The sequence below is a fragment of the Marinospirillum sp. genome, from assembly GCF_035271045.1.
In the GTDB taxonomy this organism is placed as follows: domain Bacteria; phylum Pseudomonadota; class Gammaproteobacteria; order Pseudomonadales; family Halomonadaceae; genus Marinospirillum.
Window position 1 is genome coordinate 1 of record NZ_DATESC010000021.1, and the last position, 57,671, is coordinate 57,671.

The 57,671-nt window shown below is 41.8% G+C and carries 49 protein-coding genes and 1 pseudogene (1 of these 50 running past the window's edge); 8 read left to right on the plus strand and 42 right to left on the minus strand.

Annotated features, from left to right (window positions below; all coding sequences use genetic code 11):
* The 11 genes and pseudogenes from VJY63_RS08185 to VJY63_RS08235 form a co-directional block, all read right to left on the minus strand.
* A pseudogene (locus VJY63_RS08185) lies at positions 1 to 141 on the minus strand (acetaldehyde dehydrogenase (acetylating)); the annotation flags it as partial.
* Between the two features lie 13 nt (positions 142 to 154).
* Complete coding sequence (locus VJY63_RS08190; RefSeq protein ID WP_324049808.1) at positions 155 to 1,990, minus strand: feruloyl-CoA synthase; 1,836 nt, start codon at positions 1,988 to 1,990, stop codon at positions 155 to 157.
* Positions 1,991 to 2,055: 65 nt separating this feature from the next.
* Positions 2,056 to 2,850: a 2-keto-4-pentenoate hydratase gene (locus VJY63_RS08195; RefSeq protein WP_324049810.1), complete on the minus strand. Its 795-nt coding sequence runs from the start codon at positions 2,848 to 2,850 to the stop codon at positions 2,056 to 2,058.
* Positions 2,847 to 3,812, minus strand: coding sequence for a nitronate monooxygenase (locus tag VJY63_RS08200; RefSeq protein WP_324049812.1), 966 nt, complete (start codon positions 3,810 to 3,812; stop codon positions 2,847 to 2,849). The genes VJY63_RS08195 and VJY63_RS08200 overlap by 4 nt, the downstream gene beginning before the upstream one ends.
* A gap of 10 nt (positions 3,813 to 3,822) precedes the next feature.
* Positions 3,823 to 4,602, minus strand: coding sequence for an SDR family NAD(P)-dependent oxidoreductase (locus VJY63_RS08205; protein ID WP_324049814.1), 780 nt, complete (start codon positions 4,600 to 4,602; stop codon positions 3,823 to 3,825).
* Positions 4,603 to 4,611: 9 nt separating this feature from the next.
* A complete protein-coding gene (locus tag VJY63_RS08210) occupies positions 4,612 to 5,169 on the minus strand; it encodes a 3-phenylpropionate/cinnamic acid dioxygenase subunit beta (RefSeq protein WP_324049816.1) in 558 nt (185 codons plus the stop codon).
* Positions 5,166 to 6,512 (minus strand): aromatic ring-hydroxylating oxygenase subunit alpha, encoded by a 1,347-nt coding sequence (locus tag VJY63_RS08215; RefSeq protein ID WP_324049818.1) that lies wholly within the window; start codon positions 6,510 to 6,512, stop codon positions 5,166 to 5,168. Before VJY63_RS08215 ends, VJY63_RS08210 begins: the two co-directional genes overlap by 4 nt.
* 5 nt (positions 6,513 to 6,517) lie before the next feature.
* Positions 6,518 to 6,856, minus strand: coding sequence for a non-heme iron oxygenase ferredoxin subunit (locus VJY63_RS08220; protein WP_324049820.1), 339 nt, complete (start codon positions 6,854 to 6,856; stop codon positions 6,518 to 6,520).
* A 7-nt stretch (positions 6,857 to 6,863) separates the two neighbouring features.
* Entirely contained in the window at positions 6,864 to 7,706 is an 843-nt protein-coding gene (locus tag VJY63_RS08225; protein ID WP_324049822.1) for a hypothetical protein, read from the minus strand.
* A 6-nt stretch (positions 7,707 to 7,712) separates the two neighbouring features.
* Positions 7,713 to 7,997 carry a hypothetical protein gene (locus VJY63_RS08230; RefSeq protein WP_324049824.1) on the minus strand — a complete coding sequence of 95 codons (285 nt, stop codon included), beginning with the start codon at positions 7,995 to 7,997 and terminating at the stop codon, positions 7,713 to 7,715.
* A complete protein-coding gene (locus VJY63_RS08235; protein WP_324049826.1) occupies positions 7,994 to 8,824 on the minus strand; it encodes an alpha/beta hydrolase in 831 nt (276 codons plus the stop codon). The genes VJY63_RS08230 and VJY63_RS08235 overlap by 4 nt, the downstream gene beginning before the upstream one ends.
* A gap of 212 nt (positions 8,825 to 9,036) precedes the next feature.
* Here VJY63_RS08235 and VJY63_RS08240 point away from each other — a divergent pair, with 212 nt between their 5' ends.
* The 3 genes from VJY63_RS08240 to VJY63_RS08250 all read left to right on the plus strand — a co-directional run bounded on the left by VJY63_RS08240 (position 9,037) and on the right by VJY63_RS08250 (position 10,934).
* Positions 9,037 to 9,741, plus strand: coding sequence for a dienelactone hydrolase family protein (locus VJY63_RS08240; protein WP_324049828.1), 705 nt, complete (start codon positions 9,037 to 9,039; stop codon positions 9,739 to 9,741).
* 96 nt (positions 9,742 to 9,837) lie between these two features.
* Positions 9,838 to 10,095 (plus strand): transposase, encoded by a 258-nt coding sequence (locus VJY63_RS08245; RefSeq protein WP_324049830.1) that lies wholly within the window; start codon positions 9,838 to 9,840, stop codon positions 10,093 to 10,095.
* Between the two features lie 251 nt (positions 10,096 to 10,346).
* Positions 10,347 to 10,934: a DDE-type integrase/transposase/recombinase gene (locus tag VJY63_RS08250; protein ID WP_324049832.1), complete on the plus strand. Its 588-nt coding sequence runs from the start codon at positions 10,347 to 10,349 to the stop codon at positions 10,932 to 10,934.
* Between the two features lie 185 nt (positions 10,935 to 11,119).
* Here the strand turns inward: VJY63_RS08250 and hpaA are convergent, their stop codons facing one another.
* Complete coding sequence (gene hpaA, locus VJY63_RS08255; protein WP_324049834.1) at positions 11,120 to 12,025, minus strand: 4-hydroxyphenylacetate catabolism regulatory protein HpaA; 906 nt, start codon at positions 12,023 to 12,025, stop codon at positions 11,120 to 11,122.
* 136 nt (positions 12,026 to 12,161) lie between these two features.
* Between hpaA and VJY63_RS08260 the strand changes: the two genes are divergently transcribed.
* Positions 12,162 to 12,503, plus strand: coding sequence for a cell division protein ZapB (locus VJY63_RS08260; protein WP_324049836.1), 342 nt, complete (start codon positions 12,162 to 12,164; stop codon positions 12,501 to 12,503).
* Here VJY63_RS08260 and VJY63_RS08265 read toward each other — a convergent pair.
* The 13 genes from VJY63_RS08265 to VJY63_RS08325 form a co-directional block, all read right to left on the minus strand.
* A complete protein-coding gene (locus VJY63_RS08265) occupies positions 12,500 to 12,961 on the minus strand; it encodes a GNAT family N-acetyltransferase (RefSeq protein ID WP_324049838.1) in 462 nt (153 codons plus the stop codon). The two genes, VJY63_RS08260 and VJY63_RS08265, sit on opposite strands and share 4 nt — an antisense overlap.
* A 30-nt stretch (positions 12,962 to 12,991) precedes the next feature.
* Positions 12,992 to 13,711, minus strand: coding sequence for a hypothetical protein (locus tag VJY63_RS08270; RefSeq protein ID WP_324049840.1), 720 nt, complete (start codon positions 13,709 to 13,711; stop codon positions 12,992 to 12,994).
* Positions 13,711 to 15,258: a 2-isopropylmalate synthase gene (locus VJY63_RS08275; protein WP_324049842.1), complete on the minus strand. Its 1,548-nt coding sequence runs from the start codon at positions 15,256 to 15,258 to the stop codon at positions 13,711 to 13,713. Before VJY63_RS08275 ends, VJY63_RS08270 begins: the two co-directional genes overlap by 1 nt.
* A gap of 19 nt (positions 15,259 to 15,277) precedes the next feature.
* Positions 15,278 to 17,311, minus strand: a complete 2,034-nt coding sequence (locus VJY63_RS08280) for a methyl-accepting chemotaxis protein (RefSeq protein WP_324049844.1) — start codon at positions 17,309 to 17,311, stop codon at positions 15,278 to 15,280.
* A gap of 93 nt (positions 17,312 to 17,404) precedes the next feature.
* A complete protein-coding gene (locus tag VJY63_RS08285; RefSeq protein WP_324049846.1) occupies positions 17,405 to 19,300 on the minus strand; it encodes a TIGR00341 family protein in 1,896 nt (631 codons plus the stop codon).
* A 15-nt stretch (positions 19,301 to 19,315) separates the two neighbouring features.
* Positions 19,316 to 21,787 carry a bifunctional diguanylate cyclase/phosphodiesterase gene (locus VJY63_RS08290; protein WP_324049847.1) on the minus strand — a complete coding sequence of 824 codons (2,472 nt, stop codon included), beginning with the start codon at positions 21,785 to 21,787 and terminating at the stop codon, positions 19,316 to 19,318.
* 24 nt (positions 21,788 to 21,811) lie between these two features.
* Positions 21,812 to 23,206 (minus strand): HDOD domain-containing protein, encoded by a 1,395-nt coding sequence (locus tag VJY63_RS08295; RefSeq protein WP_324049849.1) that lies wholly within the window; start codon positions 23,204 to 23,206, stop codon positions 21,812 to 21,814.
* Positions 23,207 to 23,371: 165 nt separating this feature from the next.
* A complete protein-coding gene (gene recG, locus VJY63_RS08300; protein WP_324049851.1) occupies positions 23,372 to 25,483 on the minus strand; it encodes an ATP-dependent DNA helicase RecG in 2,112 nt (703 codons plus the stop codon).
* A 6-nt stretch (positions 25,484 to 25,489) separates the two neighbouring features.
* Positions 25,490 to 26,395 carry a hydrogen peroxide-inducible genes activator gene (locus tag VJY63_RS08305; RefSeq protein ID WP_324049853.1) on the minus strand — a complete coding sequence of 302 codons (906 nt, stop codon included), beginning with the start codon at positions 26,393 to 26,395 and terminating at the stop codon, positions 25,490 to 25,492.
* Between the two features lie 83 nt (positions 26,396 to 26,478).
* Positions 26,479 to 28,410, minus strand: coding sequence for a 1-deoxy-D-xylulose-5-phosphate synthase (dxs, locus tag VJY63_RS08310; protein WP_324049855.1), 1,932 nt, complete (start codon positions 28,408 to 28,410; stop codon positions 26,479 to 26,481).
* Between the two features lie 15 nt (positions 28,411 to 28,425).
* Positions 28,426 to 29,298: a (2E,6E)-farnesyl diphosphate synthase gene (gene ispA, locus VJY63_RS08315; protein WP_324049857.1), complete on the minus strand. Its 873-nt coding sequence runs from the start codon at positions 29,296 to 29,298 to the stop codon at positions 28,426 to 28,428.
* Positions 29,298 to 29,558 carry an exodeoxyribonuclease VII small subunit gene (locus VJY63_RS08320; protein ID WP_414674838.1) on the minus strand — a complete coding sequence of 87 codons (261 nt, stop codon included), beginning with the start codon at positions 29,556 to 29,558 and terminating at the stop codon, positions 29,298 to 29,300. The genes ispA and VJY63_RS08320 overlap by 1 nt, the downstream gene beginning before the upstream one ends.
* 12 nt (positions 29,559 to 29,570) lie before the next feature.
* Positions 29,571 to 30,965: an FAD-binding oxidoreductase gene (locus VJY63_RS08325; RefSeq protein WP_324049859.1), complete on the minus strand. Its 1,395-nt coding sequence runs from the start codon at positions 30,963 to 30,965 to the stop codon at positions 29,571 to 29,573.
* Positions 30,966 to 31,181: 216 nt separating this feature from the next.
* Here VJY63_RS08325 and serA point away from each other — a divergent pair, with 216 nt between their 5' ends.
* Complete coding sequence (gene serA, locus VJY63_RS08330) at positions 31,182 to 32,411, plus strand: phosphoglycerate dehydrogenase (RefSeq protein ID WP_324049861.1); 1,230 nt, start codon at positions 31,182 to 31,184, stop codon at positions 32,409 to 32,411.
* 82 nt (positions 32,412 to 32,493) lie between these two features.
* Here the strand turns inward: serA and VJY63_RS08335 are convergent, their stop codons facing one another.
* From VJY63_RS08335 to VJY63_RS08365, 7 genes are all read right to left on the minus strand, one after another.
* On the minus strand, positions 32,494 to 33,690 hold the full coding sequence (locus VJY63_RS08335) for a murein transglycosylase domain-containing protein (protein ID WP_324049863.1): 1,197 nt from the start codon (positions 33,688 to 33,690) through the stop codon (positions 32,494 to 32,496).
* Between the two features lie 101 nt (positions 33,691 to 33,791).
* Positions 33,792 to 34,376, minus strand: a complete 585-nt coding sequence (locus VJY63_RS08340) for an LPP20 family lipoprotein (RefSeq protein ID WP_324049864.1) — start codon at positions 34,374 to 34,376, stop codon at positions 33,792 to 33,794.
* Positions 34,377 to 34,420: 44 nt separating this feature from the next.
* On the minus strand, positions 34,421 to 35,482 hold the full coding sequence (locus VJY63_RS08345) for an LPP20 family lipoprotein (RefSeq protein ID WP_324049866.1): 1,062 nt from the start codon (positions 35,480 to 35,482) through the stop codon (positions 34,421 to 34,423).
* 3 nt (positions 35,483 to 35,485) lie between these two features.
* Complete coding sequence (locus VJY63_RS08350) at positions 35,486 to 36,112, minus strand: penicillin-binding protein activator LpoB (RefSeq protein ID WP_324049868.1); 627 nt, start codon at positions 36,110 to 36,112, stop codon at positions 35,486 to 35,488.
* The gene (locus tag VJY63_RS08355; protein ID WP_324049870.1) at positions 36,105 to 37,862 is read right to left on the minus strand and encodes a hypothetical protein; all 1,758 of its coding nucleotides are present in this window, start codon (positions 37,860 to 37,862) and stop codon (positions 36,105 to 36,107) included. The genes VJY63_RS08350 and VJY63_RS08355 overlap by 8 nt, the downstream gene beginning before the upstream one ends.
* Positions 37,863 to 37,897: 35 nt before the next feature.
* Positions 37,898 to 38,089, minus strand: a complete 192-nt coding sequence (locus tag VJY63_RS08360; protein WP_324049872.1) for a hypothetical protein — start codon at positions 38,087 to 38,089, stop codon at positions 37,898 to 37,900.
* Positions 38,082 to 39,071: an alpha/beta hydrolase gene (locus VJY63_RS08365; RefSeq protein ID WP_324049874.1), complete on the minus strand. Its 990-nt coding sequence runs from the start codon at positions 39,069 to 39,071 to the stop codon at positions 38,082 to 38,084. The genes VJY63_RS08360 and VJY63_RS08365 overlap by 8 nt, the downstream gene beginning before the upstream one ends.
* A gap of 222 nt (positions 39,072 to 39,293) precedes the next feature.
* Between VJY63_RS08365 and VJY63_RS08370 the strand changes: the two genes are divergently transcribed.
* Entirely contained in the window at positions 39,294 to 41,477 is a 2,184-nt protein-coding gene (locus VJY63_RS08370; protein WP_324049876.1) for a malate synthase G, read from the plus strand.
* Between the two features lie 99 nt (positions 41,478 to 41,576).
* Here the strand turns inward: VJY63_RS08370 and VJY63_RS08375 are convergent, their stop codons facing one another.
* Positions 41,577 to 42,902: a sensor histidine kinase gene (locus VJY63_RS08375; protein ID WP_324049878.1), complete on the minus strand. Its 1,326-nt coding sequence runs from the start codon at positions 42,900 to 42,902 to the stop codon at positions 41,577 to 41,579.
* The gene (locus VJY63_RS08380) at positions 42,899 to 43,558 is read right to left on the minus strand and encodes a response regulator transcription factor (RefSeq protein WP_324049880.1); all 660 of its coding nucleotides are present in this window, start codon (positions 43,556 to 43,558) and stop codon (positions 42,899 to 42,901) included. Before VJY63_RS08380 ends, VJY63_RS08375 begins: the two co-directional genes overlap by 4 nt.
* Positions 43,559 to 43,708: 150 nt before the next feature.
* On the opposite strand from VJY63_RS08380, the gene VJY63_RS08385 reads away from it, so the two are divergent.
* Positions 43,709 to 44,020: a PepSY domain-containing protein gene (locus VJY63_RS08385; protein WP_324049882.1), complete on the plus strand. Its 312-nt coding sequence runs from the start codon at positions 43,709 to 43,711 to the stop codon at positions 44,018 to 44,020.
* 28 nt (positions 44,021 to 44,048) lie between these two features.
* Here the strand turns inward: VJY63_RS08385 and crcB are convergent, their stop codons facing one another.
* Positions 44,049 to 44,441: a fluoride efflux transporter CrcB gene (crcB, locus tag VJY63_RS08390; RefSeq protein ID WP_324049884.1), complete on the minus strand. Its 393-nt coding sequence runs from the start codon at positions 44,439 to 44,441 to the stop codon at positions 44,049 to 44,051.
* Positions 44,442 to 44,542: 101 nt separating this feature from the next.
* Here crcB and ligB point away from each other — a divergent pair, with 101 nt between their 5' ends.
* The gene (gene ligB, locus VJY63_RS08395; protein ID WP_324049885.1) at positions 44,543 to 46,273 is read left to right on the plus strand and encodes an NAD-dependent DNA ligase LigB; all 1,731 of its coding nucleotides are present in this window, start codon (positions 44,543 to 44,545) and stop codon (positions 46,271 to 46,273) included.
* On the opposite strand, the gene VJY63_RS08400 is transcribed toward ligB, so the two are convergent.
* The 7 genes from VJY63_RS08400 to VJY63_RS08430 form a co-directional block, all read right to left on the minus strand.
* On the minus strand, positions 46,270 to 47,790 hold the full coding sequence (locus VJY63_RS08400) for an aldehyde dehydrogenase family protein (RefSeq protein ID WP_324049887.1): 1,521 nt from the start codon (positions 47,788 to 47,790) through the stop codon (positions 46,270 to 46,272). The two genes, ligB and VJY63_RS08400, sit on opposite strands and share 4 nt — an antisense overlap.
* Before the next feature lie 108 nt (positions 47,791 to 47,898).
* Positions 47,899 to 49,578 (minus strand): ShlB/FhaC/HecB family hemolysin secretion/activation protein, encoded by a 1,680-nt coding sequence (locus VJY63_RS08405; RefSeq protein WP_324049888.1) that lies wholly within the window; start codon positions 49,576 to 49,578, stop codon positions 47,899 to 47,901.
* 1 nt (position 49,579) lies between these two features.
* Positions 49,580 to 52,696, minus strand: coding sequence for a filamentous hemagglutinin N-terminal domain-containing protein (locus VJY63_RS08410; RefSeq protein ID WP_324049890.1), 3,117 nt, complete (start codon positions 52,694 to 52,696; stop codon positions 49,580 to 49,582).
* A gap of 43 nt (positions 52,697 to 52,739) precedes the next feature.
* A complete protein-coding gene (locus tag VJY63_RS08415; RefSeq protein ID WP_324049892.1) occupies positions 52,740 to 54,302 on the minus strand; it encodes a FecR family protein in 1,563 nt (520 codons plus the stop codon).
* Between the two features lie 3 nt (positions 54,303 to 54,305).
* On the minus strand, positions 54,306 to 55,604 hold the full coding sequence (locus VJY63_RS08420) for a tetratricopeptide repeat protein (RefSeq protein ID WP_324049894.1): 1,299 nt from the start codon (positions 55,602 to 55,604) through the stop codon (positions 54,306 to 54,308).
* A 166-nt stretch (positions 55,605 to 55,770) separates the two neighbouring features.
* A complete protein-coding gene (ssb, locus tag VJY63_RS08425; RefSeq protein WP_324049896.1) occupies positions 55,771 to 56,475 on the minus strand; it encodes a single-stranded DNA-binding protein in 705 nt (234 codons plus the stop codon).
* A 62-nt stretch (positions 56,476 to 56,537) separates the two neighbouring features.
* A protein-coding gene (locus VJY63_RS08430) for an MFS transporter (RefSeq protein ID WP_324049898.1) crosses the window boundary here: on the minus strand, positions 56,538 to 57,671 show its 3' portion. 234 nt of this gene lie beyond the right edge of the window; the window shows 1,134 of its 1,368 coding nt (coding positions 235-1,368); the start codon falls outside the window, past its right edge; the stop codon is at positions 56,538 to 56,540.

Sequence of the window (57,671 nt, forward strand, 5' to 3'; positions counted from 1 at the left end):
AGCGCGTTTTAAACCTTCTGAGGTAGGATCGATACCCACCATCCAAACCGGCTCTATCCATTCAGAGCGTTGCATTTTCATCAGCAGATCAGTGCCGATATTACCTGGGCCGATAATGAGGGCTTTTAGTTTTTTACTCATTGTATTTCTCCGTTCAAATAATACTCAGAACAAAGTCATCGACTGGCTCTGCATATATTCTTTCTACATCTACTTGACGTGTTTCAATCATCCGCAGCTGATTAATGCTACCCTTATCAGTGATCTCACCTAGCTCAATATTAGGGGGTGTATCCAATATCAATAAACGACATATTTTTTGAGCTGAACCTTTTGCTGCATGAGACATTAAAGTTAAGGCAGCATGCAACTCTTCACGCACTTGAGGATCTTCCACTAATTGAGAGTCACTTAACTTTTCACTAGAGTTTTCTACTAGACTTCTCATTCTGGCCCCAGGGAAAACTAGCAATCCAAGAAAGTCTCGATTATGTCCTGTGATAACAATATTAGAAATTAGATCGCCAAAAAAACGGTGAACATTATCTTGAATATTCGCAGCACAAACCCAAGTTCCCGTGCTAAGTTTAAAGTCTTCAGAAACACGACCATTAAAAATAATTCCGCGAGATGGATCTTCTTCATCTTGAAGTAGTCCAGCATCGCCAACACAATAAAACCCATCTTCATCGAATGCGGCTTTAGTTAAATCAGAGTTATGCAGATATTCAGAGAAAACGGTTGGTCCCTTTATACGCATTTCTAACTTCGAGCCGTTTGGAAGAAATTTTATTTCCATTCCTGGTAAAGGAATCCCAATATTCCCAGGGGTATCTAAATGCCAATGCACATTAGTAATAGCTGGAGAGGTTTCAGTTGCACCCCACTCAGTTGTGAAGAAAACTGAGTGTCCTTGGTTTTCACAAAGTGATTTCAGCTCATCCCACACTGGAATAGATAGGGCAGCTCCAGCATAAAAAAGCATGTCCAGATTAGAAAAAAATAGCTTGCAAAATTCAGAATCTGTTCGTAGATACTCAAGCAGCATCTCGTAGCCTTTAGGAACATTAAAAAAAAGATTCGGTTGGATTTTTTTAATATTTTTTACCGTTTCTCCAATCAGCCCAGGAACTGGCTTGCCGTTATCTATATAAAATGAGCCGCCATTTTTTAGTACTAAATTAAAGTTATGGTTTGTTCCGAAAACATGACTCCAAGGAAGCCAATCAAGAACTTTAGGTGGCCTGCTTGCTAGAAAAGGCCAGTATTGAGAAATCATTTGCTGATTGGCACACATCATACCCTGTGTGTTAACAACTATTTTCGGTAAGCCTGTTGACCCAGAAGTTAGTAAATACTTTGCATGAGTATCAGGTGTTAAAGCTTTAAATCTTAATTCAACAGCATCAGTTACCACTGCATCTAATAAATCATCCAAATTAAATGCACCTGAAATCACATGCTCATTACGTGAAGTAATTATAGGTGTACCTGGTCGACAGACTTTCAGAGGAGCTTTGAACTGATCTGCATCATCAACAAAAATAGCACAGGGATTGAGTTGCTCAACAATATATTTAAGTCGGTCATGTGACTGAGACATGAGAGAGTAAGAAACGGAGACAGAGCTAACGGCCACCCCTATATGCATTGCTGCCATCTTAACTAGAGCATGATCCACTGAGTTTCCGGATAAAATCACCAAAGGGCGGTTTTCTTGATTTGGGAGCCCCATATTGATCATACCTTGAGCTAGCGCATATACTCTGAAGCGAAACTCTGAGTAACTTACTTCATTCCAAGTACTGCCTTTGCGTTCAGCAATAAATACTTGGTGGGGGCGCTCATCAGCCCACTTTTCTAGCCAGTCACCAACACAACGATCATACTGCTCAAGAGGAGTTTCTGAGCTGATGATAAAGGAGCCATCATTTTTTTTATTTATATTAACCTTCGTCTCAGGCATCTGAGAAAATACACTAGAATTCACATTAACACCTTCATTTATTATTGTTAGTTATTCGAGCATTTACTTATACGCTACTCTTGCATCAACTAAGTATTTATAATTATTTTATCTAATCCTAGAAAATCAAACTCTAAATTAATCCCAGGGGTTAAATTAACCATTGGTGCTAATGCACCAGAAAGTACTAGGTGGCCTTTACTAATAGGAGTTCCTAAATCAATCATTTTTCTTGCAAGCCACCAAGTTGCAAGTAATGGGTTCCCAAGACAAGCTACGCCCTTTCCGTGAATATCTGTCATCCCTTTAGCCTTAATACAAAGTTCAAGCATTGAAAAATCAATTCCACACGGACTAAATTTCTTATTACCTACAACATAAAGTGCAGAAGATGCATTATCAGCAACAGTATCAACTAATTTAATTTTCCAATTAGTTACAACGGAATCGACAATTTCTACAACAGGCATAAAAAATTCTATTTCTGACATTAGTTCTACAAATGTTAAATCCTTTTTATCTAAGTCATTACGAAAAACAAAAGCAATTTCACCTTCAGCTTTAGGAGCAATTAACTTAGAGCAATCAACATTTGATCCAGACAACCGTTCCATATCAGCGAAAAGCTCACCATAATCGGGCTGATCAACCCCGAGTTGATTTTGAACTGCCTTAGATGTTAGTCCAATTTTGTAGCCTACTACACGCCCACCTGCATTTCGGCGAGCTTGATTAACAAGCTGTTGTACTTGGTAAGCTTCCACCAATCCCCATTCCGGAAACTCATCAGAAATAGGGTTAATTGAATTTACATCCGAACGTGCTTTTATAATTTTACTTACAACCTGCTCATAAGCTTCTAATGAAGGTAATCCTTTCTTCATACAACATACCTCTGCTTTAAATTGCTTAGTTTTTTAATAGATTCTTTAAATTCAACTTCTAGCTTTTGAACAATTTCTACTACAGGTTCAGTATTCTCGATAGCACCTACACCTTGCCCAGCAGACCACACATCTCTCCAAGCTTTACTTGATGAGGCAATATTTCCTGAAAAATCAACCGCTGCTGAAACATGACTTGAAACTACATTAGTTAAACCTTCAACAGAATCCAGAAGTCCAGCTTGTTTGAGGCTAGCTTTCATCCAATTAGCTTTAACTCCACTTACTACTTTAGTTTCAATAATATCCTCCAAATGAGAATCTATTAACATTTGCCTATAATCATCGTTGGCGAAACTTTCTTTAGCAGCAATAAAGCGAGTACCTGATACGACGAAGTCAGCGCCTGCACTGAGCATTGATAAAATATCAGACCCAATCGAAATGCATCCTGCAACACCTAAAGGTCCAGACCAAAAACGTCTAACTTCAGAAATAAAAGCCAGAGGATTGTATTGACCAGTATGACCACCAGCGCCTTTACAAACCAATATCAGCCCATCAATACCAGTAGCCAGTGCTTTTTTAGCCATGGCAGGGGTAATAACATCAGCATATACTTTGCCACCATAACCTTTCACTGCACCTATAACGCGAGCTGGAGAGCCTAAAGCAGTTGATACAATGCTAGGCTGATAGCGCTTCACTAGCTTGAGCTCAGAATCAAATCTGTCATAGCTTGAGTGCACTATCATATTTAGCATCCAAGGCTGCCCAACCTCATGTAAAGCAGCATGTATTTGCTGCATCCAGCCATCTAAAATTTCAATATCCCTTGCATTAGCTGCTGGTAAAGCACCAATTACTCCAGCCTTACTTGATTCAATAACTAACTCTGGAGAAGAAACTAAAAACATTGGCGCAACAACTAATGGTAAAGTAGTCTCACTAAATGGATTCATACTTATATCCTTACCTTGCTATCCAGCCACCATCACTATGGATAACACAGCCGGTTGTCATTGGTGAAAGTTCGTTAGAACCTAGTACGACATATAAGGCAGCATGATCTGACGGCGATGCAATCCTCTTTAAAGGAACTGCTTCAGCTGCATTCTGATGAAAACCATTTATGTGGTTAAGTGGCTGTGCTCTGCTTGAAATACCATCAACAGACTTCATTTCAGTATCTGTTGCCCCGGGCGAGACACCATTTACTCTTACCTCTGGTGCCATTTCTTGAGCTAGTTGTTTAATAATTCCTACTATTGCGTGTTTAGAGGCCACATACAGAACTCCACCGCCACCAGGATAGAACCCAGAGTTCGAGACTGTTAAAACAACACTTCCGTGACTCTCTTTTAAAGCTTCGTAAGCTGCATGAACTCCATTGAGGTAACCCAACACATTAATGTGAAACAAGTAATCAAAATGATCTTTCAACGTTTCAGATTTTATCTTCCGTAATGGCGTAAAATAATCAAATACAGCTGCATTACATACTAAAATATCTAACCGCCCGAAAGCGGCTAGAGTTTCAGAAACAGCCTTAGCATTATCATCACTACTTGAAACATCACCTTGGACAGTTACAATTTGTGGATAATCTTCTTTCAAGGCTTCCAAAGCTACAGAGTTAATATCTAACACTACTACTTGAGCACCCTCCGATACATACCGTTCCACTACTGCTCGCCCGATACCTTCAGCCCCTCCTGAGACCAAAGCAACTTTGGATTCAAGTGCTTTCATATTGTCCCCTTATAAGAAAGTGTTGATGTTTTTACACGTTAATGTGGCATTAGGTATCAGAATTAATCTGCTTTTAATCTTAAAACTATCAGCATCACGAACCAGTGTGTCTTTGCGACGTCCATAAATGACAGATTGCTCATCAAGCCCTCGGCTACGAACGCTCTGAATAACGGAATGCACTATAAACTCACCATCACAACCTCCAGCATATGCTTCAATATTAGAAACCGTATGTACGTTTCGTGTAGCGGGATTTTCTGCCCATGCAGACGGTTGTTCAAAACGTGCCACACGACGCTTCAAGTCGCGTAGCCGATCATCAAAAAATGCCATATGATCTTCAGCATAAAATCCATGCTGTAATGGGTTTTCACGTCGACGGTTTTCAATCCCAGGCATCCAATAATGAATATCTTCTGCCATAAGCTCGAGCCAAGCGTTTAAACGCTCCTCATCAAGGAGTCGGTACTCATAATTAAGAAAGTTACATATTCTGTAATAAGTCTCAAAATCAACTGGAGTTGGTCGAATGAGGTTATTATTTTCTTTAATGGCGTTCATCATTCACCCTCCAACTTACCAACATTACGATTAGGAACTTGAGCCCAGCTTTTAGAATTAAGCATGTCATACCAATACTGATAAAATGCTCTAGAGTTTGCTTCATTCAGTTGACCTTTATAGACATTGCCAGGTAGCTGAGTGTCTTTAATCAATGAATCCATTCCTAATCCAATAAACAAATCTTGTTGGGCCGTCACTCGTCCTCTAGCAGTTTTTGTACAGTACTCCCAGTTTTCACCATCATCCATTTCGAAAACACCAGTTGGTGAAAATGTCATCATTGCCCCTTTGCGCCATTTTTCTTTCACTTCTTCTGGAGCACTTTTATTCACTACAACCCAAGTAAATAGCTCCATTTTATTGGGGCCACGCGGCTGCCAAACACGCACAGTGTTCTGACCAGGTAAAAAAGAAAAGTTTGGAAAAACTGTACAAGAAGATACAGAGCCAATCATATTGGAACGAAAGTCACCAAGACGGTCAGCAACAGAGGGTTTAATAGTATGAACGTACTTATTAAGTGCACTTTCTCCAAGAACAGCGACATTACCTACGGTATCCAGCGCAAATTCATAACCATGACCATTCCAATTTACTGAGTACGATTCTGAAAAATCACTAACCTTTGCAACTGATCCACCTAGCATCGCTCTAGCTGCTGAGTCATGCGTCCATCCTGCATGAAGAATATCGCCAACAAAATTCTCGGCTGCTATTTTCCAGTTACATTCATAGGTAGACCTAATGCAGCCGCCAACAAATTCAGTACCACCTTCTTGGTTATCAAAAACCGCATCCATATACCATGTTATTGGGCCAAGATACTCTTTTAATGTGGGTGCATCTGGATCAAATGTTGCAAATACGAGTCCTTTCCAAGAGTCAACTTGGGCAACCTCTTTAAGTCCCCACTTTGATTTATCAAAATTACTATCTTCATAAACACCGGACTCGTGCTGGCCTACAAGATTACCTTCTACGTTAAATGACCATCCATGATAGTTACAAATAAAGCCACGGGTGGTTCCAGATTCAGAAAAACATACTTTATTACCACGATGAGGACAGGCATTTAGAAACACTTTAATCCCCCCACTTTTTTGCCGTATGACAATAACCTCATCTTCACCCATTGTTGTAGTTATATAATCACCGGTATTGGGTATTTGTGATTCATGAGCTACAAACAGCCAACACCTGGCAAAAACTTTCTCAAGCTCTTGTTCATAAATAGCTTGATCATAAAAAATCCTCCCAGCTATACGACCTTCTTCAATGTCACAGAAATCTTTTAGGTTATCGAGTGAGCCAGTTACGTCGATTGTTTTTATTTTATTACCCATTACGCTTACCCCTTAGCTATTAATTCAGAATCAGCTTCAATCAAAGCAAAAATATCTTCGCTCTTGATTTCAACTGAATATGTTTTTAAGTCAATTTCACAGGGAAAGCCTTGGGCTTTACCCGTAGGTATATGAAACTGACCCCAATGCACAGGACATGTAATAAGATCATCTTCTATATCACCTTCTGCCAACGAAGCAGTAGCATGAGTGCATAGATCTGCAGTGGCATAAAAACTTCCACCTAAGTTATAAACTGCAATATCACCATACTTATCATTAGCAACTTTTCTGACCTGGTTTACTTCCAGCTCAGAAACCTTACAAAGAAATACTCTTTCCATGCTTACCTCAAGCTGTTTTTAATTCTATAAATCCAAGCCCAGTAACCCACTCTGGAACTGGCTGATACTCAATTAACTCACCCTTTGAAGCGCTTGCTACTGCCATAGCACAAACAAAGTTACGAATTTCCATTGCACCATTACCACCTTCTTCAAGAATTTTATCGTCTGTATAAGCAATCAGGCTTTCTAAATTTCCTGCGCAACAGAGACGAATAATTTCTCGATCAAACTCTTCATTGACTTTCCCAGTTTCTTTCACACCTACCCAGTGACTAATTCCACCACTTCCGATCACATAAACTTCATCCTTCGAATTAAAGCTATTTACTGCAGTGTTAATTTGTTCACCTAATTCACGTGCTCTTTGCAAAGTAATATAGGGATCGACACCGCTTGCAATGTAAATTGGTATAGCCGAAATAGCCCTTCCACTAATAGATTCAGCACGCTGAACAATTAGCTTATATGGTATAGAGAATGCATGATCTGTCGTGAATGAACGGGCTACAGCCCAATCAAAACCATTTTTTCGTCCATCTTCTGCGATATGTCTAGCAAGGTGTATATTGTTATTTACCTCACCACGACTTAACCCCGGTAACTGATCTAAAGGTCCATCAACTCGACCCGTTGCTATGCAGTATTGAGGTAAACAAGTAGTACCAAAAAGCATGTAGTGATCATTGCCGACAATAATCGCTATAGTTGCACCACTATCAGCTAGCTTCTGCGCACATGTTTCATAAGCATCCCAAACCTTTTTAGCTATTTGCTCATCAGGTGCTTTTGGTGCAACAAACATCACTGGATCATGCGGAACTAGAAACCCACCCGTTACTTTTGCCATAGTTATTTACCCCTTAATCGATGCTGAGAAATTACTGTCAGATCCAAGCTTGCGGTTATATGAAGAAACACGGCGATCAGGTGACATCGCAGTCCAGTAACCGAGAGTCAGCATTGGATTTACGCCGTTTTTTTGCATACCATTGACATCAAACTCAAGGATCATTTTTCGGTCTTCAGCATCTAAAGGAAAGCGCATCAAAAACTTTTCGGGATCTTCTTTAAACTTTTCTTTTGCAGATCTATCAACAGATAGACTCCACAAAATATGCTCTAAAATATCTCGTTTCACGCTCCCCCCCCCCCAGCAAAATCACAGACCAGCTTCAAGAATTTATTTTTTTGTTCAACTTGTACCCAGTGCCCGCAATTACTGAAAACATACAAATCACCATTAGGTATATTTTCTGAAAGAACATGTCCGCAGCGCAGCGGAACAACCTGATCTTCACGACCATGTAAAACCAAAGTGGGTGCCATAACATTTTTTAATGCTTTTTCTGGAAAACCCTTTACTAGAGTTTCGCCATCAGTACTTGGCTTAGGTAGTAGTTTTCTAAGTGCATCTTGAGAACCTTCGCGTGCACTAGCTTCATATCTAGTACGCACAAGCTCTTCAGTTATCAACGAGGTGTTGTAGGGAAAGAGCTCCATCAGTTCACGCATATTTTCTAATGAAGGCTCATATAACCATGCCCCAGCTAAACCTTTTGTTTGAGGAAATGTTCCTGCAGGCGTTCCAAGCAAAACAAGTTTCTCAAGTCGCTCAGGGTTAAATAGCGCCAAACCAATTCCTACGGCACCACCAAATGAATTCCCTACTAATGAAGCTGACTTTATGTTGAGCGCATCCATAAAAGACACTAGATGGTTTACCCAAAACTTAATATCGTATGGCGTATCATCCTTGAACTCAGTGAAACCAAATCCTGCAATATCAGGTATTACTACACGGAATGCTGATGACAAGTCTTCAGCAACTGTGCCCCAGTTAGTCCAACCAGAAACACCAGGGCCAGATCCATGAAGCAGTAGCAGCACTGACCCATTGCCACCTGTATCGAAATAAGCTGTATCGTGCCCTGAAGCTTTTATAAACTTGCGATCACTTTCATTCATAATTTTCCACCCTACATACATGACTGTATCTTGATATTAATCTACCCTTAACAAAGTTGTCAACATCAACGAAAACACCCCTGCTTTATGTGTAAGAGTATTTTTTATGTCGGTTATTTAATAAATAACTGCAGCTGAGTGCCACTTCATGTTGAAGCTGATATAATCAAATCACAAGAAATATAAATACAGAAGTGTATTTCGGAGGCATTATGTTTACTAAAGTTACTCAAAGAACAGCTACCAAACAGCTTCAGCATCTACATTTCAAATCACAAGCATCTTGTACGGAAACAGTTCTACTTTTTTCAACTTGGGCAGGAATTTCTGATTTTGAAAAGGGTATTGCGAATAATTTGTCTCAGGTGGGATACGACGTTTGGTTGATTGATATTTATGGGGTCGGTGTAAATCTATCTACAGTAGAAGCAAAAAAATCAGCGATGACCTCACTACTAAATGACTTTAACTGCCTGCGCTTACATCTTCAAGAAATAGCAATTTTTGTACAAGAATATACTCCTCAATCCACAACTGGGTTCTCTGCTATTGGATATTGCCTAGGGGGTCTTTGTGCTATTCAAGCAGCTTTATTTTCGCCAGGAATTAACAAGGGCGCCAGCTTTCATGGTTTACTTGATTTCCCTTACGATACTCTTAGCCCTGATAAGGTTGGAACTCCTATTAGTCTACTAATCATGAATGGGGCATCAGATCCTATGGTACCCACAAAAACACAAGAAAAAGCAAAAAAATACTTCAACCTCCTTGGAGTAAATTGGACTTTCATTGATTATGGAAATGCAATGCACTCTTTCACCATACCAGGAAGCAATAATTTCAAAAGCGGGATACAGTACCACGAGTTAGCTGCAAGCCAAAGTTGGCATCACATGCTAAATTTTATTTCTACCTAAGGTGTCCATTTCTTCCAATTTTATGTGCTACCCCCTCCGTCACACTAGTTGTCCGCTTGATTAATTTCAATCAAACAGACCAACTGGAGTTTAACAATGGCCTCTTACAGCAAAGCGTTCAAAGAACAAATTACCAAGAAAATGATGCCGCCTAATAACCAAAGTGTCGCGCAGATTGCAAAGGAAACAGGGCTCCCTTACGCTACCTTATACACTTGGAAACAAAACCAACAATCAAAAGGGTTTGTTGTGCCTGCTAAAAAAACTACCACTGATCAATGGGACTCTAAGGCTAAACTGGCTATCATTATTCAAACAGCAGCCATGAATGAAGCCGAGAGTGCTGAATACTGACGTAAAAATGGCCTGTATGTCGAAAAAATCAATGAGTGGAAAGCTAACTTTGAGGCACCTAGTGAAACTGCTAGCCCTGCAGATAAAAAAAGTTTAGCGGCTGAACGCAAAAAAATTAAGAAGCTAGAAAAAGAACTCTTACGTAAAGATAGAGCATTAGCAGAAACTGCGGCGCTATTGGCATTATCAAAAAAAGCTCAGGCCATCTGGGGAATCAACGAGGAGGACTAACGCCACCTAAGACACGCCAGATGGCCATAACACTGATTAATGAAGCAGTAACAGCAGGCGCACGCTGCTTTAAAGCCTGTGAGGTGATGGGTATCAATGACCGTACATTAAGGCGTTGGCGCAACGACCAAACACTTAACGATAAACGTCAAACACCCAAGCAAAAAGTGTATAAGCATGCACTCACAGCATTTAAAAAATGGCTGATTTTAACGGTATGCAATAGCACTGAATACCAAAGCCTACCACCGACTCAAATCGTACCTAGGCTGGCAGATTTAGGTACTTATATTGCTTCAGAATCTAGTTTTTACCGTGTACTAAAAGAGCATAACCAGCTGCACAAACGTGGCCGCACTAAAACCCATGCTAAACATGAAAAATCCAAGGCATTAAAAGCAACTCAGCCTAATCAAGTTTGGTCGTGGGACATTACCTATTTACCCAGCACCGTACGGGGTGAGTTTTATCGCCTGTATATGATTATTGACGTTTACAGTCGCCTGATAGTTGACTGGGAAGTGCATTTAAATGAATCTGCCGAGCATGCTGCAGACCTTATACAAAGGGCTTGCCTAAAGCAAAAAGCAGTTTTCTTTACACTCTGACAATGGTAGCCCAATGAAAGGTGCCACAATGCTAAGTAGCTTACAAAGGCTTGGTATCTTGCAATCCATCAGTGACCAGCTAATACACCACTAACAAAAACTAGAAAATATCAAATAAAAGTCATGTAGTTGTGCTTACTAATGAACTAGTAAGATGGGGTGGTATTACACTAGCTTTATCATATTTAAGAAAACTGTTGACGGTAGTTTTGTGTTGTTACGCCTGTATTGCGTTTAAAAAAACGTGAAAAATAAGCTGGGTCACTAAAACCTAACTGGTAACAAATTTCACTGCTAGAAAGGTTGGTAAAAGTTAATAAGCGTTTAGCTTCTTGTACCAATCTGTCATGCACAATCTTTTTAGGTGACTGGTCGGCAATGCGTTGACAAACTTGGTGTAAACGACTTTCAGAAATCCCTAACGACGAAGCATAAGCACCCAGTTGCCAATGCGCTTTAAAGCACTCTTGAATAAGGTTAGAAAACTTACGAAAATACTGTAAATCATCATTATTAATACAACGACTAATGGCTTTTTTAGTAGAAAGGCGTGTCACTTGAATCAACAGTAAACGTACCAATGTTTGTAAGGTTAAATTTTTAGCGGGAAAATCATGATTCCATTCCCGTCCTATCGCTTCTAATGTTTGTACAATCAGCGTCCAATTTAACAAATCATCATCGCTTAAATTTTTCTGATTAAGACACCATTCATGCTCTAATTCACTGCTTAGCGGTTGTTGTAAACCGTCTTTTAATAGCTGCCAAATAATAGACTGATGAATGGTTAATACGTGCCCACAAGCTTCAGGTATAGATAAGAAAGAGTGAGGAAAAGAAGGCGGTGTAAGAATCAGCGCAGGGCCAGTAATATGATAAATTTTGTCATCAATTTGAAAATGTATTTCACCGCGATCAATATAGTGAATTTGCAGGTATTGTGCATGACGATGAACCGGCATATCGCGGCCAAAAAAAACTGCCAAGTTTTCTAGAACATCATAATGCACAGGTGAATCAACGTAGCGTCGATCATAATCTTGCCCCAAGACTATATTGGGTATCCACTCATCTATATTAACTTTAGTCATAGTTAGCTACTCACAATAAAAAATACAGTTGCACCAAGTTATAAAAATGACTCTAATAGTCAATAATTAGCACTAGATAAACCAACCTCAGCATCACGCTGAAAATAACTATGTACCACTTTAACAGGAGTGCTTTATGAGCTTTGAACTACTAACTCAGTTAGAAGCAAAAGTTGCAACAACTTTAGACTCACTAGAAATCCTTCGCATGGAAATGGATGAACTAAAAGAAGAAAATGTTGCGCTTAAAAATGAAAAATTAGCTTGGGAAACACGGTTAGGACAACTACTAGGGAAATTCAGTGAACTAGAGCCAAGCACTGCAACGACTGCAACGGAAACAAAAGATCAAGATCAAGACGACGAACAAAACGAAGAAGGCAACGAGCAGTATCAAGAAGACGATTTACAAGAAAATGATTTAAAAGAAAGTGATTTACAAGAAGATGACCTTCTTGATCTTGATTCAATAAACTAAATAAACCAGTGCGTTAACAACAAAGCATCTTCGTGTCCCTTACTTGTCATGGCTTTATCGTCAGCTAGTAAGGGATAATAGTTCTTACGTTTACCCTCTTGTACAAATTTCCTTCCCTTATAAAGGGCAATTGCAGACTGATTAGACGCTCTAACTTCTAGTAACATTCGCTCAGCATTAAGTTGTTCACTATACGCTAAGCTTTTATCCAACAGCTGTGCTGCTAAACCTTGCCGCCTTGCTTGAGGTTCAACCAACAAATAAAGCAACTCTGTTTCAAAACACCCTTTTCGCAAAACCAACAAAGCCACCAAGACACCAGCATCACGCTTAGCCAACACCCAATCATCTTTAAGACTTGAACGCCACTGCGGTAAAGGCCAAGCATAGGGATCGGACTTTTCTGCCAAGGTAACAACTTCAGCTAACGCCGTTGCATCTAAAAACTCAAAACTCATCGCTTACTCTTTTATTTAAAGCACGTTTATTTAAAGTACAACTGGCGAACTTGCAAAAGCAGCTCTTAATCCTGAATTGCCCGCCTGTTGCCAAAAAGCTTGTTTCCTTAAAGCGTCTTGCTGCAACTCAAATAATGAAGGGCTAGCAAATAACCGAGGCATAGACGTACTTTTTTCCATCAGCCTAAACAAACGCTCACCAAACACTAAGCAGCCCGCTAGCTGCACGCCTTGAACCCGTGCGCCTGTTAAAAAAGCGTGCAGCGTCATGCTTAACTCACCTTCGTCACCGACTGCCACAGGCACACCTAATAAAGGCCAATTAAAAACTTGTTGGGCAACAATGCCTAAACCATCAGGATAAAGCGCCATTAGCAAGTTATGCAGTAACTTAATATCTGCTTCCTGCAAGCCAGGTTGATGGTCAGTATTTTCCATAACTAACTGCCAACCATTAGCCAATAACCAAACCGTGGCTTGCAAAGGCTGCAAAGGCTGAGCGACTGCGGGCTGTTCTACGGTTTGAACTGTCACAGGCAAAGCAACTGGCGGTTGCTGACTTTGTTGATGCTCCTGATTTTGTTGATGTTGCTGATGCAATAAGCGTTCACGCGCACTAATGGGCTTAGCTGGGGCAGGCCAATCACAAGCCACACTAGGTGCAGCACCTTGCAAGTGAACACGAGGCACCCATAAACGCGTGCCCATAACTTGCAAAGTGGCATAACGCTGCTGGGCACTTAATTGCATTAAATATCAGCCCCTTGCGGATGCTTGCGGTCTGTATGGCTTTGTAATGCATTTAGCGCATTGATATAAGCTTTAGCAGAAGCAATCACAATATCGGTATCAGCACCTAAGCCATTCACAATGCGTCCACCCAAAGCCAAACGTACCGTCACTTCGCCTTGTGAATCAGTACCAGAAGTAATGGCGTTCACCGAATAAAGTTCTAAGCTAGCACCACTGTTGGCAAGGCTTTCAATGGCTTTAAATACTGCATCGACAGGCCCAGAACCTTCAGCTTCAGCGGCTTGTTCGGCACCTTTAACACTCAAGACTATTTTAGCTAAAGGTGTTTCGCCAGTTTTAGACTGCACTTCCATTGCCACCAACTGTAAGTATTCAGCAGCAGCGGCAGCGCGTGTATCTGTCACTAACGCCTGTAAATCTTCGTCATAAATTTCATGCTTTTTGTCGGCCAACTGCTTAAACAAAGTAAAAGCCGTATTTAATTCTTGTTCAGAAACAAAGTTAATGCCTAATTCTTGCAAGCGAAAACGAAAAGCATTGCGGCCCGAATGCTTGCCTAACACTAACGCGTTAGTCTTCCAACCCACGTCTTCAGCTTTCATAATCTCATAGGTTTCACGGTGCTTTAAAATGCCGTCTTGGTGAATACCCGATTCATGTGCAAAGGCATTTTTACCCACAATTGCCTTATTAGGCTGCACAGGGAAACCAGTAATTGTCGAAACCAAGCGTGACGTGGGTACAATATGAATCGGGTTAATGCGCGTTTCGACATTAAAAACATCAGGGCGGGTTCTGACTGCCATCACTAACTCTTCTAGCGAAGCATTACCAGCACGTTCGCCCAAACCGTTAATTGTACACTCCACTTGACGCGCACCGGCTTGTACCGCTGCCAAAGAGTTAGCCACCGCCAAACCTAAATCATTATGGCAATGCACAGAAAAAATGGCTTGGTCACTATTGGGCACGCGCTCAATTAAGGTACGAATTTGTTCAGCATATAATTCAGGAATGGCATAGCCAACCGTGTCGGGAATATTAATAGTACGTGCGCCAGCAGCAATCGCCGCTTCCACAATTCGGCACAAGAAATCCATTTCAGAACGACCGGCATCTTCACAAGAAAACTCTACGTCTGCTGCTAAGTTGCGCGCAAAACGCACTGCCTTTACTGCCTGTTCAATGACAGCATCAGGCTGCATTTGCAGCTTATATTTCATGTGAATCGGGCTAGTGGCTAAAAAAGTATGAATACGACCCGAATTAGCCGGTTTAATCGCTTCAGCAGCACGGCGAATATCGGCTTCAATAGCACGTGATAAAGAGCAAATGGTAGAATCTTTTACTGCTTCTGCAACCGCTTTTACAGCCTGAAAGTCACCTTCGCTGGCAATTGCAAAACCTGCTTCAATCACGTCCACGCGCATTCTTTCTAGCATCAACGCAATGCGTACCTTTTCATCCTTGGTCATGGATGCGCCGGGGCTTTGCTCGCCATCACGTAAAGTGGTATCAAAAACTATCAGGTTTTGCTTACTCATTTTTATTTAATCTCCAAACTTAGTATTTAAAGCGATCAATTAAGCTGTTTAATTGTTTAGCTAAAGCTTCTATAGCATGACTGCCTTCGGACGTTTCATTCGCACCTTGCGTCGCCTCATCAGCCAATTCACCAATACGATTGGTATTACGCGCCAGCTCTTCAGTAGTGGCTGATTGCTCTTCGGTTGTAGAAGCAATTTGTAGGTTCATATCTTCAATTTGACGCATCTGGCTAGCAATTTTTTCTAAAGCGGCTAAACCTTGATTTGCACTAACCACACTTTGCTCAGAAAGCTTTTTACTGGTGCCCATCGCCGTTACCGCTTCACGCGTCATGGCTTGTAAACGTACAATGGTCGAGCTAATCTCTTCCGTTGAGCTTTGTGTGCGTGTTGCTAAACTGCGTACTTCATCCGCAACAACTGCAAAACCACGACCATGTTCACCCGCACGTGCTGCTTCTATCGCTGCGTTCAAAGCTAAAAGGTTAGTTTGCTCAGCGATGGCTTGGATGGTGGTAATAACCAGTTCAATTTCACTGCTAGCATTTTCTAATTCGGCTAATTTTTTAGCTGTTTTTTCGACTTCATTCGCTTGACCACCAATGGTTTTAGCAACACCTTCAATGACTTTAGTGCCTTCATCCACTTCACGACGACCGGCTTGTGTTGCATCTGAAGCCCGTTGAGCGCTGCCAGCAACTTCTTGTACAGTCGCGGTTAACTCGTCCATTGCTGCAGCCACTTGGTCGATTTCGCCACGCTGCTGCATCGCACCTTGTGAAGCACGAGTGCTGGTTTGTTCTAATTGAGCCGACGTACTGGCCAAGGTTTGGCTATGGTCGGCTAACTGCGCCACCAAAGTACGCACTTGTTCAGAAAAGGTATTAAAAGCAATGCTAAGGCGCGAGACTTCATCTTTACCCGTTACGGTTAAGCGGCGCGTTAAATCACCTTCACCACTGGCAACGTCTTCCATTGCTGCTGCTGCATTCTCTAAAGGACGGGCAATACTGCGCGCCAACCACAGCATTGCACCTAATAAAATAGCCAAACCTGTTAGGCCAATCACCAATACTTGACGAACGATGGCATCCACATCTTTAAGCACTTCACTCATCGGCATTGCCATAGCAAAAGACCAACAACCTTGAGTACCACCTAAAGGAATTGGTGCATAAACAATCAAGGCTTCTTTTTTAAATATGTCACTGTACAAACGCGTGGTGTAAGGCTTGCCATCTTTAACAGCTTGTGTAGCGGCTTCTAGCTCATCACCCATAAACTCGCGCTCAGTATCCAGCATATTTTTACCTAAATGCGACGGATCAGGATGCCCAACAACCGTTCCCTTATGACCAAATAAAGCCGATATGCCGCCATAGTGCTTAACTTCACTAACAAGCTTTTGTAGGTTATCCGTCTTAAAATCAAACCCTATAACCCCTACAAACTTGCCATCAAAAATAAGTGGAACAGCTGCTGAACCCATCAAAATTTCTTTACCACCCACTTTGTAAAGATAAGGTTCGATGATTGCTGGACTGCGTGTCTTTTTAGCGATCTGATAATAATCAGCATCAGCGGCATCATAGCCCACAATGACTTCATTACTTATCTGGCCGTTATTATGCACCCAGTAAGAAATAAAACGTCCGGTAGCATCATGCCCTTGTGTATTTTGGTAAAAAGTATCTAGATTATCCAGCGCATTAGGTTCCCAAATAGTCCAAGTACCTATCATATTAGGGTACTTTTCGAGATGGTTTTTTAAAAAATTATTAATAATTTCACGACGTTGTGTAGCAGGAAACTGCATAACTGTTTTTACTGCCAAGGTTAAATCTTCAAGACCACCTAAACGAATCGCTAAATTCTCTACTACGAGCCGACCTTCAGCTAAAGCCAAATCTTCCGCTGCGATAATGGCTTTTTCTGTCACGGCTTTATCAACAGCATTATGAATAAACAGTAAGATGCCTAAAATAATAATTAGCGTTAATGGAAAGAGTGTAAACAACAACTTTCGTGTCATTGTTAGTCGTGCAAGCATTGTAGATTTCCTTTTATTGAGTCTATTTTAGATGGACTTATAACAAACACATTACCACAAAATTATAAGCTACATACAAATTTGCTTAACTTGCTAACGCACCAGTATTAAAGCAGCTTCTAAACGTATTGATTGTTGTAAAGTTTGCTCTATTTTCACCTTAATTAAATCTATTTCAATTAAGCTTAGTGGCTCTTCTGCTAATAACCGTACTGAAATTAATGGCGGGCTACCAGGCTGAACACGAACACCTTGCAACTGAGCATTATAAAAAACTTGACCTTCTAAACTGCTAATCATGCCATGTTCATCGACCATACGTATAAAGCTGCTTGCTAAAGGAATGCTAATTAATACCACTACCACTAAAGAAACAATTAAGCCTCTTCGTGCCAACTTAAAAGGACTAAAACCTAATACCATAAACGTTAAAGCAGCAGCTAAAACAATGCCAGCCAAGTTGGTTAAAAAGAGTAAAAAAGCGCCCCAAAATACTGCCCAATCAAACCAGCCAATACCAATACCTGCCACTGCTAAAGGCGGTACTAGCGCAACGGCAATGGCTACACCGGCTAAACTTTTAGCAACTTCAGCCCGCGAGTGAGCATAAGCACCGGCAACACCAGAGATAATAGCCACACCTAAATCGAGTAAAGTCGGGCTAAGCCTTGCCGCTATTTGATCGTTAATCGACCAAAGTGGAATTAACCAAGTCATCAAGGTTGCACAAGTCAGCGCCAAACCAATCCCTAATAATAGTGAACGCCCACTTTCTATGATTAATTGATCGTCTTGACGTAGCACCCCCATCGCAAAAGAAATAATCGGTGACATTAAGGGTGCTAAAATCATCGCACCGATAATCACGGGGGCAGAGTCTGCAAACAAACCCGTTAATGCTAAAAGTGTTGCTAACACCATTAAAGTTAAATAAGCCTCAGAAGACTTAGCATTTTCTTTTAAAACGAGAAACAAATCCTTAAATTCATCGGTGCTAGCGTGGTGAATCCAAGGTAAAGGATAGGCAATTAATTCACGGCGTGCTTCACCTGTTGGTAAACTTTGTACTTTAAAAACCTCTTTTAAGGTGTTTTTCTGCGTAACCTCAGTGGCTTCAACTAAACCATTAAATAAACGCAAAGCAGCGGCTTCAACCCTTAAATGAATCGTATCACTTTTAAAACGTTTACCATCAATAACATAAGTAACAGGTTGGCTGGCTTCAACTTTTACACTACTGCTTTTAATCAAACCTAAATACTTAGGTAAACGATTAACACTTAAAAAACCCAACATAGCAGAAGCAAATAAAAACCTAAGCGCCTGCAACATACTGCGTGGCGATAAGATAAGTAAATTAAATTGACGATCATCCGCCACCGCTTCATCAATCACCCGACGTGTAAAAGCACTAGCATCACCACGATCAACGGCGACCATACCCAAAGCCGCCGTTTCAAATACTTTTTCTTTGTCAGTGGTTAAAACAAAAGCCCTTAAACGCACTTTATTAAGTCCAGCCACTAAGCGCCTAAAACGCCGCCAACGTGAAACCAAGCTTTCTGAACGGTAAGCTGCACGCAAACCAAAAGGATCACCGATACTTACGGCATTAAAAACGGGCTGATCGTTGCAGTAGAGTTGATCGACCACCACAGGTTCGGCGTTAAAATTTAATTGAGCGATGGCCTTTTCTAAGTTAGAAGGTACTTTAAAACCCTTAGCAACTTCTTGCATTTCTGGGTGCGGCAACAAACCCAGCACCCAACCTTGGGCAATGGCTTGAGGGATAAACTGATAAAGCGCGGTGTCAGCTAACAAAGTAATGACTTGCGTTCCTTCAGGCCATGACAATGCCTCTGTTTTTTGCCAAACCTGAAGGATTAGCTGTTTGCCGCTGGGTAACTTATCACCCGATAAAAGCGGCAGAATTTTTTCCTGTACTCTGGCTTCACAAGCAGCATCGTAAAGCAGTATTAATTGCAGCATGGTGTTAAACTTTCCTTAGTGATTCTGTAACAATAATGCTGCAACGTCTTCTGGTGGTAAAGGACGCGCCAACAAATAACCTTGAATAAGGTGACAGCCAGCCGATTTAAGAAAATCTAATTGCTCTTGTGTTTCTACCCCTTCCGCTAGGGTCGTAATGCCTAACTCAGCAGCCATACGAATAATCAAATGAGCGATAACCACATCATCTTTACGATCAGGCAAACCATCCACAAAAGATTTATCAATTTTTAAAACATTTAAAGGCAAGCGACTTAAATAAGACAAGCTGGAATAACCCGTTCCAAAATCATCCAAAGCAATTCGAATACCCGAATTTTTTAACTCAGTTAAAATCGCTGTAGCTTCGTCTTGTGCCGTCATTAATAGTGTTTCAGTCACTTCCAATTCCAGCATTTCAGCCGGTAAGTTAAAAGTCTGCAACAGATTTTTAATCTCAGCGGGTAGCGTTTGATTAAGCTGTGCAGTAGAAAGGTTGACAGCAACGCTAATGCTAGGTAAACCTTGATCTTGCCAAGCACGCGCCTGAGCTAAAGCCGTACGCAACACCCAATTACCCAAAGCAAGAATTAAGCCGGTTTCTTCAGCTAAAGGAATAAACGCTAAGGGTTGAATTAAGCCTCTAATAGGGTGCCGCCAACGCACTAACGCTTCACAACCCATCATTTTTCCGGTGCTTAAATCCCACTGCGGCTGATAAACCAAAAACATCCCTTGTTCTTTTTCAATCGCTTTACGTAAATCGCTTTCTAGCTGCAAACGATCAATGACTAATTCGCCCATAGCACGGCTATAAAAACAGTAGCAATCACGCCCTCTAGCTTTCGCTTGATACATTGCAATGTCGGCATGACGCAAAAGCACATCTTGATTTGCACCATGTTCAGGGTACATAGCCACACCAATACTGGCAGTAACAATCAACTGATGCTGTTCAATTAAAATGGGTTCATGTATCGCAATCAGTAAGTTTTGTGCCAAATCAATCAAATTTTCATAACTACCGGCAGGCTCTATCAATAATACAAACTCATCACCGCCCATACGTGCTACAAACGATTCTTTCTGAACACACGCCTCCATACGACGGCCGACTTCTTGCAGAACCTTATCACCCAGAGCGTGCCCCAAAGAGTCATTAATATTTTTAAAACGGTCAACATCAATCACAAACAAAGCCAACTTATGCTGTTGAGCGACGGCTTTATCCATCGCTTCCATTAACGATTGCGCCATAAGCAAACGGTTAGGTAAATTAGTTAAAGGGTCTCGTTCAGCAAGCGTCTGCAAACGGCTTTGCTGCTCATCAATGCTTAATTGATAGTAGTTAATTAAACGCCCCAACCAGCGAGCATAAACAATGGCCGCTAACAGTGTAATCAACCCAATAACCAAAAAAGGCCAAATTAATACGGGAAATTCGTCTATAAACCCAACCAGCCAACCACGCTGTTGCGGTATATCGCTTAATACGTCATCACGGTAGCCAGCTGCAATCACCACCCAATTCGCTTCAGGTATACTAACGGCATAACCTAATTTATCATGCAAGCCGTCATACCCAGTACGATTCCATTGATATTCAATATAATCACCACCTTTTTTGGCAGCAGCTAAAAACTGTTGCACCACTTGCTGTTGATGTTTATCAACAAAAGAGGATGGCAGCTTACCCACATCGTTAATGGATGAAGTATGAGTCAATAAACGGCCGTCATCATCTAATATGGCTAAATAGCCACCACTCGGTAGCTTTAATCCTTCGGCTCGTATCAAGACTTCTTGACGTAACTGGTCTTCCATTTTATAGATATAATCACCACCACCAATCAGCCAATTATAGGGCTCAAATTGGCGTGCATAGGCAATTTTTTCAGCCATAACATCTGGTTGATCTGGGCGATACCAACGGTAGCTAGCATAACCTTGTTTATGTTCATTGCTGACGGAGTCAATTAAGTTACGCATAATATAAGTGCCAGCATCATCACGATTATCCCATAAAGAAGTACCTTCTAAAGTAGGATTTATCGGCAATAAAATACACTCACCCGCCATACTATCTATAAAAATATAACCACGACCTTGAGAAAACACGACATTTCTTAGTGTTTCAACAATCAGCTTTTTAATGTGCTGCTCAGATAGCACGTCTTTAGATGTGTTATAAATATTGGTAGCAACCGTGTGAGCCGCATTAACCTGTTCACGCGAAATATCTCGCAATAGTTGTTCTGCTTTACTAAACCGGTAAAGAAAATTTTCATGCATGGCTTCAGCTTCATACTTCATACGCTGTTGATACTTTTCTAGCTTTAATGCTTCTGCTGCTTGCTGCTGCCCCACAACAAGCTGATGTGCTCGTAAGCTTTCATAAATAACCAATCCAAAAGTCATAAACAACACACCGCCTAACAATCCAAAAACCATTAAGCGTGTTAATCGAGCAGGTGCAATCGAAGGCATGGTAACGTCCCATTTAATATTGACTTAACGCTTACTGGTATCAAGCAACTTAACCAAGTCTTCCATGTCTTCATTCGATAAGGCTTCTAATTCTTGCCTTATTGCTAAAACATCTTCGGGTAATAACTGTAAGCGTTCATAAACAGCCATTGGAATACGCGTTAATCCTTGCTCCCAACTGGGTTGCAGATATTGCTCAGCTAAATATAAAAGGTTGGCATATTTAAAATGCTTACCGGTATAACTTGGATTATGCTGCTGACGAATCGCAACACACATCTCATTAGGCAAATTCCAAGTCGTAAATAAATAACTGGCAATTTGCTCACGGGTAATGCCAAACAAAAAGCGCTCTAAATACATTGAAGGCACATGAGGATTCGCTTCTTGGTTACGGCAATACAGTGAAAAATGTGGTGGAAATACTTCAGCTAAAACCAAATAACCAAAGTTATGCAACAATCCCGCAAGGTAAGCCAATCCTACATAAGGCCGTGCCAAAGGCGGCATTTTTTTAACCATTTTCTCAACTAATAAAGCCCGCAGCAGTGCATCGCGCCAAAAATGTCGATGACCATGTACACCATCTTTGGGTAAACGAATTTGCCGCGATAAAGCCAAACCTAAAGCTAAGTTCATGGTCAGATCAAAACCCAGCACTCGAATCACCGCATCTTGAATAGAGCGAATACTGCCCGGCGCACCGTAATAGGGTGAATTTGCCCAACTAATCACTTGTGAAGCCAAGCTAGGATCCATTTCTATTACATTAGCCAATTCAGTCCCACTCACGTCTTGTTTAGATTTTAAACTTAAAAGGTGTTGTGAACTTAATGGCAAAGGCGCAATTTCAATTGATTCGCTTAATCGCGCCCTGACTCGCTGTTGGGTAATCGCTTCAACCGCAGAACGTATTTCAGTTTCGTCGCGGTGTGGATAATCTAAGTTAGGGCGTGTTTCGGTTAAAGGTATCGTAAATTCGTCTTGCTCTGCACCGGCTGCTTTAATCAATGCCAAGTATTCATCACAGGTAAAGCACAATAGTTTGCCTGGATCACCCGACTCAACAAATACTTTATCACCTTCAATAAAACGCAAATCGACACATAAAGGCATGGATAAAATGCCCGGCAAGGCAGGAATGGACTTTAGCTTCAAATCACGCAACAGCATTTGACGGTAATTGGGTGAACGCGCCCGCCAATCTGTGCCGCCAGAATTTAATTTTTGTAAATCAAGCAAACAATGGGCTGGGTAAACAGCCTGTAAATTAAAGCCATCAACGGCTTGTAAAAGTGTACTTCTAAGCAACTGATTAGGCTTTACTAAACTGCGTGAAACTAAACGCCGCACCAAGTCTTCATTGGTTAAATCTGTCAAACTATACGTTGGCTTTATTTGCATGGCACCTTGACCCATTGGCTGCTCCTTGGCTAACACTTGGACTTAATAATATTAAACAAGAAGCGAATAAATGCTTGACCCATTTACTTTAAAAAACTGATAAAACCATTGACCACAGAGTAAAGGTTAGGCGTAATAAAGTCGACCTAAGGCTTGTGGGTTAATCATGCGAACCCTCGACTAAACCTGTGCAAAACGCACCTGATCGCCGCGCCAACGGGTAAGCAATCGCTGCGCTTGTTCAGGTGCTTGCTCTAATAATCTTTGTGCTATTGGACGTAAGCCGATTAATAAATCAGCATCACGTTTTAAGTCAGCAATACGCAATGCTATTTCACCCGTTTGGCGGGTGCCTAACAGTTCACCTGGCCCACGAATGTCTAAGTCCTTTTGTGCAATTAAAAAACCATCATTGGTTTCACGCATAACCTGTAAACGTTCGCGCCCCTGTGCAGAAAGGGGCGGATGATAAACCAAAACACAAAAACTTGCTGTAGAACCGCGTCCTACACGCCCTCTTAACTGATGCAGCTGAGCTAAACCTAAACGCTCGGCATTATCAATAATCATTAAACTGGCATTGGGCACATCCACACCCACTTCAATAACCGTGGTAGCCACCAATAGCTGATACGCATTTTCCTTAAAAGCATTCATAACAGCCGCTTTTTCAGCAGGCTTTAAACGCCCATGCACCAAGCCTATTTTCAACTCAGGTAAGGCTTCACGCAACGCTTTAGCAGTTACTTCAGCGGCTTGGCACGCTAAAGCTTCAGACTCGTCTATTAACGTACACACCCAGTAGGCTTGCCGACCGTCTAAACAAGCATGACGTACCCTTTCAATCACCTCATTCCGACGTGCATCAGGCAAAACCAAGGTTGTTACTGGTTGCCTGCCCGGTGGTAGCTCATCAATAATAGAAATGTCTAAATCAGCATAAGCACTCATTGCCAAGGTACGTGGAATCGGCGTTGCAGTCATCACCAACTGATGTGGTAAAAACTGTCCTTGCACGCCTTTATCGCGTAAAGCTAAGCGTTGATGCACACCAAAGCGATGCTGTTCATCAATCACCACCAAAGCCAAGCGATGAAAATTAACACCTTCTTGAAACAAGGCGTGCGTGCCAATTAATAAATGAATATCGCCCACAGCAAGGCTAGCCAATAAGGTTTCACGCGTTTTACCTTTCATTCGCCCTGTTAACCAACCAACCTTTAAACCTAGTGGTGCAAACCAAGCGGTAAGGTTTTGAAAATGCTGCTCGGCTAACAACTCAGTCGGTGCCATCAGTGCGGCTTGATAACCAGCAGTAATCGCACGCAAACAAGCTTGCGCGGCAACCAGTGTTTTACCTGAACCCACATCGCCTTGCACCAAACGCAACATAGGGTGAGGAAGCTGTAGGTCATGAAAAACTTCTGCACAGACACGCTGCTGGGCGTTGGTCGGCGTAAAAGGCAGGTTAGCCAAAAAACGTTCCTCAATCGAAATGTCATCAGCCACTTGGTAGGGCAGCAAAGGACAAGCGCCTTGGGAACGACTTTGCTGGCGCAAAGCCAACATACCTAACTGTTGCGCCAGCAATTCTTCTAAAGCTAACCGGCGTTGCGCTGGATGCAAACCACTTTCTAACAACACCAAATCAGCATTAGCCGGCGGCTGATGCAAATAATACAAGGCATCTATAAGCCTTGGAAAGCCTTCGGCTTGTTGCAAGGTTTGCTGAACATCTAAAGGTAATAATTCTTCAACGGGGTTATTCGCCAAAAACCCCAAGGCCTGCTGCACCAGTTGACGTAAGCGCTGCTGCTGAAAACCTTCAGTAATCGGATAAACAGGTGTTAAACGCGGGGCTAAATCAGGCGCTGCAAAGTCTTGGTTAAATGCTTTAAATTCGGGGTGATACATTTCTAACCCCGTTGCACCGGATCTAGCTTCACCATAACAGCGCACTCTGTTACCCGTTTCTAACTGCTTTTGCATTGCTGCTGAAAAGTGAAAAAACCTTAAACCCAGCATTCCTGTTGCATCACGAATACGCACTAACAAACTACGTCGCTTTCCTAGCATAATCTGGCTGCCGACCACTTCACCTTCAACAACAGCCCTGCTGCCTAGGTTTAAACTGCCTAATGCACTAATCTGGGTACGGTCTTCATAACGCAGCGGAAGGTGAAAGAGTAAGCCTTGTAAGTCTTCAATGCCTAGGCGTTGCAGCTTTTCTTGCAATGCTTTACCCACACCGTTTAATTCGGTTAAAGCTAAATCATGCAACAGCGCAGACATAGCCGACTAAACCAATTTAAGCTGGGCTACCGCCTGCACCAATGCTTCTATGGCTTTAGGGCGAGGAAAACTAGCACGCCAAGCTAAAGCGACAGTCCGCGAGGGAGCCGGTGCTGCAAAAGGACGACTGACCAAGACATCAGGCGCATAGTGGTTCATGCCAATCGCCGAAGCAGGTAAAACAGTAATACCCAAACCCGAAGCCACCATATGACGAATGGTTTCTAACGAACCACCTTCAGCAATCAATCCTTGCTGTGGATCTTTAAAATTAGCTTCTAGCGCTGGGCAAGCTTCAATCACTTGATCCCTAAAACAGTGCCCTTCACCTAACATTAATAATTTTTGGCTAGGCAAGTCATTAATAGGGATTTCGGCACGCGTAGCCCAAGCATGACTTTTTGGTAAAAGCACTTCAAAAGGTTCGCCATACAGTTCACGGGTAACAACATCCGTTTCTGTAAACGGCAGTGCAATAATAATCGCATCTAACTCACCTGAACGCAGTTTGCGGCGCAGCACAGCAGTATAATTTTCTTCTATATACAAAGGCATTTCTGGCGTTAAACTTTGTAATTTAGGAACAAGGTGTGGGAAAAGATAAGGCCCAATCGTATAAATAGCACCTAAACGCAACGGTGAAGTTAATTGGTTTTTACCTTGCTGCGCTAGTTCTTTAATGATCGCTGTTTGCTCTAAAACTTTACGCGCTTGTTCAACAACTTTTTTACCAATGGGTGTTAATTGTACGGCACTTTTACTACGTTCAAACAAAGCAACACCTAACTCATCTTCTAATTTTTTTACCGCTACGCTTAACGTTGGCTGGCTAACAAAACAACGCTCTGCAGCGCGACCAAAATGCCGTTCTTGTTCCAGCGTAACAATGTACTTAAATTCCGTTAGCGTCATAAATCCTACCTGCTGGGTTTTGATAAGTTATTGTAGAAAGTATGGTGCATTGATTTTAATAATCAAGCAAAGTATTTTTAAGCTTATAAAGCTATGACTAAGCGCTGCTGAATCGCTGCCAAAATACCTTGAGCATCTAACCCGCAATCTGCCAGTAATTCTTGCTGCGAACCTTGATCGACCCAAACATCAGCAAAACCTAGATTAAGCAATTTAGGCTGTAAATTTTGGCTGGCATAAAACTCATTAATCGCACTGCCCACACCGCCCATAATGGCATTTTCTTCAAGGGTTACTAACAGCTCATGGCTGGCGGCTATGTCTAATAACAGTGGTTCGTCTAAAGGTTTTACAAAGCGCAAATTCACTAGCGTTGCATCCAACTGTTCTGCCACTATTGCTGCTGTTGCCACCATACTTCCTAAAGCCAGAATCGCCACTTTTTTACTCTGTTGTTTACTCGCCTTGCGCCTAACTTCTGCTTTACCAATGGGTAGGCAAGTTAAGGTTTGTTCAACAACAACACCTGGCCCAGTACCACGCGGGTAACGCACGGCGGCAGGGCCGTTATATTGATAACCTGTCGTCAACATTTGACGGCATTCATTTTCATCTGCCGGCGCCATAATTAGCATACTTGGCACACAACGTAAAAATGAAAGGTCTAAAGTACCGTGGTGCGTTGGGCCATCTTCACCCACAACACCGGCACGGTCGATAGCAAACAGTACGTCTAAATTTTGTACTGCCACATCGTGAATCAGCTGGTCATAAGCCCTTTGTAAAAAAGTAGAATAAATAGCCACAACTGGCTTCATGCCTTCACACGCCATGCCCGCAGCCAGCGTAACTGCGTGTTGTTCAGCAATGGCAACATCAAAATAGCGATTAGGGTATTCGCGTGAAAACCGAATCATGTCTGAGCCTTCACGCATCGCCGGAGTAATGCCTAATAAACGTTTATCAACCGCAGCGGTATCACACAACCACTGCCCAAATACATTCGAGTATTTAGGCAGCTTAACTTTTTGCAGGGGTTTAGCAGCAGGTTTAGCGGCAGCTTGCTCGATTTCTGGCTTGGTTATTTTTTCTAGCTGGCTCAATGCATGATAACCAATCGGATCAGCTTCAGCAGGCATAAAACCTTTGCCTTTTTTAGTCACCAAATGCAGAAATTGCGGGCCTTTTAAATGCTTTAAACTTTTTAACGTTTTAATCAGTTCTGGCAAATCATGCCCATCAATCGGGCCAATGTAATTAAAGCCCAGCTCTTCAAACAATGAACTAGGGCCAATAAAAGACTTCACCTGCTCTTCGGTTTTAAGCGCCAGCTCCCAAGCCAAAGGCAATTTAGACAACACACGGCGACTGCCTTCACGCAGCTGATTAAAGGGTTCACTGACCAGCAAACGCGCCAAATAAGTGGCTAAGCCGCCGATGTTTTCTGAAATCGACATTTCATTATCGTTCAAAATAACCAGCAAATTAGGCTGTAAATGCCCAGCGTGGGTTAGGGCTTCAAACGCCATACCCGCTGTCATCGCACCATCGCCAATCACCGCAATGCTGCGGCGTTTACTGCCTTGTGCTTTAGCAGCAATAGCCATACCTAAAGCCGCACTAATCGAGGTGCTAGAATGCCCCACCCCAAAGGCATCGTAAGCAGATTCACTACGCTTAGGAAAAGCAGCTAAGCCATTTTTTTGGCGAATGGTTAGCAAAGCATCTTTACGACCAGTTAAAATTTTATGCGGATAAGCTTGATGCCCAACATCCCAAACAATACGGTCTTCAGGCGTATCAAATACGCTGTGCAGCGCAACCGTTAATTCGACCACGCCCAAACCAGCACCAAAGTGACCACCGGTTTGGCTAACACTCCACAACAGCCATGCCCGTACTTCGCGTGCCAACAAAAGTAATTGACGTTCTGAAAAATTTTGTAAATCCGCCGTCTGCTGAAGATTATCAAGCAAAGGCGTGAGGGGTGCTTGCGTGGGTAGGGCATCAAACATGAATTAAATTGCTCATTAAAAATTACGGTTAATCGACCAGTTTGCTAGCTCAACTAGGCTGCTCCATTCACCCGATAAATTATTCAAACGATCACAGGCTTGTTTAACTAATGCTTGCGCGTGTTGCTCTGCACCTTCAACCCCTAACAAACTTGGATAGGTGGCTTTATGTAATAACGCATCAGAGCCGGTTTTTTTGCCTAGCGTGGCTTCGTCACCTTTAATGTCTAATAAATCATCTTGCACCTGAAAAGCTAAACCCAAAGCAGTAGCATAAGCATCTAAAGTCTTTAAAATATCCACATTAGCGCCAGCCACCAAAGCACCCATACGCACCGCAGCACGAATCAACGCACCCGTTTTGTGGCTGTGTAAACGCTGTAATTCTTCTAGGCTAAGCAGCTTACCTTCACCCTGTAAATCCAGCATTTGTCCCGCTACCATGCCTTGCGTTCCACTGGCTTGTGCTAACGTCTTTACCAGCGCTAAAGCGGCGGGTTGCTGTTCATCAGCTAAGGCTTCAAACGCCAAAGTTTGTAAGGCATCGCCTGTTAAAATGGCAGTAGCTTCATCAAAAGCTTTATGGCAAGTCGGACGACCACGGCGCAAATCATCATCATCCATAGCCGGTAAATCATCATGTACCAACGAATACGCATGAATTAATTCAACCGCCATCGCAGGGCGATCACAATACGTTAAATCGGCACCTAATGCCTGACCCGTGGCATAAACCAATAACGGGCGCAGGCGTTTGCCACCATTTAACAAGCTGTACTGCAACGCTTCTTGCAGCCGTTCGCTAGTGCCTGCTGTTGCAGTTAAAAACTTATCTAAAGCCATATCAACACGTGTTGAATAAAGCTTGGTTAATTGTTCTAGCTGCATTAAAGCGTTCCTAACTGAGGCTTAAAATTGGTTGGCTTAAAATCAATCAACTCAAAACTGGCTTGCCCCTTTTGCTCTTGTAGGCTGAATACGCGCTGTTCGGCTTGAGCAAGCTGTTGCTGGCACAAGCGCGTTAGGCGTACACCGTCTTCGTAAGCCTGCAAGGAGGCGTCTAAACTAAACTCGCCTGCTTCCATACTCGTCACCAATGTTTCTAGCTGTTGCATCAATTGTTCAAAGTTAAGCGACTCTGTACTCAAGGGGATTTTCCTTTAACTATCCAGCATCTTGCCTGGATTCATAATTTTGTTGGGATCAAAAGCTTGCTTAATGGCTTTCATATACAAAATTTCTTCTGGGCTACGGCTAAAATGTAAAAAATCTTTTTTAACCAAACCTACCCCATGCTCTGCAGAAACACTGCCACCAAACTGTTGCGTAATTGTAAAAACTTTTTCGCTAACTAAATGGCATTTTTCAAAAAACTCTGCTTGATCCATTACTTTAGGTTTTAAGATATTTAAGTGTAAATTACCGTCACCAATATGACCGAACCAGACTATCTCAAAACCTGGGTAAGTCTCTTCAACAAAGGTATCAACAGCTGTTAAAAACTCAGGTACTTTAGAAACGATAACAGACAAATCATTTTTATAAGGCGTTTCGTGGCTAATGGTTTCAGAGATAAATTCACGCAAACTCCACAAGTTTTGGAGCTGTGTTTCGTTTTGGCTAATCACACCGTCTTCAACCCAGCCAGCTTCCATACATTGTTCAAACAACTGCATTGCCAAATCCATAACACCTTCGTTTTCTGCTTCAAACTCTAATAACGCGTAATAAGGCATTGCCGTTGCAAAGGGGCGTTGCAATGGGTGGTGAGCGGTCACTTTAGCTAACGCATTTTCAGAGAAAAACTCAAAAGCCGTTAAATCCATAGCGCCTTGAAACGTTTTAAGTACATCCATTACGGCGGTCATATTGGGTACGCCCAACACCATAACGGTTAGATTTTTAGGCACACGGGTTAGCTTAATCGTCGCTTCAGTAATAATGCCTAATGTACCTTCAGCACCAATAAATAAATGGCGCAAATCATAGCCAGTATTGTTTTTTATCAAACCTTTATTTAGGTTTAAAATTTCGCCTTTACCCGTCACAACGGTTAAACCCAACACCCAATCACGCGTCATGCCATATTTAATAACTTTAATACCACCGGCATTAGTCGCAATGTTACCGCCAATTTGACTAGAACCAGCTGAAGCAAAGTCAACCGGATAATACAAACCTTGCTCTTGGGCAAAGTGCTGTAGCTGTTCAGTAATCATCCCAGCCTGAACAGTCACGCTACGGTCAATGGCGTTAAATTCAACTACCTTGTTCATATAGTCCATCACAATCACTAGCTCGTTATTAGCCGCAACTGCACCTGCAGAAAGCCCAGTACGACCACCCGAAGGCACTAGCGCAATGTTTTTTGCATTGGCAAATTGCACAATTTTTTGCACATCTTCTGTCGTACGAGGAAAGGCAATGGCACGTGGTTTAGGTGCATGAATTTTGGTCCAATCACGACCATAAATGTCCAGAGCTTCGCCATCTAGGCGCACTCTTTCTTCTCCAATTAAAGCTTCAAGGGCTAATTTGATTTGCTCAGGGGTCATCTTGGTGGCTCTTTATCAAGTAAATACTGGGTCATAAATTGAATAAAATGCAACTTAAAGAAGCACTAAATTCATCTAGGTAATCTTTGTCTGGGGGCTGCAACTTATGGTTGTTATGGTAACATAGCTGGGTTAAGGCTGGCTTGTCTGGCCATATTTTTTCCACCTCAAGTAGCCTCCTAATTAGTGCTGCTACCATCAGGACATTAACCGCTCATGCCTAAAACCTCACTTGATAAAAGCAAGATTAAAATTCTGCTGCTTGAAGGCGTTCATCAGTCTGCCGTCGACAACTTCAAAGCCAGTGGTTATACCAACATAGAGTATCACCCTAAATCTTTATCTGAAGCTGATTTACTGGTAGCCATTGAAGATGCTTACTTTGTTGGTATTCGTTCACGCACCCAACTCACTGAAACTGTCTTTGCTGCAGCTAAAAAGCTAGTAGCAGTTGGCTGTTTCTGCATTGGCACGAATCAAGTAGAGCTTTATTCTGCACTCATACGTGGCATTCCTGTTTTTAACGCGCCTTACTCTAATACACGCTCCGTTGCTGAACTTGTATTAGCCCAAACCATTATGCTGATGCGTGGCATTCCACATAAAAGCCGTGAGTGCCATAACGGTGGTTGGATTAAATCGGCTGAAGGCAGCTATGAAGTGCGCGGCAAAAAATTAGGTATCATAGGTTATGGCAACATTGGCTCGCAGCTATCTGTTCTCGCAGAAAGCTTAGGTATGCAAGTGCTTTATTACGACGTAGTAACCAAGCTAGCAATGGGTAATGCTCGCCAAGTTGCTACTTTAGATGAACTACTTGCAGAATCAGACGTGGTTTCTTTACACGTACCAGAACTGGATTCAACCAAGTGGATGATTGCTGCTGAACAACTGGGCAAAATGAAAACCGGCGCACATTTAATCAACGCTTCGCGTGGTTCTGTTGTGGTCATTGAAGACCTAGCCGATGTATTAAAATCGGGGCATTTAGCCGGTGCAGCAATTGATGTTTTCCCTGTTGAGCCGCGCGGTAACGATGATGAATTTGTTAGCCCATTGCGTGGCTTAGACAATGTAATTCTAACTCCACACATTGGCGGCTCCACGTTAGAAGCCCAAGAAAATATTGGCAAAGAAGTGTCTGAAAAGCTGATTCGTTACAGCGACAACGGCACAACAACTTTTGCCGTAAACTTTCCTGAAGTGGCTTTGCCTGCTCACCCTAACAAACACCGTTTACTGCACATTCACGAAAACATTCCTGGTGTTTTGTCAGAAATTAACCGTGTTTTATCAGAAAATGGCATTAACGTTAGCAGCCAATACCTACAAACCAACGAAAAAGTAGGTTATGTCGTGGTTGATGTTGATCGTCAAGATAGCCTACAAGCCTTAGAAGCGTTAAAAGATGTGAAAGGCACTGTGCGTAGCCGTGTATTGTTCTAAGCATTAACAACAAATAACCACTACAAAAAAACCGCAGCGGTTAATACGTCTGCGGTTTTTTATTTTCTATGGTCAAAGAAAATCACACTTCAGTTTGATAAGCCTTGTAGCGTGGTGTTACTTTTTTCATATAATTTTTTGTTTCAGCATAAGGCAGGCTGCTAACTAACTTATTATAAACCTGCTGCGGAGTCATTTTATTAATGGTAACAGCAGCTTTAGTGACGCTTGTTCCTGCACCAAACGCTTTAGCTACATTACCAGAACCAGTATTGTAAGCAGCAATAACGCAATAAGTACGGCTTTCTGGATTTTCAATTTTTGAAAGGTAACGGTAATAAAGAATATTTAAATAAGCACAACCCATTTTTATATTGTTTTCGCTGTTATACAGGTAAGAAGGCGCTAATAAACGCTGCTTACCATACACCTTTTCAGAAGCATCTTTACCCGCCGAATTAGGCACTATTTGCATTAAACCATAAGCCGGTACGTGTGATTTTGCCATAGGGTTAAAGGCACTTTCAGAATGCATAATGGCAAAAACTAAGGCAGGATCAATTTTTTCTTGAGCCGCGTATTTAAGCACTAAAGGTTTAAATTGTTCTGACTTTTTACTGATATTGGTTGGATTCAAAGGAATACTAAACGCAAACACCTTTTTACCTGACTGGGGTGTGCTGCGCGTACTGCCTTCAGCACTTTTCAGTGCTTCATTAACTACCGCTACTACTTGCTTTTTAGTCGGATTAGCAATGCCAGTTAATACATCCGAAATTAACGGTTCATTTTTTACTTGGGCTGTTTCTTGATGCGTTATTTCTTTAGCAACACGCTTTTCAATATTTTGGATTAATGTATCGTTTTTATAAGCTTCTTTCACCGTCGAGTCAGCAATTTGCAACATGGCTTCACGCAGCTTAGTACCCACGCCTTTGGCTGCATTATCATCAACCAATTCAACCGTTATTGCGCCTTTTTCATAATCAATAATGGTTCGTGATTTTAAATCATCTGAATACTGTACCAAGACAGTGGGCGAGCCAACATTATCATCGCCCCAAACTTTTTTAACTTTACCTTGGTAACTATCAAACTCTTCAGCAACGGCTTTTTTATACGCTGCAAAATCGCGGTCTAGCTGAGCTTTATAATTACTAAAACCATCATTTTGTTGCTTTTTAAAATCTTCAAAACTAGGCGAGGCTGCAACAATAGGGTTTAAAGGAAAAAGCACTGAAACCGCACCAAGTCCTTGTAAAAATCGTCTTCTATCCATCTAACACACACCTATTTTTTAAATTTTATTAATACAAGATTAACATAGAATAATCAGGCAGCTGCACTGCCCGATTATTACTTTATTGCTTACTTCTTAGATTACTGAAACTGAGCATCTAGCTGCTTATCTAACTCATCCAATGATTGCTTAGCTTGAAACTGCTGCCAAAGTGCTTCTTCATTACGTAAAGAAGTTTTCACACTGTCTTTAATGGCTGCAGAATCCGTAACACCAATTAATAGCACCAAGCTACCATCTGGCGCAATCCAGCGCTTTAGTTGACGGCTGCCTTCTAGCGTTTGCTTAGAAATTTGACGTGAAATATTTTCAAAATTAGCTTCATAAGTTTGGCTATCACCTGCACCCGTTGCACGCGACCAGTTAGTTAATAAGTTTTGAACTTTAACTTGGGTTTGACGTGCCAACTCATCACGGCCATTAGCTAATGCCATAGTGCGCTGCATATTATTATCACGCGCAACATTAGGCTTAGCTTCACCAACTGCTGCCATGCCGCCTTCAATCGTTGGGTTGCAGTACCATTCAGGTGCTTGCGTACCCGTTTTATATTCACAATGCTCGACGAATGAAGAGTCTTGCGTAGTACCAGCGCCACCGACACAGCCGGTCATTACAGCAAAAGTAACGGCAATGGCTGATAGAGAGAAAATATTCTTTTTCATGCATTTTCCTTATTAAAGTCACTTAGTTAGTTATTATTTCATTATTAAAGGTTTTGGTACAGGCTTTCAATCAAAGATTCAGCCAACTTCTGTGCTAATTCTTCTACAGCTTTATTGCTAGCAACACTTGCCTCGGATGATACTGTTCGAGTGGTTGCATTTATAACATGTAAAGTACGTTTCTCTGCAGAGTTTATTTGAGTGCTAGCACTGGCATCAACATAATTCAAACCTTTGCGCTCTACTCTGCTACTTTTTAATTGCATAACAAGGCGTAGGTCTGGCTGGCTATTAACTAAATTAAAACCTAGATCAGTTAAAGCACTGGCTAACTTAGGTTGTAATGCTTGTGCTGCCTGAGTTTCTGCTTGTAGCTGAATACCCAAACTAGCTAACAGTTGAGCAATTTCAACTTCAATGTTTTCGACAGTTTGCCGTCTTGCTGCGTCTACCTGTGTCGCAGCACCTAAAAAAGTTAACTGTTCTAGTAACTGACGGCGTTCAACAAGTTCTTGCAAGCTAGGTTTTACATAGCGCACCCTGTCTAACTTGGCCGCAGTAGCTAAAGTACCTCGCTGAACAATACGGCTTTCTAGCTGGGCTAATTGCTTTAAAAGCTGTTGAGCGGCAGCGCTTGTATCGAGTTCTGCTAAGGCCCAAGCAGCCTTATTTTGTTCATCAACCCAGGTTTCTGTTACTTTAATGCCGCTTAATTCAACAGCAGCGGTTTTGCTGCTTATTTTTTGGTTTAAGTTTTCTTGTAGTTTGGTGTCACCCTTAAATTGCATGGTGGCACTTTTGCTGTAATCGGTTGAACTGCTTATTTCAACACGAATACCCGCTAACAAGTCTGCTTTTGCTTTTTCTCTTGCTGTTTCTAATGCATTTGCCGAACGACCATAAACCTCAGAACTAGCTACGCCATAAGCGTAGCCTGAACGTCTTGGTGGATTATTCACCCAGTCGGGCTGAATATTAACAGCAGCAGCGCTACTAAGCTGGCTTGCACTAATATCCATAGGCTGGAGGTTGTTTGTATTACAACCAACCAAACTAAAAGCAGTTAAAGCCAAGCCTAATAGTAAATAAGACGGTTTATTTAACATTGTTTAAAATCCGAATTTGCTACGCTGCTGGTGTTTTTGTAATTTCTTCTGACCCATCCAAACCTGTTTACCCGTTTGAATATCAATAAGGGTTAAGTCAATTTGATAGTTAGTTACTCGCGTGCCATCTAGCTGATCAACCCAAGAGTCAATCGAGCCTGATAAAGCAAAGTTAGCACCCTGTTCAGCCGCTAGCTTAGCTGCGGTATCGGCAGTGGCATTAAACTCTTGGTCTTTACGTTCATCGCGTAAAGCATCGCGCACATCGCCACCGGCAACAAAGTCAACACGACCAGAACGAATCATGGCGCGACGTAAATCGTTAATAAAAGTTTCGACTGAAATGTGTTCGTGTGAGCGGTTACGCACGCCCATAACAATGACTGTCGGTTGACGATTACGTTTCTGATTCGCTTCTGCCCAGCGAGTAATCCAAGGGAAAGATAACATGTCGTCGATCATTTCTTCAGAAACTAAGCGCGAGTCAGTAGCATTCCAGCGGTCGGTTAAGGCCACTTCTTGTGAGGCATCTAAACGCTGCACTTTAGTACCACCACAGCCCGTTAAAGCCAAGACAGAAAAGCTTGCAACTAGCACTAAAGCTTTAAAGGTAAAGTTTGATTTATTCATTTGATTCTCCTTTGGAAGTAACATCGATAGTCTGCTCATTTTTAACCAGCTCAACTTTATTTTTACTACGAACTTTCTCAACAATTTTAGGTATAGGCTGATTTGGATCAACAGCAAAAGTACGCATTCTAACAAGGCGCACTTCGCCTGCTTTAATTTTAACTTCTTCAATTTGCTCTAGTTGAAAACCATCAGCGTCACTTATTAACTTAAGTTGATAATCACCTGCTGGTAAATTGGTACGCAAAGTACGTATTTCATAAGGTAAAGATAACCAAGAGCGAGTATCGGCTGATGTACTAGCACCTGCTGCTAGGGCACAAATTTGGGCCGGTGCGCCAGCTTGAATACAGAGTGTTAAACGCAATGCTTCTACAGCCATAGCATTATTCAACTCGGATCCAGCACCCACTAAATGTTGCGCCATAGCCAAGCCAGAAATACTATCGGCTAAGATTAAATCGCCTTTACTTTCACCATCAATCTCTAACCTACTTTTACCAATAGATAAGTCTTCATAATAAAGCAGAGGCACGCTTAAGCGTATACCAATACTTGACATAACTTGAAGAAGACCCAAAGATTCTAGCGTTGAATTTAGAGCCTTGGGAATGGATGTGGTTTTTTCATGATTTGAATTTAGCAAACTGACATAATCTTTAGCTCTGATTTTTTCAACAGCATTTAACAGACCTTTGTCTGCGTACATGTAATAAAACCAAGCTAATTGATAAGCTTTTTCTTTAGGTGTACCTATAGGAACAGGACGAACAACCAACTTATTATCTTCAATGGTTGTCCAAAGATTCAGTTCGCCACGAGGTGCAATCATATCGACTTCTTGAACAATAACTAATTGTCCCTTGCCTTTAGTCGATAAGTTCAGTTCTTGACGCTTAGCCGGACTAAGTTTGTTAGTTGCAATTCTGCTCCAGCGTCTATCACCTTTTGCTTTAAGCATACGAGCAGTATCAAACCAAGCTTGACTAACCATATCAGTGCTTAAGCTGTATTGTTTAACATAGCCTTGCTCATATAGTTTTGCAGCACGCTCATAACTAACCCGCGCAGAATCTATTTCACCCATTTTTTCAAACAGGGTTGCTATTACATAGTGACTAAAAGCATTGTCCCTAAAAATCAATTCTTTAGGGTTAATTACTTCACCGTTAAGCTCGGCATAAATCTGTTGAAATTTGTACAGTAGTGACTTTTTTTCTTCTTTTGCTATTTCGTAATCACCGACCTTAAACACATTCTCATCTAATAAAAGTATTGCACGGCGCGCTTCTATGCGGGCAGAATCTAATAGCGTTTGTGTTTCTTGGCGTGAAGTAGTGGCTTCAGCTAAATAAAAATAATTAAGCATTTTAAAATAGTTGATATAAACCCGCTCAATAATATTGCCGCGGTAGGTAGTCAGGCTTGCATTAGCACTAGCCCGCACAGCTAGGTCTCCAAAGCTAACAGTATAAAGCTCATCGGCTAGCTTGTCGGCAGTGTCTAAATGCTTAAGGCTAACTCGATAATTACCTTTAAGCTGATTAACAACACCTAGCTCAACCTCTTTTAGAAGCTGATTACGCTCAGCTTCTAAAAGTAGATTAATCTCATCTGCAGCAGCGGCATATTCACCATAGCGCATCAGTGTTTTTGTCTCTTCCATTTTATTAGAATGGCTTGCACAACCCGAAACAAGCACCAGCGCAAAGCAGGTTAACACTGCCCTTGCTATTTTTTCTTTAAACATTGCCACACCCTATGTAGTTTTTTATTTTTATAATATCAATAGCTTTTTATTTCTTTTTCTAATCTACGTCCAGCAGCATCCGTTTCTCTTTGCGCTCGATCAATAGCTTCACGCTTCTTTTGCTCTTTGTAGACAGCATGCTTCTCTTTTTCAACAGGACTCAATCCAGAACAACCAGTTAAAAAAACAGCCATTGTTAGTGCTAAGGCAACCCATATTTTATTCATTTTTCTCTCTCTTATTAATGTTAACTAACCATTGATCTAAGCAATCAAATACCTGTAAACGTTGAGCTTCTCCATCATTTAGTAGCTGATGGGCACCTTCCTTAATAATTTTAGTAACGGCTTGAGGCAACAACTTATGCAAGACACCTAAATTATATTGCCAATCAACCGTAGAGTCTGCATCTCCCTGTATAATTAATGCCTCGACACTATTTGGTTTAGTGCTTTCTATCTGTTTTATCCAGCGCCCTAATGCAATGATCCATGCTAAAGGCAGTTGCTTACTTTGCAAACAATCTTGCTGCTGAACAAATTTTAAAAATGCAGTGTCATTTGAATTAACAGTGAATTTTCTAGGTAAGTTTTTGATAAACAAACGCGGCAACCATAACCATTTAGCTAACTTAGTCTGCCAAGCTACAGGTCTAATAAGCGGCGCAAATAATACCGTAGCATCAAATTTATTCACTGTTAGTTGGTGCTCAAGTGCAATAGCACCCCCCGTTGAAAAACCACTTAATAACCAAGGTTTAGGCATATTATTAATCGTTAAAATTTCAATTAATGCAGTCAGTATTTTTTGATAATCAGTAAAACTATTAATACTAGCGCGTTCGCCACTGGATAAACCATGTCCCAGTAAATCAATTGTCAAATAGTATAATTTATTTTTTAATGCCCAGCGCTGTAAAGAAGGATAGCTAGCACCGTGATCATAATAACCGTGTAAATGTACTAAAGTGCCCTTAGCGCTTTCATTAACACATCCAGTCGGTTGAAAAGCTTGTGTCCATAAACGTTCTTGGTTAAGTATTACCCAACCTGCGCGTGCTTTAGCCATGCCACTTTGGTGTTTATTATTTGCTAATTGGTAAAAGTTTAAATAAGCAGCATAATCTTTGGGTAAATGCTCCATCCATTTTGCTTGAAAAAAAGTTGCCGGCCAAAGCCTAAGCCTTACCTTAAAATCCGCGCATTGCATTCACTGCTCCTTAAATAGAACAAATTTTTGTTAAAAATTTACAACACATCTTCACCTAAAGGTAGGATGTATTTCCTAATAAATTGCTGTATCTTCTTAACATCAAAAAATTGTAGCACTCTGTAATTTTACTACATTAAACAAAACGTTAACTGCTGTTTTATAGCAAAATTAATAGCATCTACACTTTAGTTAACTTAACTGAGCCAAGAGGCGATTTACATGACTGATCGTGTTCAAGCCGGCGGACTTCAAGTCGCCAAAACGCTTTATAACTTTATTAATGAACAAGCCATTTTAGGTAGCGGAATTACAAGTGACGCTTTTTGGGCTGGACTAGACGCACTGGTTCACGAGCTGGCACCTAAAAATATTGCGCTATTACAAAAGCGTGATGCGCTACAAGCCAAAATTGATGCTTGGCACCAAGCTAACAAAGGTGCGTTTGATTTTACTGCTTACAAAGCCTTTTTAACTGAAATTGGTTATTTACAGCCAGAAGGCGAAGATTTCCAAGCCAGTACCGCTAAAGTTGATACTGAAATTGCCCTGCAAGCTGGCCCGCAATTAGTTGTGCCTATTACTAATGCACGTTTTGCGCTAAATGCAGTGAATGCGCGCTGGGGTAGTTTGTATGATGCGCTTTACGGCACCGATGCACTACCCGAAGATAACGGCGCTGATAAAGGCCCAGGCTATAACCCTGTGCGTGGCGAAAGAGTGATTGCCTTTGCTCGTGACTTTTTAGATCAAAGTGCGCCACTTGAAGGCGCTAGCCATAAAGATGCAGCTGGTTACACACTAGTTGACGGTCAATTAAGCGTTAGCTTAAAAGATGGCAACACCACTAACCTAAAAACAACCGGCCTAAAAAATCCTGCTCAGCTTAAAGGTTTTACTGGCGAAGCGAACAAGCCAAGCAGCCTACTGTTAGAAAACAACGGTATGCACTTTGAAATTCAAATCGACCCTAACCACCATATAGGCCAGGTTGATGCTGCTGGTGTTAAAGACGTTCTAATGGAAGCCGCACTAACCACCATTATGGACTGTGAAGATTCAGTTGCAGCGGTAGATGCTGAAGACAAAACCCTTGCTTACAGCAACTGGTTAGGTTTAATGCAAGGTAACTTAGAAGAGCCTGTTTCTAAAGGCGGTAAAACTTTTACTCGCACCATGAACACCGACCGTGAATACACCAACCCTCAGGGTGAAAGCTTCACGCTACCGGGTCGTTCGCTAATGTTTATTCGTAATGTGGGTCATTTAATGACCAATCCTGCGATTCTGCTAAAAGATGGTTCAGAAATTCCAGAAGGCATTATGGACTGTGCAGTAACGGCGCTAATCGCTAAGCATGACTTGTTAGGTAAAAACCAACTAACTAACTCTCGCACTGGCAGTATGTACATAGTTAAACCAAAAATGCACGGCCCAGAAGAAGTAGCGTTTGCTGATGAGCTGTTTGGCAAGGTTGAAGACCTGCTTGACCTAGAACGCTTTACCCTAAAAATGGGCATTATGGATGAAGAACGCCGTACTACGGTAAACCTAAAAGCCTGTATTCGTGCTGCTAAAGACCGCGTTGCTTTTATTAACACTGGTTTCTTAGACCGTACCGGCGATGAAATGCACACCTCGATGGAAGCGGGTCCAATGATTCGTAAAGGCGATATGAAAGCAGCCAGCTGGATTCATGCCTACGAACAGTGGAACGTGGATATTGGCCTAAGCACTGGCTTAAAAGGCCGCGCCCAAATTGGTAAGGGTATGTGGGCGATGCCCGATTTAATGGCAGAAATGTTGAAGCAAAAAATTGGCCACCCTAAAGCCGGTGCTAATACTGCTTGGGTTCCCTCGCCAACTGCCGCTACCTTACACGCCCTGCATTACCATCAGGTGAATGTAGCTGAAGTACAAGAAAAGCTGAAATCACGTGAACGCGCCAACCTGGATGATATTCTAACCATTCCTGTAGCAACTGACCCTAACTGGTCAGCTGAAGAAATTCAGCAAGAGTTAGATAACAATGCTCAGGGTATTTTAGGCTATGTAGTGCGCTGGGTTGACCAAGGCGTGGGCTGTTCTAAAGTACCAGATATTAACAATATTGGCCTAATGGAAGACCGTGCTACCCTGCGTATTTCTAGCCAGCACATTGCCAACTGGTTACACCACGGCATTTGCAGCAAAGAACAAGTGATTGAAACCCTTAAGCGCATGGCCAAAGTGGTGGATGAGCAGAACGCTGCTGATCCTATCTATGTGCCTATGCATAAAGACTTCGATGCATCCGTTGCTTTCCAAGCAGCGCTTGAACTGGTAATTGACGGTCGTGCCCAACCCAATGGCTATACCGAACCTGTTCTGCATCGCAGCCGCCTGAAGCTAAAAGCCCAAGGCTAATAAGTAGCTTTTTTACCCTAAAGGTTACTGCAATAAAGCCGAGCTAAGCTCGGCTTTATTGTTTTTGCTGTTTAAAATTAGTTCAATATCTGTAAATTATCACGGCAATTTTAAACTAACTTCAAAGCCATCTTCACGCCCCTTAGCCGGTGAGTAAAGCACCAGCTTAGTACCAACGCCAAGAGCAATAGTCTGGGCTATAGCCAAACCTAAGCCTGAACCACTGGCCAAAGTTTTGGAGCGCACAAAACGTTCTGTTAAATGCTGCATATCTTCTGCTGGCACAATTGGCCCTGCATTAACAACTCGCAAAACACCTTCAATCGTTAGATGAACTTCCACTGGCTGATTTGCTGCACCATGTTTTAAGGCATTCTCAATCAAATTACGCATTAAAATAGCCAAGGCATCAGGGTCGACAAGCGAAGTAACCGGCTTTGCTTCAGGCAAAAATAATTTAACCCTAGCTTTAGCTTCTAAACTTAGCTCACCAAGCAGATAACCCAGTATTTGACCTAGGTCATAAGGGGCTTCAACCAAAAAACCACCTAGGTCAGCCTTAGCTAGCTGCAGTAACTTTTCGGATAGGTTTGCCAGTTCGCCTAGTGATTTTTCAATGCGTATAGCCCGCTCTTTTAAAGAGCCGTCAGGTACTTCATGACGCAAACGCTGGGCTTGTGCCAAAGCTGCCGCCAAGGGTGTGCGTAACTCGTGGGCGCTATTGGCAGTAAAACTACGTTCTGCTTCTAGGGTAAAACGCAGCCTTGCTAATAGATGATTCACTGCCTCAGCAATAGGTAGAATTTCAGTGGGTAAATTATTTGCAGCCACTGGCGTTAAATCATTCGCACCTCGTGCTTCCAGTGCATCACGATAAGTCTTCACCCCACCTAGGCTATAACCAACAAATAACCAAATACCCAACAGGCTAAGGGGTATTAAAAAAATTAAAGGTAAAAGCAAAAGTTTTAATGATTGCCTTAATGCCTGATTGCGTGAAGCTAAAGGTTCTGCTACTTCAATAAAAATAGTGCCACTAACGGCACTTGCACCATAAAGCCGATGGGTTGCTCTAGTACGCAAGCCTAACTGAGGCTTAGCAGGAAAAATTGCTGCATCTACAGCGTGGGATTGCAGCAAGGGGGTTCCATCAGCACTTCGCACCAGATAGGTGATGTATTCATCGTGAGGGTGTAAAGCAACAACTTGCTGGAGTAGATCGGGGGTTTCACGGTTAAGGATTTCTACTACTGCTAAAGACAACATTCGCTGGGCGACTTCTTCAAGTGAGCTATCTAAAGCTTTGTTAAGCGTTTTAGTCAGCATAGCGGCTATTAATAAGGTTATTGTCAGCCATAACACAACCAAACCTAAGGTTAGTCCTACACCTAAGCGACGCTGCAAACTGATTGGCCTAGATTTCATTGTTTCACCAGCCGATAACCCATACCTCGAACAGTTTCTATTAGGTCATGCCCTAACTTTTTTCTTAGCCGACTTATATGCACTTCAACAGCATTACTTTCTATCTCTGCACCAAAAGCATAAAGGTTATCTTCAAGCTGGGCACGAGATAACAGTGCGCCCGAATGCTGTAAAAGTGCTTCAAATACCGCCCACTCTTTAGCGGTTAAATTGATGAGCATTTTGCCACGAGCAACCTTATGACTAACCAAATCAACCTTTAAGTCTTTTAGCTGTATAACAGGGCTAGGATTACCACTAGAGCGCCGAGCAACCGCAGCAATTCGTGCAGACAGCTCATCTAAATCAAAAGGCTTAACAAGATAGTCATCGGCACCCGCATTTAACCCTGCGATACGGTCTGTTAGCTGGTCTAAAGCCGTTAGAATTATAATAGGCGTAGTATTACCGGCTTGGCGTAACTTTTTTAAAAAGTCCAGCCCCTTACCGTCTGGCAGCAATAAATCCAGCAAAATTAAATCATAATCTGTGGTTGCAACGCTGGTTTGTGCATGGGCTAGGCACTGCATCCAATCCACCGCATAACCGGCATCCGTTATTTGTTCCCTAACCGCCTCACCTAAAGAAACTGAATCTTCAACTAATAATAAGCGCATCAACGCACCTCTTTTAATCCTAGTTTTTTTAAGTTTAGCAGCTCAAGCTGACAGCCAGCTTAAAGCTAAAAGAAATAAAAAATTGCTTTCTTCAGGTTACGGTAAGCTTCGCAGCCTAGACTTACTACTCCAACCTAGAAGGAGAAAGTCATGAAAAAGTTATTACTCGTTACCACCCTAGTCGCTAGCAGCCTAATGGCAGGAACTGCCTTGGCTAGCAAAGATTGCCAAGACCCAGTAGCAGACTGGCAACCTAAAGAGAATTTAAGCCAAATGTTGGAGACAGCCGGCTGGACAGTTAACCGAATTAAAGTAGACGATGGCTGCTATGAAATTAAAGGTTATGACCAGCAAAACAACAAAATTGAAGCTGAATATTACCCAGCCACTTTGCGCTTGCGTAAATTTGAAATTGAGTTTGATAAAGATGCACTAATACCCGACCACCTACCCAGCAAATAAGGCCAGCACTTAGCCTTAACAGCAATCCTTAGAGCCCGCTTTTAAAAAGGCTGTAACTAGCAAAACCCAAGGCAGTCATTAACAGGCTGCCGAACAAATGCCCCGCCACACCCAATAAAGCCCACAAATAACGCCCTTGCTGTAAAAGACTAAACATTTCAGCAGAAAAAGTAGAAAAAGTGGTTAAGCCACCCAACAAACCCGTTACCAAAAACAAGCGCCATTCGGCTGACAAATTAGGCTGCTGAGCAAAAAAAGCCAGCGCCATACCAATAAAATAACCGCCCAATAAATTCGCAAATAAAGTACCCAAGGGTAACCAAGCTAAGTTGCTATTAAATTGTAGCGATAACCACCAGCGCCCCAAAGCACCGCAACTAGCGCCCGTGGCAACCGCTAAAGCCGCAAGAGGTAAATTCATAACAATCCTTAAAATTGATCTAACTAGAACTTGACCTATCACAAGGTTAAGACCGCTGCTTTGCTGCAAGTTTAACGTCTTAATCACAAGGAGTGAGGGTTATGCGTATTATTTCACAGCTAATTTTAAGCTTGGTACTTATCCAAACCACAACAGTTTATTCAACCACTAGCCTTATCAACTGCCAAACCAATCAGCAACAAGCAACAGAAACTCAAGCACTTGCCAAGCGTTTAAATGAATGGAATGACGCTTATTATCAACAAGGTGCTTCTTTAGTTAGCGATGCTATTTATGACCAAACGCTGCAACGCTTTACGCAACTGCAGCCATGCTTTCCTAGTATTCAATTAACCGCCATAACCGGCAAACCCAGCAGCAGTGTTCAACACCCCATCGTGCAAACCGGCTTAAATAAAGTACGCACCAGCCAAGCAGTAGAAGACTGGTTAACGGCACGAAGCCATCAAGAATTATGGGTTCAGCCCAAAGCTGATGGTGTTGCGGTTAGTTTGGTTTATCGTAACGGTAAGCTAACCCAAGCCATTAGTCGTGGCGATGGTGAAACGGGTCAAGATTGGACAGACAAAGTGCAAAACTTGCCCAATATTCCCCAGCAAATCAGCACCGACTTAACACAAGTTATTTTACAAGGCGAATTAATTTGGCGTTTAGAAAACCACCTACAAGCCAAGCAAGACAGCCAAGGCGCACGCAGCCAAATTGCTGGTTTTATGCAGCGCCAGCAAACTAACCCTGAAGAAGCCAAGCAGGTAGAGATGTATGTTTGGGACTGGCCTAACTCTAGTTTAAGTATGCAGGCGCAGTTAAACCAATTAGTTAGCTGGGGCTTTGTTCGTAGCCAAGGTTTAACTCAACCGATTAAAAGTTTAAACGATGTGAAGCATTGGCAAAATCAGTGGTATACCCAACCCTTGTTTATGGCAACCGATGGCGTGGTCATTCGCCAACAACAAAGGCCCCAAGCAGAGCATTGGCAAGCAAAACCGCCTAGTTGGGCGATTGCTTGGAAGCATCCAGCGCAGCAAGCAGTTACTCACGTTAGCAAAATTATTTATACCGTCGGGCGCACGGGGCGCATTACCCCTTTATTAGCATTAGAACCTTTTGAGTTAGATCATAAAATGATTAGCCGTGCTAGTTTAGGTGGCTTAAATAATTTAAAAAAACTTGATGTACAAGCAGGTGATTTAGTGGTGATTCAGCTAGCCGGTTTAACCATTCCACAGTTACAAGACGTTTTGATACGAAACCAACCTAGAACAGCAGCAACGCACCCGCCTAAAGCAGCTTTTCATGGCCTTAGCTGCATTCAAGCCAAGGCGATTCAAAACTCACTTTATCCAGCAGCCTGCCAACAACAATACCTAGCGCGTTTAAGCTGGTTAAGTGCCAAGCAAGGCTTAAATATGCAAGGTATTAGTAGCGCAACGTGGGAAATACTGCTCGAACAAGGTTTACTAATAGACTTAACCAACTGGCTAGGCTTCACCCAAGAGGTATTAGAAAAAGTGACTGGACTAGGCGAAAAACGCAGTCGCTTGTTAATGCTTAACTTTAAAACAGCAATAAGCCAACCTTTTACCACTTGGCTTATTGCTTTAGGAATGCCACCAACCGGCAGCGGTGCATTATTTAATGCTGAAGAAACCCCTAACTGGCAAACCCTTGCCAACCGCAGCCTAGCAGCATGGCAACAAAGAAATGGTGTCGGTGCTAAACGCGCACAAGACCTACAAGCCTTTTTTAACCATCCTGTTATGCAGCAGCAGGCAAAGTTTTTAGCAGAGCAAGGCGTGAAAGGATTTTAGAAAAAACCCATCGGGTTCACGTCATAACTAACCAGTAAGTTTTTAGTTTGCTGATAGTGTTCAAGCATAACCTTGTGAGTTTCACGACCAACACCTGATTTTTTATAACCACCAAAAGCGGCATGGGCAGGGTATAAATGGTAGCAGTTGGTCCAAACACGACCAGCCTTAATAGCACGCCCCATACGGTATGCAAGGTTAATATCACGCGTCCACACACCGGCTGCCAAACCAAACTCGCTATCATTTGCAAGGGCTAAAGCTTCAGCTTCATCTTTAAAAGTAGTGACTGCCACAACGGGTCCAAAAATTTCTTCTTGGAATACACGCATCGTGTTATTACCCTTTAGCAAAGTAGGCTGAATGTAATAACCACTCGATAAATCATCACCTAAAGACTCCACACCGCCGCCGGTTAATACTTGAGCACCGTCTTCTTCAGCAATTTTCATATAAGACATGATTTTTTCAAACTGCTCTGAAGAAGCTTGTGCTCCCACCATTGTTTCAGTATCAAGTGGATTACCGCGTTTAATCTGCTTAATTTTCTTCATTACTTCAGCCATAAAAGGCTCGTAAATGGATTCTTGAATTAAAGCACGCGAAGGACAAGAACAAACTTCACCTTGATTGAAAAAAGCCAACACCAAGCCTTCAGCAGCTTTTTCAATAAAAGCAGGCTCGGCATTCATAATGTCTGCAAAGAAAATATTAGGCGATTTACCGCCCAGCTCTACAGTGCTAGGAATAATATTATCTGCGGCATAATGCATAATTTGTGAACCAACAGGCGTAGAACCCGTGAAAGCAATTTTAGCAATGCGTTTACTGGTTGCTAAAGCCTCGCCAGCTTCTTTACCAAAGCCTTGCACCACGTTTAAAACACCTGGCGGTAACAAATCGCCAATCACCTCCATAAAGACACTAATCGATAAAGGCGTTTGTTCAGCGGGTTTCAAGACTATGCTGTTACCTGCGGCTAAAGCCGGTGCAAGCTTCCAAGCTGCCATTAATAAAGGAAAGTTCCAAGGAATAATTTGCCCAACAACACCCAAAGGCTCATAAAAATGATACGCCGCCGTGTGTTCGTTTATCTCTGCTGCTGTGCCTTCTTGGGCGCGTAAACAACCAGCAAAATAACGAAAATGATCAGCAGCTAAAGGAATATCAGCATTTAAAGTTTCGCGTACCGATTTACCATTATCCCAAGTTTCAGTAACAGCCAAAAGTTCTAAATTTTCTTCAATACGGTCAGCAATTTTTAACAAGACTAAAGCACGATCTTGAGCCGAAGTTTTACCCCAAGCAGCTGCAGCAGCGTGTGCAGCGTCTAAAGCCAACTCAATATCATCTAAACTAGAACGGGGAAACTCACCAGCAACAGCACCTGTAACCGGCGTTGTATTAGTAAAATACACACCTTTAACAGGTTCAATAAATGTGCCGTTAATGTAATTACCGTAACGTGGTTTAATGGTTAGTAAAGCACCTTGCGTGCCAGGTTGTGCATAAATCATGGGGAGAACCTCTTATTGATATCTTGTTGTTATTATCGGCTGCACTAAAAAATGCAGTAATTTCAATACTAACGCTTCTCACCTAATTATCAAGCATTTCTAAACGCTTCAAAAACGCCAAGCAGCAGTTGCCCATAATCGAGGCTTACGGTCTTTAATGTCAGATTGAGACTCACCACCTTTACTACGCAAAGCGATACTCGCATCTAAGCTCCAGCGTTGGTCGTTATAGCGCACCCCCAAACCATAACCAGCCAGTGCGCGTTGGTTATTATCTGCTGCCCAAGTGGTATGATTCACTTTAATTTCGCCCACGTCATAAAAAGTATAACTGATCACTTTTCCTAGCTGATAACGGGCTTCAAGCTGCATAAACCAGCCTTCGTCACCATAGCCTTCACCTGAAGGATAGGCGCGTATGCCATTTACACCGCCCAAGCCAAAGTCTTCAGAAGAATTTAAGTTATTTGCGGTGAATTGCGTTGCAATACGCAAAAACAAGGTTAAGTTATTGATTGGCACAGCTTGCACACGCGCAATGTCTAGGTTTAGTTTATTAAACCTACCCTGTGTTTTTGCACTGGCGGCATCAGCCGCTTTTAAAGAGGCATCAAGGCTTAATTTGCCTAAAGTGTAGACTAGATTACCGTAAGTAACGCCACCACCCCCTAAGCTGTCGCGGTGGTTAAATTGCAGCGTAACGGGCATCAATTGGCTGGTTTTAGTATTTTTAGCCTTAGCAGCACCTTGTTTATCATCTAATTTTTTATATTGATAATTAACCAGAAGGGTGAAATTACGCTGCTGTGAACGAATAATGGGGTAAGAAAACCCTGTACTGGCTGTTGCAGCCTTGCCCGTTGCATCTAAGCTAGCAAACTGTTTAGCCAGCTGATAATAACTAGAAGAATAACCCACTTGCCCGCGCAAGCCTGAAGTACCCAATGGCAAGTTATAACTTAAATCACCAAGGTATTGTGCTTCATCACTTAGGTTGGCGCGTAAAATAATTTGGTCGCCCAGCATAAAAGGGCTATCCCATTGCAACTGAGTACGGGCGCGGTATTCACCGGTATAACGGTTATTATGATTATCTAAACCTAGCTCACCTTTAAAAGTAGGTGCGGGTGAAATATCAACCATTAAATCACCCGTACCAAAAGCTTGGCCAGGACGCGTCACCGAAGATGTTTGAATGCCTGGCTGGTCATTTAGTACTAATAAAGTACGTTCTAAACGCGAAAACTCAATCACATCACCGCTAGAAAGCTTAGCTAAAAACTTCAAAGCCCTAGGTGTAAAACGGGCATCACCCGTGGTGCTTATTTCACCATAACGCCCTTCAACCACAACCAGTTGCAACACCCCAGCAACAAACCTTTGCTCAGGAATAAAGGCGCGGGCAAAAGGGTAACCGTTAGCTCGATAGTAGTCTGATACTTTTTGAGCCAACGCTTGTAAGCCTGAAAAATCATAAGAACGCCCAGCAACTTCACCTAATACCGCACTAAGCTGCTGGCTGTTGAAGGCTGTATTAGCTGTAAACTGCACCTCTTTTAAGGTTACTTTTGCACCACCTGGCAAACTTTCCGCAGTAGCTGGCGGTCTGAATTCTAGCGTAGGATCTAGCTTAGGCAAGCTAGGAGCTGGGCGATTTTGCTGCAATAACTGCCCAGCATCTGGTGGTGACTGAGCGCCAACCAGCATACTGGTTAAAGTAAAAAAACAAGCCGCCAAAGTTTTTATAACCACTGATTTTTTTAATGGCTTAACTTTCAACAGGGGCATTTTATTTACCGCCTAGATTAATACCACCTTGCTCAATATTCATATTTAAATAATCAAAACTTTTTAATCCATAAGCTAAAGGACTGGATTGTGAATAATTATTTACAACAACTGGACGTGGTTTAATTTTTAAAGTGCCATCATTTACAGTAACTGAATAATTATTATTAGTAAATCCATCTGCACTAATGGCATAGTCACCTACAGCTTCGCCTTCAATACGCGTTAAATCTAAATTACTGTAGCTATTAACTGAATTACGGTCAGTAATGCTGATTGAGCCACCTTGACTAGTTAGCTTATCAGTTGTACCGCTGCTGCTAGGAATATAATAATCAGGATTTATAATTTCATCGCCTAAACTATCACCAGAAACTAAACTTCCTTGAGTTATTTTATAAGTAAACATTGGATCAGCATAACCAACACTTTTAGTTAAACTATCAACAGTAATCGTAATAGGACGTGGGTTGATAATAAAAGTACTAGGTGACCCACTAGCAGAAAACCCACTTCTCAAAACCTCAACACTAATATTAGTATAACTGTCAGCAGCAAAAAACCTATCTATGGGCAGACCATTATATTTAAAAATATAATCTTTACCTAGTTCCCAACCACTATAAGAAGCACCAAAAATAGCTTCAGCATTCCAAACACTTTCTAACAAATAATCCTCACCATTATACAAACCAGTAAAAGACTGAGGCGTATAGTTTAAAACTATAGTATTTGAATTACCTTTAATAACCCATATAGGCAAACCACCATTCATTGTAAGGCGTGGATAAAGGTAGCTACCTGCATAACCTTCATCTAGAATGATATCCCAGGTCGAAATAAAAGTTTCGACATTCTGCATTTCATCAGTAGTTATCCCATCAACAACAATATTAATAGAACCCGTATCTTCTAATAAACCAATGTCATTACTAACACCCGTAGCACTGGTATCCCAAAAGCTATTTTCAATACTAACTATACCGACAGTATTACTTAAATGACCAACTAAACCACCTTTATTACTACCTGTAAGATTACCAATAGCATAACTATTAAAAATATCAATAGAGTAAGTACTACCATTTTCTAGCAAGCCAACTAAACCACCAATACTATTAACACCCTTGACATCACCTGCTGCATAGCTATTGCCAATACGGGCAGTTCCATAGTTTTTAGCTTCTAACTTACCAACCAATCCACCTATATAATCTATGCCTTCTACATTTGCTTCAGAATAGCTACTTCTCACTTCTGCTGTGCCAGCATTCCCTTTAATTAGACCAACCAAACCACCGACATGATTAGCAGCAGCTGTTACACTGCCTGTAACATAGCTATTGTTAATACTAGAAAAATTATATTCATTAGCCTGTAACCAGCCGACTAGCCCACCCACATTATTTCTTCCTTGAATATTAACATTAACTAAACCTAAATTATTAATTCTAGCTGCTTCAGTAAAACCAAATAGCCCCACATGATCTTCGGTAGGGCGATTAATGGTTAAATTACTGATAGTGTGCCCAAGGCCGTCAAACCGTCCTCTAAATTGACTTGAATCATTACCAATCGGTGTAAAACCTTCAGAACTATTCCAAGTATTTGTATCAACAGCATCAATATCAGCGCCCAACACATAATCACCAGAAAGATTACTGCTATGCGCTAATCCTTGTAAGGTATAATTACTTGAATTATCTTTATCTGTCGTATTACCGAGTTCAGTAATAACCCACCAAGAAATTGGGCTATCACTGCTTGATTGGGTAAAAAAATTATTACCCGCTCGTAGATTTATTGTTCCACCATTAAAACTATAATTAGCAGGGTCTGAAGCAGGTTCTGATGAACCTTGACCATATTCTAACTGTAACTGACCAGCGGCGTGCTGTGCAGTAATGTTGGCATTGATTTCAATATTACGGTAAGCAGATAGGGTAAGTTTTGTAGCTGCACTCCAAGTAATAGCATCATTAACAAGGATATCGCCATTACCACTGGGATTACCGCTACCGCAAGTTACACCAGCATCAATGCAATTAACACCTGAATCAGTTGTTTTAATTGTAACGTCAGTGCTATTTAATGCAGTAGACAGTGCCATACCACTAATATCACCACTGGTATCAGCAATAATAAAGTCGTAAGGATCTATTAACCATTGACTTGCTTTTATATTAACGTCATCAACCACTTTAACTTTATACGCACTGGTTTCTATAAAACCTGCTTTGCCTGCATAGGCTGCAGCATCTAGTGTTCCGGCAACTTGTACGCTGCCTTGTACCATATCGCCCATTAAGTAAATTTCGCCCTGTTGGTTAGTGGTAATGCCACGTGCCTGGGTTAAGCCGGTGTGGTTAATAACGCTAGAAGCCAAGTTACCTGCAGCTTTGGCGGTTAAATAAACTAAACCACCATCAGCATAAATACCACCACCTTGTTCTATTAAAGTGTTTAATGCGCCTTCTTCTACTTCAATTTTTACTGGGCCACCTAAATCTAGGTAAACTTTTTTACCTGCGCCCATCAACACATTGCCTTCTGGTGCGGTAATACTGCCAGTGTTTTCAATACGCGCTGCAATTAACGCCACCGTACCACCCGCTGTGGTTGTAATAGCACCTTGGTTAATAACACCAGCAGCACTGTTCCCACTAAAACGATAATTGCCTGCCAAAAAGTCTGCTGTGCTTAATTCTAGGCTTGAAGCAACTAAAGCACCCACGTTCACTTGAGCGGTTGGCGTAAAAAGCACACCATTAGGGTTCACTAAAAACACTTGACCATTAGCATTTAAAGCGCCCTGAATAACTGAAACGTCTGCACCCATCACACGGTTTAGTGCAACAGCAGAAATCGAAGGTTGTATAAAATTAACCGTATTGCCTTGGCCAATAGAAAAGCTTTGCCAGTCGGCTACCATTGTTGCACTGGTTTGTGTCACAGTTAGCGTGTTGCCTGACTCACTCATAGAGCCGCTACCAGCGACCACTTGCCCAGCAGTAGGTAGGCCCGACGCAATGGCTGACAAAGGAAGCAACACAAAAACACCAGCGGCAATATTCCCTACTACTCGATAAAAATGGTTAATTGACCTATTGCTGTTCAAGGTATCACCTCTTTGTTCAGTGAATTGCTTTTTTTAGGAAAACTTAGGGTTGTTCAAAAATAGTTGTACCAATTTCATAGTCAACACCGTCGCTATCTTTAATTAGCTTATAAGTTGTGATTGCACCTTCAGCATTTTTACCGATAAACCGACCTGTTATATCACTAAGCACACCAGTATGAATGGCTTCTAAGCGAATAGAGCTATTATAAAAAGCTTCAAGGCTACCATTACCTTGCCACTTTAAACTGCCACTTTTTAAAGTGGCATCAATAGTTTCTTGAGAAAAATTGACCGACAAGTTGCCGCCAGTTAAAAAATCATTCGCACCAAGCAACGCATTATTTAAAGTGTAATTGAACGCACCACTAGAAGGTAATTGATCTAAGCTAAGCGTATTAGTAGCAAAAACATACTGATAAAAAGCTTGTTCATTTACTTCAGCATTAACGCAATCGGTACAAGCCCGAAAGCCAGTCACAATATCAGCATAACCTAATACGTATTTTCTCCAATTCTCGCTAGAATTAAAATTAAAATTATTTATCTGCTTAAAATCAAAGACTACTTGGCTATTGCTAACGCTAGAAGCAGTACCTTCACCAACTGTCGCCTTTTCAAAATAGCCACCTAATGCCTGTGACTTGCTTGCATTAAAAGCACCACCAACAACAAAACCAGAATAAGTAATAACGGGTGGTGGCGGCTCAATGGGTGGCAGCGGCTCAAAAGGCGCTGGGTCAACAGGCGCTGGATCAACAGGCGCTGGATCAACAGGCGCTGGATCAACGGGTAGTGTGTTATCTAATCGCTCTAAATTTGGCATTCCAATATTACGCGTTACCGGAAAAAGTGATGAAGGCATCGCAGGTGGTTGAAAACCTAAATTTGTAGGCATTGGTGGCTGATTTTCTTGATTATTATTACCAGCCAAGGAAAGATCTGCGTCTTCAGAAAAAGAGTCTTGAAAAAATTTAGGTAATTCACTACCAGGAATGGCTTCAGGTGGTAAATCAATATTACCAATGCGTGCAGCTCTAAATCTTCGATTAACACCGATATCTATACTACCTTGTTTATTTAAAACAAAAACATTACCACTTTGCACCTTGATAAATAAATTTTGACCTTGCTGAGTATAAACTTCAAAAGCTGTTCCACGAATACCGATCGTTCCCGCACGGCTCTTCATTTCATAATCATCACCTTTTACTGCGCCGGTAATGGTTCTTAAACCACCTGTTACTAAGCGCTTTACATTACTCTTTTTAGCGTCAGGTGAATCAGGCTGGTATTCAAAAGCTTCTATGGTTAACTCACTTTCAGCCGTCAGCGACAGCATTTCACCATCAGCCATACGCATTTGTGCCCTACCACCTTCGGGTGTTTTTATTGTGTCACCCACATAAATTGCTGAGCGTCGCATCATAGCGCGTGGACTAGCATCCGGCTGTTCCGCAGTAACCCCTACGGTCGCCATTAACATTCGCCCAACTTCTATTTGCTGAGCTAAAACAGGCGTTGCAAATAATATAAGTAGCAAAAATATTGCTAAAAATACTGGGTAGTAACTTGATAAAGCAGGATTATTAAGTTGCTTAAACATTGCCTACCACTCCTTCCTAATCCCCGCACTTAATTGGGTGCGGTTATAGCTGTAAAGGTTAAGTGTTGAGTCATGGGTCGATTGCTGTAAGCCTAAATCAAATAACCAATCATCCAAATAGCGCTGGCTAAATTTAATTCCCATACTGAACTGGTCATCGCTGCGAACTTTCTTAAAGATAGTATCTGCAATTTTATGCTCACTATTCATATAATTAAAGTTAAAGTCGAAGCGCTGCTTATCATTAATAGTATAGCCAGCACCAGTACGCACACCATAAAGATTACGGCTATACACATCACTACGAGCGTTTTCTAAACCAAAAATAGGACCTGCATAAATTTTTAGCTTATCAATCAATCGATAAGAATAAATAACACCTGCCGTAAAGCTTTTAGTGTCTTGATTAGAGCCAAGCTTATAATCAACCAAAGCAGCCTGACCAAAAAATGTATAATCAAGATTAGAACTCAATCGTTGATTAAATTCTGCCGCCATTGCTAAAACCGTTACTTCATTTTTATCTTCGCGCACTTGCTTATTAATTTGTATAGGTAAAGATAAACGCCAATTTTTATCCAACAATAAACCACCTGCTTGCAAACCTAAACTGTAGCTACTCATATCACTTTTTCTATCGTGATACCCCCTTAAATTAGCATTAGCACCCACAAACCAAGCCCAGCTTTCAGTTTGTTGCTGATAACGCACAACATCAGCATAGAGCTCATGGTAGGTATCTGAATCAACATCATCATTAACAGTAAAACCAGAGAATAAATCTTTGTGTGTCATATTACTTGGGTTACTGTCAAAACCTAAACGCATTCCTAAATGTAAGCGTGTTACCCCCTTGGTATTAGCAACCGATTGTCCTAACTCTTTAGCATTAATAGCAGCTATATACCATTGAATACGCTCTATCGCTGCTGATGGTGGCGATGGATCAACGTCTAATAACTGGTTAAAATGGTGACGCGCCATCACTAAATCATCCAGTAAAAAATAAGTCCGTGCTAACTCAAACCTTGCTACTTGTATTTTATTGTTGTAGATAAGCACTCGCTCAAAAGCGAATAAAGCTTGGTCGTATTCACCTAACCTTAAAGCGGCTACACCAAAAGCCATATCAAATGCTGGGTTTCCTGCTTCCTTCACCAACAGAAGCTGACCTAACTGATAAGCTTCTTGAAAGCGCAATGTACTATTTAAGCGCTCAATATCTTTTACTGTGGCTTGTAAGTTAGAGCTTATTAAAAACAAAGCTAAGATTAAACTAAAATGCTTAATTTTTGCAAACATAAAACTACTCGCTAGAAAGAAGTTAAGTGCAGCAGCATATTTTAACAAAAAACCCTTCTAACATCTGACTTATTAATAACTAGAAAGGGTTTTTGATTATGTTGTTTTTATTTAATTTTTACAAATAAACCCATTAAATAACATAATATAGATTTATTTATATCATTCAAAATGGGATTTCATCATCAAAATCATTAAAAGCACTGCCAGTAGGCTGTTGCTGAGGTGCTGCTTGTTGTGCAGGTGCTGCTTGTGCATAAGTAGACTGTTGCTGAGGTGCTGCTTGTTGTGTAGGTGCTGCTTGTGCATAAGTAGGCTGTTGCTGAGGTGCTGCTTGCTGTACAGGTGTAGCATAGGCTTGTTGTTGCGATGCAGCGTTTTGTTGTGCTGGCTGTTGTTGATACTGAGGTGTAGGTGCAACGTAACCTTGTTGTTGATGCTGCGGTTGCTGCTGCTGCGGCGCATACCCACCCTGTTGCTGATAACCTGCATTGCCGTAATTTTGATTACCACCGCCATTGCCGCCGCCATCACCACGACTATCAAGCATTTGCATTTCATTACCCACAATTTCAGTGGTGTATTGATCGACACCCTGCTGATTTTGCCATTTGCGGGTTTGCAGTTTGCCTTCAATGTAAACCTTGCTGCCTTTTTTTAAGTATTGACCAGCGATTTCTGCTAAACGATCAAAAAACACCACTTTATGCCATTCAGTTTTTTCTTGCTTTTGACCCGTTTGACGATCTGTCCAACTTTCACTAGTTGCAATGCTTAAATTCGCTACTTGCTTTTGGTTTTGGGTGTAACGAATTTCTGGGTCTTGCCCTAAATTACCTAATAAAATGACTTTATTTACGCCGCGTGACATAGCTTATTCCTCTTTAAATACTTATAAAAATAAATTTTAGTTTTTAATTTCAATGTGTTGCTTCAATCGTTTAACAACAGACTATTCAGTGCTTGCTCATCTAACTGCTGCCTGTCTAATTTTAGGTAGCCAGTCGCTTCTTCTTCCAAAAATACCACTTCAACCACACCCACAGTATTAGCCAGTTGCTGTTTAAAGTTTTCTAATTCTTCACCGACTAACGCAGGCAAGGTAAAAATACGGCTTGATAAATGCCGTGGCTGCTTAAAGCCGAGTAAGACAACCAACCAGACCAAGCATAAACCCGCTGCACTCCAAAGTAATTCTTGTGGCCCCCAATAGGTCAGAATAGTACCGCCTAAAATACCGCCTAAGAACGCCCCTATAAATTGTGAGGTAGAGTAAATACCCATCGCAGTACCTTTAGCTTGTACGGGTGACTGTTTACTGATTAACGAAGGCAAGCTGGCTTCTAACAAGTTAAAACCGGTAAAAAATAACAGTAACCCCGGTAGCAGCGCCCAATTACCAAGGTTAGTCGGAATCAAGATTAATGCCATAGCAATTAAACTGACCGCTAGTAATAACATGGCTTTCATTTTACGGCCTTTTTCGCCAATTATAATGAGCGGGATCATTAAACCAAAACCAAGCAGCATCGTTGCTAAGTAAATAAAACCATGTTGAGTCAGTGTCCAACCGGCATCTAATAACAAACCAGGTACAGCAATAAATACACCCGTTAGCAGTAGATGCAACACTAAAATACTAAAATCTAGGCGCAGCAGTTGTGGATTAAGCAACACTTTACCTAGCTGTTTAGTATCAACGCCGCCGGCATCTAAATGCTTTCTAACCCTTTGCGGCGAAGGCACCCAACGCCACACGATAAACATACCAAAAATACTAAACACTGCTGTTAGCCAAAATAAGCCCGAAAGCCCAACCCAGCCAGCCAGTAAAGGCCCAGCAGCCATCGCTACAATAAAAGCCAAACCAATACTAATGCCCACACTGGCCATCGCTTGGGTACGTTTTTCATCACGGGTTAAATCAGCCAACAGCGCCATTAACACACTGGCAATGGCGCCTGCTCCTTGCAAAGCTCGCCCAACAATTAGCCACAACAAAGAATCGGCCATAGCAGCAACCATACTGCCCAAAGCGAAGATTAATAAACCAGTGTAAATAAGAGG

What these genes read in the sequence shown, in the direction of transcription:
- VJY63_RS08290 (WP_324049847.1), bottom strand. Translation starts at nt 21,787, where the DNA reads ATGCCTTCGATTGCACCTGCTCGATTAACACGCTTAATGGTTTTTGGA.
- ispA (WP_324049857.1), bottom strand. Translation starts at nt 29,298, where the DNA reads ATGCAGCTAGAACAATTAACCAAGCTTTATTCAACACGTGTTGATATG.
- VJY63_RS08265 (WP_324049838.1), bottom strand. Translation starts at nt 12,961, where the DNA reads ATGAGTTTTGAGTTTTTAGATGCAACGGCGTTAGCTGAAGTTGTTACC.
- VJY63_RS08375 (WP_324049878.1), bottom strand. Translation starts at nt 42,902, where the DNA reads ATGAAATCTAGGCCAATCAGTTTGCAGCGTCGCTTAGGTGTAGGACTA.
- VJY63_RS08355 (WP_324049870.1), bottom strand. Translation starts at nt 37,862, where the DNA reads ATGTTTAAAGAAAAAATAGCAAGGGCAGTGTTAACCTGCTTTGCGCTG.
- VJY63_RS08380 (WP_324049880.1), bottom strand. Translation starts at nt 43,558, where the DNA reads ATGCGCTTATTATTAGTTGAAGATTCAGTTTCTTTAGGTGAGGCGGTT.
- VJY63_RS08250 (WP_324049832.1), top strand. Translation starts at nt 10,347, where the DNA reads ATGGCCATAACACTGATTAATGAAGCAGTAACAGCAGGCGCACGCTGC.
- ligB (WP_324049885.1), top strand. Translation starts at nt 44,543, where the DNA reads ATGCGTATTATTTCACAGCTAATTTTAAGCTTGGTACTTATCCAAACC.
- VJY63_RS08195 (WP_324049810.1), bottom strand. Translation starts at nt 2,850, where the DNA reads ATGAAGAAAGGATTACCTTCATTAGAAGCTTATGAGCAGGTTGTAAGT.
- VJY63_RS08285 (WP_324049846.1), bottom strand. Translation starts at nt 19,300, where the DNA reads ATGCTGCAATTAATACTGCTTTACGATGCTGCTTGTGAAGCCAGAGTA.
- recG (WP_324049851.1), bottom strand. Translation starts at nt 25,483, where the DNA reads ATGTCTGCGCTGTTGCATGATTTAGCTTTAACCGAATTAAACGGTGTG.
- VJY63_RS08205 (WP_324049814.1), bottom strand. Translation starts at nt 4,602, where the DNA reads ATGAAAGCACTTGAATCCAAAGTTGCTTTGGTCTCAGGAGGGGCTGAA.
- VJY63_RS08235 (WP_324049826.1), bottom strand. Translation starts at nt 8,824, where the DNA reads ATGAATGAAAGTGATCGCAAGTTTATAAAAGCTTCAGGGCACGATACA.
- VJY63_RS08260 (WP_324049836.1), top strand. Translation starts at nt 12,162, where the DNA reads ATGAGCTTTGAACTACTAACTCAGTTAGAAGCAAAAGTTGCAACAACT.
- VJY63_RS08345 (WP_324049866.1), bottom strand. Translation starts at nt 35,482, where the DNA reads ATGTTAAATAAACCGTCTTATTTACTATTAGGCTTGGCTTTAACTGCT.
- VJY63_RS08275 (WP_324049842.1), bottom strand. Translation starts at nt 15,258, where the DNA reads ATGAGTAAGCAAAACCTGATAGTTTTTGATACCACTTTACGTGATGGC.
- hpaA (WP_324049834.1), bottom strand. Translation starts at nt 12,025, where the DNA reads ATGACTAAAGTTAATATAGATGAGTGGATACCCAATATAGTCTTGGGG.
- VJY63_RS08245 (WP_324049830.1), top strand. Translation starts at nt 9,838, where the DNA reads ATGGCCTCTTACAGCAAAGCGTTCAAAGAACAAATTACCAAGAAAATG.
- VJY63_RS08280 (WP_324049844.1), bottom strand. Translation starts at nt 17,311, where the DNA reads ATGCTTGCACGACTAACAATGACACGAAAGTTGTTGTTTACACTCTTT.
- VJY63_RS08225 (WP_324049822.1), bottom strand. Translation starts at nt 7,706, where the DNA reads ATGGCAAAAGTAACGGGTGGGTTTCTAGTTCCGCATGATCCAGTGATG.
- VJY63_RS08305 (WP_324049853.1), bottom strand. Translation starts at nt 26,395, where the DNA reads ATGACGCTAACGGAATTTAAGTACATTGTTACGCTGGAACAAGAACGG.
- VJY63_RS08400 (WP_324049887.1), bottom strand. Translation starts at nt 47,790, where the DNA reads ATGATTTATGCACAACCTGGCACGCAAGGTGCTTTACTAACCATTAAA.
- VJY63_RS08210 (WP_324049816.1), bottom strand. Translation starts at nt 5,169, where the DNA reads ATGATGAACGCCATTAAAGAAAATAATAACCTCATTCGACCAACTCCA.
- VJY63_RS08405 (WP_324049888.1), bottom strand. Translation starts at nt 49,578, where the DNA reads ATGCCCCTGTTGAAAGTTAAGCCATTAAAAAAATCAGTGGTTATAAAA.
- VJY63_RS08200 (WP_324049812.1), bottom strand. Translation starts at nt 3,812, where the DNA reads ATGAATCCATTTAGTGAGACTACTTTACCATTAGTTGTTGCGCCAATG.
- VJY63_RS08365 (WP_324049874.1), bottom strand. Translation starts at nt 39,071, where the DNA reads ATGCAATGCGCGGATTTTAAGGTAAGGCTTAGGCTTTGGCCGGCAACT.
- serA (WP_324049861.1), top strand. Translation starts at nt 31,182, where the DNA reads ATGCCTAAAACCTCACTTGATAAAAGCAAGATTAAAATTCTGCTGCTT.
- VJY63_RS08335 (WP_324049863.1), bottom strand. Translation starts at nt 33,690, where the DNA reads ATGGATAGAAGACGATTTTTACAAGGACTTGGTGCGGTTTCAGTGCTT.
- dxs (WP_324049855.1), bottom strand. Translation starts at nt 28,410, where the DNA reads ATGTTTGATGCCCTACCCACGCAAGCACCCCTCACGCCTTTGCTTGAT.
- VJY63_RS08240 (WP_324049828.1), top strand. Translation starts at nt 9,037, where the DNA reads ATGTTTACTAAAGTTACTCAAAGAACAGCTACCAAACAGCTTCAGCAT.
- VJY63_RS08350 (WP_324049868.1), bottom strand. Translation starts at nt 36,112, where the DNA reads ATGAATAAATCAAACTTTACCTTTAAAGCTTTAGTGCTAGTTGCAAGC.
- VJY63_RS08215 (WP_324049818.1), bottom strand. Translation starts at nt 6,512, where the DNA reads ATGGGTAATAAAATAAAAACAATCGACGTAACTGGCTCACTCGATAAC.
- ssb (WP_324049896.1), bottom strand. Translation starts at nt 56,475, where the DNA reads ATGTCACGCGGCGTAAATAAAGTCATTTTATTAGGTAATTTAGGGCAA.
- VJY63_RS08360 (WP_324049872.1), bottom strand. Translation starts at nt 38,089, where the DNA reads ATGAATAAAATATGGGTTGCCTTAGCACTAACAATGGCTGTTTTTTTA.
- crcB (WP_324049884.1), bottom strand. Translation starts at nt 44,441, where the DNA reads ATGAATTTACCTCTTGCGGCTTTAGCGGTTGCCACGGGCGCTAGTTGC.
- VJY63_RS08385 (WP_324049882.1), top strand. Translation starts at nt 43,709, where the DNA reads ATGAAAAAGTTATTACTCGTTACCACCCTAGTCGCTAGCAGCCTAATG.
- VJY63_RS08420 (WP_324049894.1), bottom strand. Translation starts at nt 55,604, where the DNA reads ATGTTTGCAAAAATTAAGCATTTTAGTTTAATCTTAGCTTTGTTTTTA.
- VJY63_RS08340 (WP_324049864.1), bottom strand. Translation starts at nt 34,376, where the DNA reads ATGAAAAAGAATATTTTCTCTCTATCAGCCATTGCCGTTACTTTTGCT.
- VJY63_RS08370 (WP_324049876.1), top strand. Translation starts at nt 39,294, where the DNA reads ATGACTGATCGTGTTCAAGCCGGCGGACTTCAAGTCGCCAAAACGCTT.
- VJY63_RS08325 (WP_324049859.1), bottom strand. Translation starts at nt 30,965, where the DNA reads ATGACCCCTGAGCAAATCAAATTAGCCCTTGAAGCTTTAATTGGAGAA.
- VJY63_RS08415 (WP_324049892.1), bottom strand. Translation starts at nt 54,302, where the DNA reads ATGTTTAAGCAACTTAATAATCCTGCTTTATCAAGTTACTACCCAGTA.
- VJY63_RS08295 (WP_324049849.1), bottom strand. Translation starts at nt 23,206, where the DNA reads ATGGGTCAAGGTGCCATGCAAATAAAGCCAACGTATAGTTTGACAGAT.
- VJY63_RS08270 (WP_324049840.1), bottom strand. Translation starts at nt 13,711, where the DNA reads ATGCAATTAAGTGCCCAGCAGCGTTATGCCACTTTGCAAGTTATGGGC.
- VJY63_RS08220 (WP_324049820.1), bottom strand. Translation starts at nt 6,856, where the DNA reads ATGGAAAGAGTATTTCTTTGTAAGGTTTCTGAGCTGGAAGTAAACCAG.